Genomic DNA, 57,671 nt, shown 5'->3' with positions numbered 1-57,671 from the left:
GGCAAACCAGATGAACTCGTCGCATCCATTGAGCGACAAATTTGGCACAAGTCGGTCTCTCGTGATGAATTAGCCCAGCTTAGGCTCAATCACAAAGTGATTTCAACACGCATTGTTAAAGGCGATATACAAGCCACTATCCAAAGTGAGACTGCACCAGCTGCAAGCTTTACACAAAGCACTCCTGATCTAGAAGATTTTTACTTCAGCTATGTCCCTGAGCTGACGGTTTAAGGAGTACATATGTTTTTAACTAGTTTTTTATTTGAGCTGAAATATCGATTGCGCTCCGTGGCCACATGGGGTTGCTTGATAGCCATGATTGTCATGGGCTATCGAGAGATGTTGGGGGGTGAATGGGACGCACTAATGCAAAGTGGCAGAGTAGCACGTAACTCTCCGTATGCGATCTATTACCTGTTTATGTACTACACATTTTGGGCAGCAACCGTAGGCAGCGCTTTGGTGATCCCCACGCTACTTAAAGATCTGAACTCAAAAACCGCAGATTACTTGTATAGCTTTGATATTAATAGTAAACACTACTTCATCGGTAAGTACTTGGCTTGCTTGGTGATTGTGCTCATGGTGATGAGTTCAGTTGCCATCGCGATGGTGACTCTACCCATCGTATCAAACCTCTTTGGGCTCTACCCTGCCAGCGACTTCATCGCCACCTCTTGGCCACATATAATACATGCCATGCTGTTGTGGGTGGTGCCTGCATGTATTGTTTATACGGCAATTCCGTTTGCCTTAACCGCGCTCACTGGACGTGCCACGCCAGCATACGCCTCAATGATGATGGCTGTTGGCATGTTTGTATTGATCACGGCTTTGTTTGGCGACGGTGCTCCACAAGCACCTTGGCTACAAATTGTTGACCCTTTGGGCAAAGTCACTGTTGAAGGACAAATATTTTATTGGACGGCAGAGCAAAGAATGAGCCAGTTTTTGAGCTTAGACGGTGCGCTGCTTTATAATCGCTTACTCTATTTAGCACTGGCATTGGTGATACTGGCATTCGCATGGTGGCGCTTCGATTTAGCAACGTTCAGGACAAGCAACAGCCAAAAAACAGCAGCTAAACAAGGGGCAAAAACCCAGCGGCAAATACCTGGTACTGGGAAGCTAACCATGGCCCCCTTAACACTGGTTACTGACGATGCAATCACCTATTGGATCAAGTTCAGTGCTCACGCAGGCTATCAACAAGCACGGCAAATTATTACTAATAAAGCGTTTTACTTGTCGATGGTGACTCTATCCCTGATGTTAATTATCGCTGGATTAAGCTACCGCTTGCCTGGTATAGAAGGCAGTGCGGCCATTCTGCCAAAAACCCATACGCTCTTGCCCGTCTTAATTTACCCAAGTTTAATCTTCACCATGCTCGCAGCCTCTTTCTTTGTGGTTGATCAATGTCACAAAGATCATCAGCTCAATACTGCACAGCTCGTCGCTGTTTGTCCTGCTCCTGACTGGCAAGCACCATTGAGCCATATTGTTGGTGCCGTGATTGTCGCAGGTGTACTAACTCTGGTTCCGGTTTCAGGTTTGCTTGGCTCACAAATACTACAAGGCTATATAGATCCTGACTGGCAAAGTTTACTGCACTTAAGCTTTTTGGTTTTGTTGCCGTTGATGCTCGCATATGTGTTTATTGCTATCATCAGTTACGGGCTGGTGCAGTCAAAAATTGCAGCACAGGTAATCGCAGTAATGCTGTGTATTTCGCCTGCCATTTTTAATGAAACTAACGCCGTAGAAAACTTCATGTTTTTGTGGGCTTGGCCATCAATAGCAAAATTGTCAGAACTTGCATCGACTGAGCAGTTTGTCACAAGAGACCTAAACATCATGGTTTATTGGCTCAGTTTTTACTGCGTATTGTTAGTGCTTGTCAGTTGGTTGTGGCCAAGAGGTGTGATCGCACCATTTAAAGAAAGGTTAATTTCATTACCTCGAAAAATCGCGCCGCGCTCAATTTCTATTATGGTACTGGCTAGTTTGGTATTTACCTATCAGGCTTATTCCATTTATAACGAGATGATTGTAAATGGTCAGTTTAAAACCAAAGCACAAGGGTATGCGCAACAAGCGGATTATGAAAATCTATACCGCCAATATGAGACACAACCACAACCTAAAATTAGGCATGCGGACATAACCTTATCACTAGACCCAAGTGCACGCGCGCTGAATTACACTGCACACTTGTCTCTCACAAACCCCCATCAGTTTGACATCGAACACCTATTCATTAACACCGAAGAGTCAGTGTTTATTAATGGAGTCAGTGCCAATGGGCATGCTTTAACACCTTTGATTAACGACTACACGCATCAGGTCGCAATATGGCCGCTTGAAGCACCTCAACCACCCAGTCAACAAAGTGAAATTACACTATCGGCATCAGTGAAGTATCGCGGCTATCAAAATGTTGCCACGGAATACCAGGGAAACATCACCAACGATGCGAGCTACATCAACACAGGTTTCTGGCCAGCGATGGGTTTTGAGCGCAATAAAATGATCAAAGACAATGCGCTGCGAGAAAAATACCAGCTGCCTATATTAGCAGAGGACTATTTCACCCAATCGAGCACACCTGATGTTTATCAGAGCAATGATGCGGATCTTATGACCTATAAGCTGTCTATCGAAGCTCCTGTTGATCAAGTTGTGGTTGCATCTGGAGAGTTGATAAGCCATGAGGTGAGCAATACACACCACACTTTTACTTACGAAACGACCACAGCCAGTCATTGGAAACCCGCCATTGTCAGTGCACAGTACAAAACTAAACAAGCAAAATGGGTTAGCACACAGTATAAGAAAGAAGTCACCATAGAATTGTTCTATGTCACAGCTGATGATTCTGTGCTCGACATAATGCTACAAGGTGCAAAGCATGCACTTGAACAAGGTGAAGCCGTTTTTGGTGCTTACCCTTATGACAGTCTAAAAGTAGCCGCAATACCACAAGGAATGGGGGAACAAACAGTCAGTGCAAACTTAATCCTCATTCCTGAAATGTCTGCTTGGCAACACAACTATCAATCTTTACCCAAAGTTGATTGGTTAGGGTACAGCCTGCACCGTTTAGTAGCGCAAGTTTGGTGGCAAACTATCGCGATTGCCAACTCTGAAGGTTACCCTTTGCTTTCCGAGGGTATTCCAACCTGGTTTGCTCTGACAAAAGCACAGTTAAGCAGTGATGCGAGGCAACAGTTACTGTCTATCATCACTGATGAATATTTGCTTGAACGCACCAAAGAATCTAGCACGGAGAAAAGTGCGCTGACTTTAACTCAGCAACCTTACGCCATTAGCAAGTCTCAGCTTGCTGTATACGCTGCATCCCAACTCATCGGTGATACGCAATTTCGTCAGGTGATTAAAACTGTGTTAGCCCAATACGAAGACCACAGAGGCCTGAAATTTGTTTCCGCTTCACATTTGTTCAATAAATTGATGCATTGGGTTCAAAATGATCGACACAAGGCCCAATTACAGGCTTTGTATCAGCAAGTGGTGCTACATGATTTCACGGTTCGAAGCGTACAAGTTGACAAGCTTGATGACAATTACTATAGCTTAGTTGTAAACCTTAAAGCTGTTAGGATTGAACAAGGTGAGGCAGGGGCATCCCGCGTGCCCTATTCTGGGGCGGCAACAATCAACTTGCATTTTGCTCCAAGCGATAACACCCCAACGCATGTGCGCGATGTGTATTTTAATAATGGACAAGCTGAGTTGAGAATGCTGTTACCGAGGCTTCCTAAAAAGCTTTTCATTAACGAAAATGGGGCATTTGTAGACATTGCGTACAGTGACAATGTGCGACAACTGTAATCCCCCTTTACAAAATGGCTACTAATGAAAATGCTGATTTCAGTAGCCTTTTATCAACGACCAACTTCCCCTTAAAAAAACCCGCTTAGAGGGGGTAATGACCCTTTTCGGGTAGTGACCAAATACCCATACTCACACAATAACGGGCAATAAAAATAGGGCCAGCCGATAGGCTGCTGTATAGGCAGTAATCATAAACTTCCGATGCAGTAATACATAACGCCCAACTACTCTACTACTCGTTGTTATTAGGAGCTCACTGAATATGTCTCGCAATAAGCTGACACCTGCTGCCGATTCTGGTCACTCGCTTTCAACACTTAGCCGTCACGTTTCACGTGCAATACTCGCACTTAGCTTAGGGGCAACTTATTCTGTTTATGCAGATGAGCAAGCCGCACAAATCGACTTAGAGCGTATCGAAGTCACCTCTGAAAAACGCACTGCTAACATCATGGAAGTGGCATCTAGTGTTACCGCAATTTTCGGTCAAGAGTTAGCTGATTCCGAAGTTTATTCAATCACAGAACTAGGCCATGAAATTCCGAGCTTACACGTATATAGCTGGGGTGGCAGAAGAGATAGTAACGTCTTTATTCGTGGTATTGGTCCAGGACTATTTACCGAGCCCACTGTCGGTTTCTATGTTGATGGCGTAAATTACAGCAGTAACAGTATATTTGACTTGGACCTTGTAGACATAGAGCGTGTTGAAGTCTTAAGGGGCCCACAGGGTACACTTTATGGTGGAAACTCCCTTGCTGGTGTTATCAATATAATCACCAAACAACCTGATGAAGTACAAGAATTTAAGGGCACATTTTCGGCAGACAACTTAGGTTCTAAGCGAGTTCGCTTAGGCGTCAATACCCCACTCAATGAAGATGACTTATTCCTAGGTATGTCTGTATCTGCACATAACGCCGATGGCCATATTGAAAATACATACCTTAACAAAGACTTTGGCGCACGCGATGACATCAGTGCGAGAACAAAACTACGTTGGGTGGCATCCGACAACCTTGAAGCCAACTTTGTTGTGGACTACGAACGCTTTCGTGGAGATTCCTATGCAATGGGTCTTATCAAGAAAATCAAAGCAAACCCAGATCAAGTAGAACATGATTTTGAAGGGGTAGATGATCGAGATGCACTGGGCGCGTCAGTCACGCTAGATTATGCTGGTGACAACGTGGATTTTATCTCCATTACAAGCTGGCGAGACTGGGACAACTTCAACACAGCAGATCAGGATACGGGGCATAACGCTGGGTATCAGTTCCATAGTAACTCTACCGAAAAGTTTGACCAACTTTCTCATGAAATGCGTTGGAGCTCAAAAAATACTGAAGATTACCATTGGCTAGTTGGCGTATATGCCTACAAGGCAAACACCCATAATACGACCAGAAATGACTTAAACTTTGCCGCGATGTATCCAGGCAGTGGCCCTATGGTTGACCGCTCAATTACTATTAAAGACGATCAAGCATGGGCTGCATTTGGACAGGTTGATTATGCAATCACCGAGGACATCACAGTCATCGCAGGCCTGCGTTATCACAAAGAGCAGCGTGAAGCTGACATCAACATTAACTCTCAGTCAACCGGTGTCACGACCCAGTATGATGGAGAAAAAGACTTTAGCGAAGTACTACCAAAGCTCGCCTTCTCATATCAAACGGGTAGTGATGACCTCATTTATGCCTCTTGGAGTAAAGGCTATCGAGCGGGTGGATTTGATACTTTGTATCCAAACCTAAGTAAACCAAGCTTTGAACCTGAATACAGCAATAACTACGAAATCGCCTATAAGGCCTTAGCGCTGGATAATCAGTTGAGTTTCTCATTAACGGCATTCTACATCTCATTAGACGATCAGCAAGTTCAGCAGATGTTAGAAAATACCACTGTGATCACCGACAATGCGGGTAAAAGTGCCAGTCAAGGTATCGAGTTTGAGTCTCGCTATCAACCCCATCCAGACTGGACTGTCGGCTTCTCAAGTAGCTATGTAGATGCGACATATAGTGAATATAAAAGTTTAAATTTCGCAACTGGCGTAGTAGAGGATTACTCTGATAATCGTCTGCCGAATACACCAAAGTTCAGCGCAAACTTATCAATCAGCAACCGCACTGAATTGACCAGCGACTACACCTTGTTTACACAGCTAGAAAACATTTACATGGGTGAGCATTACTTTGATGCGGGCAACCAAATGAAACAATCTGCATATCACCTGTTAAATGCCAAAGTCGGTCTTGAAACCGAAAATTGGTACGCACACTTGTGGGTAAAAAACGCCCTCGATGAATATTACTCAAAAGTTGAATTTAACTTTGGTTTCGGTGTGACAGCAGAAGCTGGCAACCCAAGAAGTATCGGCCTTACTGTTGGCACCAATTTCTAAATCGAAAAATAGCAAGCAGTGGTGCAAATACTTTGCGCCACTTTTTACTTTAGACAACACGATATCAATGCGTTGATACGCTTAATAAGGGAGTTACCATGCAATCTCAATCTGTGTTATTGCTCGGTGGTACTGGTCAAGTAGGCTTAAAAGCAGCAGAATACCTGCTCCAGCATACCGAAGCAACGCTCACATTCGCCTCGCGTAGAAAAGCCTCATTGCCCAGTGCAATTTTGCAATATCAAGACCGTATAAACACCATTCAGCTTGACGCTCAAAATACTGAAGAATTAAAGGTCCACCTCAAGGGGATAGATCTGGTCGTCGCGTGCGTTGGCCCGTCAGGTATCATCGGTGACCAGATAGTACTAGCGTGTAAAGAATTAAATGTACCAATCATCGACGCAGGTGGCTATGACCCAGTTTATGCATCGCTCCATGCCCATGAAAAACGCAAAGTCAGCGAGGTGCCGTTAATTATCAACGTTGGCTTATTACCTGGCCTTTCAGGTGTTTTCCCTGCTTATCTTATTCAGCAAAAAAGTGGTGACAAGACCGTAAAATCGCTGGAGGTGCAATATGTTGGCCGAGACGCGTGGAGTTACAATTCTGCCTGGGACATTATCCACGGATTAGGCGACTTTGGCCATGAACGTGGATTTTGTTACTTAGAAAATAGCCAGATTAAATCTGAGAAGTTCTCTAAAGCTGGTACTAAAGCGTACTTTCCAGAGCCCATTGAAACAGCGTCCACCATGCTTATCTACGCTGAAGAAATTGTTCAGCTCGCCAATGAAAAAGGCATTAACACAGCCAAGGTTTATGGTGCCAACCTAGGCCCTCGCGCGATGTTCGTTTGTATGGTTGCCAAAATTTTTAAAATGTATAAAAGCCATAAAAGCATCGCGCGTGCTGCTCGCTGGTTAACCAAAGCATCAGCTAAGGACATGCGAAAGCTTACGCCTGTTTATGGTGTTGATGCGCAAATAGAATGTGTAAACGGTGACATTCACCGCGGCCAGATCATTCTCGAAGATACTTACCAAGCCACCGGTTTTATTATTGGTATTACTGCCAAGCAATTGCTGAACAAGCAGATCGATAAAATTGGTCCCATGATGTTACATGAAGCAGTTGACCCAAATGATTTTATCCGCGATTTAGAACAGGCCGGCGTCGTCGCTGGCCTAACGCTCACCACAGTAGACAAAACAGCGAAGCCGGAGGCCGCATGAATAAGAAAATCATTGTATTAGGAGGTACAGGGGAGTCTGGAAGGCGGATTATTCACCTACTCACTACACGTCACCATGAACTAAAAATTAGCTGTGGCGCAAGGCGTGCTCCTAAAGATGGTGTTTTGCCAGAAAATATTGACTATGTGCCTTTCGACATTAATGACAAAACTAACTGTGTAAAAACGCTAGCGCAGTATGATTTAGCCGTAATTGCACTGGGGCCAATGGACAAGTTCGCAATGATTGCACACCAGCTATGTTTAGATGCCAACATAGATGCTGTAGATATTAATGATAGCCTGCATGCCGCTGATCAAATATTAACTCTGCATAAAAGCGCCGAATCTAAGCAACGCCTTTTGCTCACAGGGATGGGATTTTCTCCTGGCATTTCGACTCTGCTGCTGACAGAGTTGGCACATCAAAAAGCATCACCGAATGGTCACTACCAATGTCGTTTGTATATGGGCGCTGCGTATGGCGGTGGTGAAACAAGTCCGCAGGCTATTTTAGCCAGTTTCACTAACCAACTTACCTGTTGGCGAGCGGGATCACGCCAGAAAATTGGCACGCCCTGGCAAGACGGTCATCACCAATTTACCTTTCCGGCCCAGAAGAAACCGGTAGATTTAATCCCGTTTGCTACACCTGAGGTAGCAGGGCTTGATAGCGTACATGTTGCCGATGATTTGGACATAAAACAACTTGATAGCCGATATCATATCCAACACCTTACGCTTGGATTTGCAAAATTTATGAGCAAATATCGCCTTGGTGAACGAAAGAACGCGTTTTTCTCAAACATGTTTTTCAATAATGGTCAAAAGCTCAAAACCAAAAAAGACTCAGATCCCGATACCTGTCTCTGGGTATATCCAGATAACAATCCTCACGCAGGGTTAATGTTACACGGTGTCGTTTCTTCTTATGAGCTGACCGCAAAAATGGCGTGTGTAGCGGTTGAAAGCTGGTTGAATAACGTATTTACAACCAGTTATGGCGTAAAAGCTGTTGAACATCTCCCCTATGAAACACGCCAGATCTTACTCCAAACCCTTGCACAGTACGGTGTGACCGTAAGGCATGCTGACAAGCAAAATTTCCACCAAGCAGATCAAGAGTTTGGTTGGATAGACAGTGTATCTTCAGAACCATCGAGCCTAAGAAACTTAGGGTTCAACTGGTATACGGTTTCCAATCAACACCCAAAAATGGCGAAAAGACAGCAGGAGTATCTTTATAAATCAGATATTTGGCATGCGCTAAAAGAAGCGACGAATACTTTTAGCTTTACTAAATTTGTGATCTCTACGCTTTTGGCTTGGAGTCGAGATGGCAAGCGCTTACAAAGTTGGCGAGACAAATATCAAGGTGAACACAGTGAAGTATGGAAATCCATTACCAAAGATATGAGTATGTTCACCTCTGGATATGGCAATGCGAGAGCACTCCTAGGTAAAGAAAAAGCCTATCAGCTGTACCGAGCAATGTTTTTAGAGACAGGCAAGATGGAAATGCGCTGGTTGTGGCCTAACCCAGAGTCATTCAATATGTTTGATGATAAAGAAGCTGCAATTTTACAGTACTGGCTTGCGTGGCTACGCAATTACGCAAAGCTGGGCCTCTTTACGCTAAAAGAACATCAGGAAGGTGCTCAGAAGAGCGTAATTTCAATCTCTGACTGTGCATATGCAGCCATGTTTAAAGAGCTAGGTTGCCCAGAGCTTGCCGATATGGTTAGGGAAATGGAACAGGAAGCGCTTATCTTTTTAACAAGCCAAAGTAACTTAGAAATCATTTTTAACATAAAAGATAATGGTGAGGCAGACATAACTCTCACCAAATCGCCGAAGCTTCAAGCGGTTGGTTAAAAAAGCTCATATTACAACGAGTGCGGGCTCGCCCGCACTCAATTCATTTTCGACTCGGTTTACTGACCACTTTGTCAGCACAAAGTTAAGTGGCAATTATATTAGTTGCCAACAATAGTGGGCGCTAAATTAAGCCGAGCTTCTTTTGGCAGTACACCAAATTGCTTTCTGAACGCCACACTGAAATGGCTCACATTGCTATAGCCCAAAGAAATAGCTGTTTCCGTGACATTATTGTCTTTAAGCAAGTTCATCGCTTTATGCATTCTTTCCTCTTGAAAGCAGCCGTATACCGTGTTGTTAAACAGTGCCTTAAAACCTTTTTTCAGCTTGCATTGATTCAACCCAACAGCTTTAGCAACATCTGAAATGGTTGGCGGGCTACTCAAATCAGACAATAAAAAATCTCTCGCTGCAATAAGCTGCTTTTTCTCTCTAAGTGGGAGCTGATTGCCGGTGTCCACAGACTTAAGTGCAGTCAAGTGCCAATACAAGTAGTCAAGCGTAGCAGAGTGAAGTAACAATGGTTTAGCTTCTTGCTCTCTAATCAACTTTTGAATGCGGTTTGCACAGGCGCTGACTTTACGGCTTGGGCCGCTTTGTTTAACAAAAAAAGACATGCTTTTGCCAATGTCTATACCACAGAGCTCTTCACCAGCTAACTCTGTTAGTACTTCTGGTTTTATCATGATTTCTAGGTTACTAAAATCATTACTGTGATAGGCACAAAAATTCTCACCACCGGAGAAACCAATATTGAAGTCTCCACAACCACATTGTAAAAGTTGATTGCCTACGGTCGCTTCAAACTTTCCAGCAAGGACGCTATTTAAATGAATATATTGATCGTCACCGGGAAATACATGTTTGGTATCGGCAGCACCCATATCTTGTGCCGTTGACAAACTAACAGAAAGGCCTGGCATTAATTGTACAAAGTTATGGCCAACCGTGCTTTCATTTTGCTGTTGTTCACTTGCTATGTTTATTTCAATGTCACTGCAAAAAGTCATTTTAAAACCTTATCTATCCTTCGCTGTATCACCCTGACATATCTGTTTTAAACACCTTCGAAAACCAGCCAAAAACAACCTTTCGAAGAATATTTATATTACCCAGAACCACTACATGCGATACTATATCACAACACTCATATCAATGATAATAATTTTCATTTACATTAAGATGCACAATAATTGTTCACATTTATAGCGCTCGAATATGCTACGTTTGCTGAGTATTGGTAACGAATGGCGTTCAAATTATTCACCACATCGCAACTTTGAAATCAATTATCTATGCTAACCACCGTGATTGATACAATATAACATCACACAAACTCAACTACTTCAAGACGAACTTATATCTAAACAAGTTTAGTTGTGGAATAAATTAAAAAGCTGCCAAAAACGCAATTATACAATCAGAAGAATGGCTTATATTATGAAATTTTTTATGGTGTGTTAAAAAAGAGACTTTTACATCTGTTTTATTTGAAAGGATTACCTTTAATTTTTGCTACATGATGTAGCCAAACAACATAACCCAAATCCTTTGAAGCAATATCACTGACCTTAGCTGACATTACGACTTGTACCAAACACATAACCCAGCAAGGCGGTTAAAGTTGGAAATAGCACATTGAGTAAGATCAACTGTAAAGTATCAAACCAAAATGCTCTAAATTCGCTCCTTTGCTGTGCGATTTCAGTAAACAAGCTCACTGTTTTATCTGCTTCATAGCTCCCGTGTTTGATTTCTTGCATGGACATGAAAAACTGGTATTCGCCCCAGATGAAGATACTTAAAATTACCAGCAAGAAACCGATCAGGATACAGATGATCCCCCAAGTAAGATTCACACCCGCTTTCTCTTTTCCAGTCAAAGGTTCTGAAACGGGCGCTTCTTGAGGTGTGGAATCTTGCGCTGAAGCTAAATCTATATCTTGCCAAGGCTCTCTTGTTGCGCTTTGCATCGATTCTGACAGTGTGCTGTCCTGTGCACGCAATGACATGGTCTTATACTCTTTGCTCTTCTTAATTATTATTTTGAATGATATTTTTAGATATTTGGCTTGGAAATATTATTGAGCTCCGGCATTACAAGTCTATGAATATCTTTGCCTTGCTTGTTCGCAGACAAAATCGTTCTGTCATGTACTACTTCATCCGATGCCCAATCTAGCAAAGTTAAGGCTACTTTCGTTAAGTCACTGGATTTTTTTAATCCCAGTCTACTTTGTAGTGCAGCTAAATAATCCGCATCGACCGAAAATCTTACCTCTGTTTTCTTTGCATCAGCCATAATTTCTCCAAAAAATATCCAAGTTTTATCCGATTGTAATGGAGATTTTTAGGGCGTGCAAATGAAAATACACTAGGAGTGCAAGGGGCGCTTAAGCAATTTACGATAATCGGTCGAAACTTCTTGATTTTACCAGTGCCTTTATCGACGAGTCGACACCATTTAACGTATCAACTAGTTGATCTGCCAATCCAAAATCGGACTGTACGCGGCTTTGAGCTTCATAAACCTCAATACCGTATAAAAGTTCACTCCAGCTCATCAAAAAGCCACTATTACATTTGCTACCTATGCCTTTGAGCGCAATACATACCAAAACAACACCGTGTTCATGCACTTTTTTCATTGCCCAAGAAGACAGGGCCGGATGCACCTGTTGCCTCAAATCATTGAGTCTACGGATCTCGTACTCGCCAATTTGTGCGTAAACCACCCAAACTGGCGGCCGTTTATTATATAGAGCTTGATACTTTACGACTGGATAACCTACGGATATTGGCATGGTTACTAATTCAGATTTCACTTGATTCTGAAAGCGTTGTTCAATATTTAACTTTAGCTTAATTGTCAATTTAATATCATGTTCTATCCTTGTCATTTACTTTCCCTCCATATATAGTGTTTACATAAGTTAACATTTTTATAATAAATGCTTAAACATCAAAAAATCTTTAGATTAGTAAACATTTTGACTTTTAGGGAAAGACATTGAATAAAATTGTTAGGCAACATGATGAGCAAAGCTTAAGTGACCTAAAAGTGATGCGACTTGCTGCAAACAAGACTCAAAGGGAAATGGCCGAAGTGCTTGGCACTAGTGAGGCAACAATCATAAATTATGAAAACGGCGTGAGTGATATCAAGTACAAAGACTATTTGAAATGGTCGTTAGCATGTCGATTCGACCTCAGCGCAATTGAAGAACAACTTCAAACGCTACGTACAATAGTCGTCGAAAACAATCTGCACCGCTATCGTAAAGTGAACAAACTAAAACATCAAAAGTAATGCAGACATTACGATTTAAGGTCGAACAAGCCTAAAAACTCAACAATCATAGTAAGTAAAAGGAGTCAGTAGTGGGTAACTCATCAAAATTAACTACTTTACCACCGGACATCTGCCGTCAAATTGCAGCTGGATATAAAACGAAACGGCCCACGTCTGAGCCCTCGCAACCACCACAGCCTGATAATAAGGCCAGCTGAGTCTATTCGTCATGAGCATATTTCGTATCGCCTGTGTTTTATGCCTGACACTCACGCTCATTTTTGTATACTCCTATGATTGGTTGGTGATATCACTTATCACCATTTTATCTTGCTGCGGTGTACTACTTTACAGGAAAGACAATATCAACGCGGTTTCAGTCACGATGTTGATATTAACTATGTCCCTGCTAGAGCTGCTAGTATTTAACTATATTATCCCGCTTGAATCAGATACATTACCGATGATTTGGCTAGGGTCCATAGTATACGGGGCTCAATTGATTTTATTTGCATGCACTTGCCTACTCATTTTAATGCGTGTTCGGCTACTGCAAAAACTTTTTCGCCGTAATAACGCGATTGCACCTACGTATACAGAAGGTTTGATAGCCTTATCGCTCTTCTTATCCTGCATTTTAATGGGACTTATGTTCTTAGAGAATATTATCAGAAATGCAGTAGACCTTGGCTTTCAAGGCGCTTTTTTTAGCACTTTGACAAAGCTCACTCTCATTTATGACAGCTATGAAATTTTAGCGTTTTCCATTCGCTCCATAACTTGTGCATTAATCGTCTCCATGTTTTTTGTGGTGGAAATAGATACGGACAAACTCAAAGCACACAGAGCTCGCTAGCTTGCACTGCGCCAGCATAGTCATACTTAAACCTATTAGGTTTACATAATACTAATCCCCATTTTATGAATAACATCATTTTATTGATAAATTCCGCTTAATCGAGATAATTTTGGTGACAAGCAAGTTCGTATCTGAGAAAATCCGCAGCCTCTAAAATTCCATTAGTCAGTATTCACTTACTGCAAGAATCAAAAAATTAAAACACCTAAAAAAAATGCGTTACATAATCACCACTTTCTGTTTGCTGTTTTGCGCTTTTAAAGTCGCAGCGTTAGATCATCAAAAAGGCTCTGCCTACCATGCAAAAAAACAAAATTTTAACATTGGCGATATTTATACGTTCCAGGAGAATGACACTTGGCAAACTTTAAAGGTTCTTGATACGCACAGCGACGAGGGCAATTCCACCACTGTACATGTATTGATATATCAACCCAGTACGGTAAAGCCAACACTAAAATCTTTGCGTACGACGCCAATCAAAACGTATCACGCTCCCTTGTCTCATGAGCTGTTTACCTCAGACTGGCAATACATTGGTAGTTCAACTCCCCTTAGCGCTGAATTAAAGCCATATATTAACTACCTAAAACACAACAACTTCACGAAGTATGCAGCAGCCACAGGCCAAAAAGTAGAAGACTTAATTTTTAGGGCTAATACGCAATACACAAAGGGTTACGCACTCAGTCAGGCTGCTCAATATGAACAAGCGATAGAAGCATATACACAAGCCATTAAAATATTTCCCTTATATCACGAAGCCATTGATAACATAGGCTTTGCCTATATGGATATGGGCGAGTTTGAAAAGGCCATTGAATATTTCGACCACTCACTTAGTGTGTATCCTCAAGGAGTCACCGCGCTCTATTATAAAGGTATGAGCTATATCAACTTAGAAGATATCAATAATGCAATTGAGACTTTTAAACTCGGTATAGAGAGCTTCCCTCAGCAAAAACAAGCTTTTGAAGAAATGTACCACTCACTTCTTGAGCTTATTCACTAAATATTAAAAAAGGAGATGAGCAAAGCCGCTCGTCTCTAGCGCCAAATCAAGTTCAATGTATAGCAGATTTACCGTACAATGAATGACATACCAACGTTTACAAAAGCTGGTTATTCAAAACACGTTTAAAAGCTTACTAAACATACCCCATTTCTAAATTACTATATTGCCTAGTAAGCCTTTAAGTTGGTCGATAAGAATGCGTCAAGCATCTGATAGTCAAGCCGAGTATGATTAAACTACCTCTTTAATTCGCTCAGGTTTAGCCTAACAGACGCGCACTATAACTTTAATAACAAGGAGCAAGGAATTGTTTGAAAGCATCGCTTTACTGAGTGGATTTATATCTCTAGTTTGGATAACAATCGGCGTCATCGTGGCCGCAAAGTTTTACCCAAACTACTGTCATTATAATCAATTTTGCAGCGAACTTGGTGCAACCGGTAGCCCCACTGAAAAGCTATCACCACTCATTAATAACTACCCATTAAGCGCATTGTTCTGTCTATTTGGTTGGTCAATCACTCAACAGTTTGATGACAGCATGCTACTTTCAATTGTAGGCTGGTTGATCATTATTCATGGTGTCGGTACATGGATGGCGGGCTTTTCCCCCATGGATAGAGACCCTTACACTAAATCCCCAAGTATACACTGTCAAATTCATTCATGGGCAGGGTTTATCATGTTGATATCACTGTTAATTGCCCCATTGTTAGTGGCATTTAGTCAGTTGCCTTTTGAATTTCGCGTATTTTCAATCGCCAGTGCCATTCTTGCTGTCTATTTCTTAGTAAAAATGGTAAAAGCCGTTAAACAGCAACGGAATGTTGGCTTATATCAACGGCTATCCTATTGGGCTAAATTAGTGTGGCTTGCTGGTTTGTCACTGTTACTTTGGAGCGCATAAAAAAGACCAATAAAGGGCAATCTACCTGCCCTATTCATATGCCAAAATGCTAACGACTAAGGGCCTGTAAGTGCTTGCGTCATAAGCCCTGCACGAACGGGCTCTGCTCTGTCAAAGTGTAACTCACGGATCATTTCCATATCTTGCCACAGCAATTTGTAGCCTTGTGTGAAACGTAACTTGCGCACGCGCCTGTGCCACCGTGCTTTTTCTGTTTCTGTCGCTTTACGTAACACGCCTGCTCTACCATATAACCTAATAGCCGGATAGGTACAAAACCCACCTCGACACAAAGACTTTATCCAGTACCAAGGACTGGAGTTGACAGCTAACACACAAATACGCTCATGTTCTTTGATATTACGCGGTAGCTGTTGAGTGTATTTTTCAAAATAATACCCTTGCCCCGTTCCACACAGAATGACTGAACCTATGGGCGTCAAATGCGGCTCAGCTTCTTCGGATATACTAGCAATAGAATAATGAAATGAAGAACGAAATGCTTGTTTAAATAGTTGTTTTATTTGCGGCCAATCGGTTTCAATATCCATTTTTGTTCCTAATTTTGAACGCTTACCTATATTTTTGACGGAATTGGTAGGTTGAGTCAAGCATGAATTTATTTATATATAACTAATTATCGCTCTTTTTTTGCAGTAAATTGGCAGCATAAAATAAGGTGTCCATATAGGGGGCTTTGATCGCATAATATGCATCAACACCCACCTCAAAGCGCTGTGCCAGCTCAAATTTTTATTTTCCCATAGGCCTGTTTTATTTCTTCGTTATCACGCAGAAGTTTTTAAATAACAGTGGGTAGTTCTGGTCTACTCTACCAATTTCTCGAACATGTATATGCGCTGTAAGGTTGCCTGTAGGCTCTCTAAAGTAGTTCCGACAGTTCACAATCGTCAGGCTTATAGCCAACCAAGTCATCTCGGTTTATTTCTTCCTTAAACTCATAACCCGCTCTCACCAATAGCTCAATAATTTTAGGGTCGTCAAGGGCCTTTACACTCACCTGAATATCGGTGATATCTTTAGCAACCAGCTTGAGAACAGCTGTAGACCCTATATGATCTATCTGCACAGCTAAAGCACCTAAAGTGCTTTTTAGCTGAGCCTTTATTGTCTGAAACTCGTTTGGCCAATTTGACTGATAATCTAATATTTCACTTTTTGTCACAACAATCTCTCAAATTACTTGATATTCAAAGCAATGCTCATCGCTTTTCACCTTTTATAGCCTATTTTTTACTGCCAATTGCACTGTGATACTTTGCCAAACCAGTCGCTTTGAAAATCTCGGGAGGAGCTCAATTTTGGACTTTGAGGTTCAACCCCTAAAATGGGTGCTAGATGCATATCCACAAGTTGTTTAACTTTACTACTTTCTAACTGTGCATACGAAGTTTCGAGCTGCGCGATTTGGTTCTTTGACGGTAATGCCCCCTGTTTTACCCGATAAGCTGCATGAATCCATGCCAGAAACGCTTTTTTAGATTGGTTTGGAAAAGCATCAGTCAATGTTGAGATTGGCCCATACAATCGTTGAAAGTTAATAAGCTCCCCTTTGAGTACAAATACAAAAAGTAAATTTATGCCAGTCGTTATGTGACCTGATCGCTTGGCAACATTTTGATAGCCCATAAGCGCCAATCTAAATTGTGCTTCAGCTAAGTTATAATCACCCAAATCAAGTGCAATCGCCCCAAGGTTGTTATTGATTGTTGCCAACATCGATTGGTCTTTCAGCCTAAGCGCTATTTCTTCGGCCTGTTTATAGAGCTTTGTGGCCTGTTCATGCTTACCAAAATGACGAGCCACAAGCGCACGGCTATTGATCAGCAATAAACGCTGCCGCTCTCCTTGTGCATACTTTAAGGCGCATATAAGACTGGTATCCGACTCTTTAAAATGGCCTTTTCGCCTTAGCCATATACCTAGTGCGCTTAATACTGTTGGGAGTCTCTCATTAAAGTATGGATGTGAATCATAGCTAAAAAGTTGCCCTAGTGACTGCTCAACAAGGCCTAACTGATTAGTTGTGACTGACGCGCGTACTCTAATAATGTGCCAGCGTATCTTTAATGCCGTGGGCAATGCTTCTCTCGACTCCATTGAATCGAGTATCAGTAAAGTATGCGATGGTTTTACAGACAAGTAATCTTGTGCTTCTTTGAGCAAATCCATTTGGTGCTCAATAGACTTTGACGCTAATGTCATAGAAGAATATAACAGCAGAAATAAGAGTGAGACGACAAATCTTTGCAAAGCCAAGTGCTCGATAATTTCTATATCATTTCACTATATAGGGCATTATAAAAATAGCCAAAATAGGCACCGATAAATGTTAATTAATATCTTGTGCCTATCTATATGTTACGGGCTCAATTAGGTCGCAAACCCATCGGGCATAACAACTTCCCCATCGTTAACGGCTAATCGCTCAATTACCTCTGACATACTGCTATGTTGCGCTTTGAGCATATCATGATCGGCAGCTTCAAAGCAGTCACCCGTAAACCCAGGGGCCATTGTGCAACCGAATATCGCGTAATCACCACTTTGCAAAATTTCACCTGCTTGCCATACGCCTGCTGGTATACGGTATTGAAGATGTTGACCGGTGGCAAAGTCGGTTCCCATAACAATGGTTTCAACCTGACCATCTGGATACAACAAGTACAAGTTAAACGCGTCGCCTGCGTAAAAATGCCACACTTCATCATGGCTCAAACGATGGAAACAAGACACACTTTTTAGCGTATTGCAGTACATACCTATCATGGCGGTACCCACAGGCTTCTCATTACTTAATTCAGTTGATGCTCGCCATGTGCTCTTGTAAAGCGTTCCTTCTACAGGAAGCCTTGAAAATCGATAATGCGCTAGCACATCCAGTAAGCGATCACTTAAATCCTGATGGGAAAAATGTTGATATTCCAAAATATCCACGATGGCATTGGAGTTTAGCTTTCCGTATATGTGAGGAAATAGATTATCATCGTCTATGGACTCTGAGGGCGCTTCATATTTTATTTCTGCGCTGACTAGCCTCGCATCTATAACAGCAACATGTACTTGACTGCGCGACGAAAAAAACTGTTGGTATACAACACGTACTTGTGATGCGCAACAAGCATGAATATAACCCTCGCTATCCAGTGAAGGGGCACTATAGAGGGGTAAGTTGAGGTCTATTTCATTTTCTATGCAAAGTATAAATATAGCGTTAGAGTGCATTCAATAACTCCTTTAGGATTGGAAACAGATAAGCCTAATTATGTTTGTAAATAGGCTGCCCATTCTTGTTGTCAAACTTGCAGCTAGTATTACCTTACCCAATTTCAAAAGAAGCAACTCCAAATGTTCTATCCAGTGGCAAACTCGGCATTTCTTTTGTGTACATCCTTGCCGTTTCGAATACGACGATCATCCCCAGTGACTCAGCCAAATCGACAGCTCTCTGATTGCACTCAGGTACATCTAAATAAACTTTTTCACATCCGTCATGAGTTGTGATTTTAGCTATAAGAGATGTAACTAATGCTTTGGCGCACTTCGTATCTTCGGCATATAGAGGGCCAATTTTGTAGCCGCTTTGGCAAGCCCGAATGACACCGTAGCCTTTTATTTTTCTCCCAGAGCTTATTGTTAATGCATGGGCATTAGGCTGCAACCGCCATTGGTTATTAAAGCCATCTCTGTTCGCGGGGAAAAATGGCCGCTCAAAGTCTTGAGTATGCAGTAAATTAAATTCTGACGATATCAGCATTGATGACGGAGTATCTTCCAAACCATGAGATGCGGTGAACTCCCCTTCATATCTAATATTTCTATAAGCTAACTCAAAACCCGACTTGCGATAATTATCTTGTTGGTCAACCACTCCATCTAAGCCCACATTACAGCTACTTAAGTATGCCATTGCAGCTTGCCAAAGAGCGTAACCATATCCTTTACCTCGGAATTCAGGTTTCACAATGTAAAAGCCTATAAAGCCAAATTCTACACTGTATTTAATTGCTGAAATCACAGCCACAGGCTCTTCATCAATCAATCCTATTAAGAACCCGTTGGGGTCAGCAAGGTAGTAACTCTGGGCATCATAGGTACCTGGATTCCACCCTTCACTCGCAGCCCAGCCCACTGCGAGTTCAACTTCATCTTTATTCATCGTTCTAATTCGGTAGTTTTCCTTGCTCATAGGTCAGATTCCAGTATTGAAATTAATGACACTGTAACCTATCTTGCCAATTAGTTTAAACTAAACGAGCAGATATATGAGCGCTGACTTATTCTGCTTAAAACAACCTAGAACTGTTAGCAGCAAGCGCGCTTACTGCTGGACAATACACTCTATTCACATGCAGCTTCAGGGAAAGTATCCACCTGTTCCTGAATGTGTTGGTAATAGTGATTATTGTTAATTGGCGTAGTGCCATAGTGGCCGGCATCGCTCCCGATAGTGAAGCTGTTTTGTGCACCTAGTCCAGCTCTCATAAATGCTGCAGCATCAGTTTTGGCATTACCATACGCTCTGACAATATCCAGCCCCTGAGCTTGTAGATATGTAATTTCACCTATTTTATATTCAGCGGTGCGAAATAGACTCGTTTCATTGCTCAACGACGTTCTCAAGAATCCTTTTGGAAGTCCCATCCAATCCAACCATTCACGTGTGCCTTTTGCATACCAATATACTCTCGCGGTGAGATAAACTGGTTGATAACCTAAATCTAGGTAGCGGCGCACAAGAGAGTATGCACCCTCTTTTTGATCTGCTCTGTCTATGCCTGTGTAATCACCGATTTGCTCTGCATCTGACTCGGTCAAAGTCCCATCAATATCAAATAGCACCGCAGGCGTATTTGGCTGCACGACTGTGATAAAGCCCTCTGCGCCAGTTCCATCAGCAGGCACACCTGCATAGATCCGATACTGTCCTGCATTTAGTCCCGGTAGCGAAAGTATAGCCTTACCATCACTATTCGTTACTGCGTTGGTTAAAAATCTCCAATCGCTGTCTTGTTGAGCTCGAATGTAAAACTTCACCGTTTCAAATTCGAGATCTTTATGAGCCACCGCGCCATAATCAAACTTTGCTGTTACTTGGAATGATGCGCCCTCAGCAACGATTTGATCATGTACCATATGAAACTCGGGTAACCATGTAATGAGCTTATTAAATCGGTTGCGATAATCCATATATGGCATGCTCGGTGCCGCTATTTTTGCTTCTAACCACGCTAGATCAGGACAGGTCGGCAGTGCACTTACTGTGCCAGTAAAGCTCGCTGCTAAAACCATATAACCAAGTAGTTTCATTCTTATCCCCTTATTAAAAATGTTCAGAGAGAGTAAATACACTAGATTACAAAATTATTAACAAATATTTTTCTTTTACAAAATTTTTAAGACAATTTTTTTAAACCTTGCAGTGCAATTGTGTCTCTTTTGACAGGGGGATAATGAAAGTAAAATATTGAGATAAGCTTCAGTTAGGTGTGTTTAGATCACTATTGCGCGCATTGAATATGGCTATTTACGCGCAATGACCTCTAACTTACTTTCAGTTTCTGGGTATTTCAAATAGCGCCTATGACCTTCATACTCTGATGCAATCCAACCGTATTGCGCATGGGAGCGGAATAAATACTCTCCGCTCAGCGTTTTAAAGCGCCCAGATACTGAAAGACCTGACAACTTCAGCTCCAACACCCTACGCTGGCTCTTATCATCATGCAAATAGCCATAAAGGGCTAAGTTGCCAAGCTTTTCTTTGCGAACACCACTTACCGAAATAATGTAGCTACGCTGAAGTTGGGGTACATAAAAGGCAATAACATCATGTTTCTTCAGCTGTTTAATACGTCGAATATCAAACTCGATATAAGCTTGGCTGATGTATTGGTGGTTTTTTATCAGGGCCTTTTTTGCATTCGTCGATGCTTTGTTAATTGCCAGATAGTTTTCTTTAGGTGCTTCGAGCAACTGTTCTAGTGGCGATTTAGGTAACAAAACATCATGCGATGCCATGCTCATAGCATAGTATTTCAATCCATTGGCGCATACATCACTAAAGGCGCCCCAAACGAGGCATCCTATCAGCAATAATACTGCACTGGCTATTCCCTTATACATATCACTATTTTAACAAATATAGATTATTTAGGTACAATAAATGGTGCGCTCAAGTTATTCAAGTTATTAGTACCATTTTATAATCACAAAATATTCACATTGATAATGTGACTTCCGCTTGACTTATGCAACTCAATAACTTGAATAAAAATTTACGATTTACTTTTGTTTACAAGCTAAAATTCCGTGGTGGGGTCACTGTACGGGGTGAGTAAAATATTGATCTTTATATGGCTCATTTAAAAGCGTGAAATGCCACCACTCCTCTGTAATTCCCATGAACCCAGCACTTACTCATGACGCTAGTAAGCAACATTCGGTTGGCTCGTTGATTAGCTGAAATAGCTTGGTAGCTCGGCCAAGACACAGGCGAAAAGTAGTCCCACCCAGAGCCCATATCTAATTCTTCTTTGGTTATTAAATCAATTACAGTAACATCTAACGTGCTTCCTCTAGAGTGCCCAGACCGTTCGGCAATATAGCCTCTTTGGAATAATTCACTCTTGGGTACGTCGGGATAAAACTTTGCTTTATGTCTTGTATCTTCCAATATTTTAGCCCAACGCACAAAGTGATCGACTGCTGGCTGAGGTCGATAGCAGTCAAATACTTTTAACCCGAGGCCAAACTCGCCCAATGCCTGCTGCGCTTTTGCAACGCCCATTGCAGCAGCCGGGCTAACTAAACACTTTGGCGCCAAATACCCATCAATACGTTCACCAACAAAATTGTCGTCTCCGAAGTACCTGATCTCCGTCTCGATACTTGGTACTTGCGACTTGATGTCAATGAACACCGAAGCTGTTGCTTGTGCAGCGCATGCGCTTATTGCCGCAACTAAACCGAGTACCTTCTTCATAACCACACCCAATATCAATTCGCATAAAGAAACATAGTCTGAGACTAAATTATGGAATAAGTATGGACGGTTTCAAGGCCAAGCAGTCACAATGCAATCGTTAACAGGCCACTCTCAAGGCCTTAGTCCTTCCTTTAGTTTGCATAACACTTGAAATAAGCAAGTACGCTTACACTTTTTAACTAGTTCTGTAAACTATTTGACAATATTTTGAATATCATGACATAGACTTTTAAATAGACATCTTTGGGATGGAAACATGCTATATGCATATTTTGTTCAAGGACGATGCCTTTTTCTCATCGACATACCTTGACTCTTATACTGAGCCACCGCAACTGCTGCAAAAATGATACTGATGAGTGACAAAGCAATAAGATGGAAGAAAATACTATACCCCTGCCCTAACCCTAAGCATGATAGCCCAAGTTGAGATAAATGATAGCTCGGCAATATCCACGCAAATTGCTGCAAAAAATCAGGCATTAAAAAGACGGGCACCCAAAGTCCTGATAACATTGCCATGGGGAAAAAAACCAAATTCGTCATAGCCATTGCCCCTTTCGCACTAAATTTAAGCCCGATTGCTAAGCCCAAAAAGCAAAATGGAATAGTACCAAAAAACCCTAAAGCAAATAACTTTGCCCACGCGAGCAACGATATTTGTACTGTGCCGAATAGCCATGCAGTAGAAAAGAGTAACACAGCAATCAGTAAGGTAAATATCAACGCGCTCAGACATTTCGCGAACAGGTAGTATGATGGTGGCAGGGGCGATATTAACTTTAATTCTAACCAACCACTTTCTCTTTCTTGCGCAACATTGGCACCAAAACTAAACAATGCAGGTGCCATCAAACCAAATACCAGGTAGTTAACTAAAGCGTAAATACTTATCTCGTCGTTGCCTTGATGCTTTTCCTGCGCCATAAAAACCCCAAAAAATAAAAATAACAGCACCGGAAATGCAAGCGTAGGTACAACAAAGCTAGGCGTTCTCAGCCCTGAAAGTAGGTCTAGCTTTGCTTCCATAAATAGCGAATTAAAAGCAGTTTTCATTGCAACTCCCCTCTTGTGATATCAATAAAAGCTCGTGTTAAAGACAATGGAGTTACCGATAAGTCATACATTGTCACATTGTGCTGTCGCAGCATTGAAATCACTTCTGGGGCATCATCGGTCGCTATATAAATTTTTTGACCTTCTTTGTGAACCATAAACTTAGGTAACATGGATTTGATTTTTACTTCGGGCGTGTCACTTAAAAAGCGCAGCTCACTGCGTTGTAGGTTAGACTTAAGTTGACTAGGCGTACCCTGTGCAACAAACTCTGCGGCTCTCAACACCAGCACTTGATCCGTTACTGACTCAACCTCCTGTAAATTATGTGTCGTCAGTATCACAGTGGTGCCAAGGTCTTTCAATTGAACGACCTTTTGCCAGAGGCGCTGTCGCATCTGTACATCCATTGCTAATGTAGGCTCATCTAAAAAAACTAACTTAGGTTGACCAATTAAGGCCAACGACAGCAGCAAACGTTGTTTTTCTCCCCCTGATAATTGACTAAAAAAGGTCGTTTTCTGCCTCTCCATTTCAGCAAACTGTAAAGCCCCTTGCCAACTCATTGGGTTATCGTAATAACTTTGAAACAGACGTATATATTCAATCACACGAATATTACTCGGTAATGCCCCAACTTGAAGCATTGCACCGACACTGCTTTTTACTGCCTGAGCACCTGGCTCATGACCCAGTATTGAGATTTGACCTGATAGCGGGGTCAGCCGCCCCAACAATAGCTTTATAAGGGTTGTTTTCCCCGCGCCATTTTCACCCAGTAAGGTGTAAATCTTGCTGGGTGCCAGCTGGCATGAAAGATCTCTAATAACCTCTTTGTAGCCATAGGAAAAGTTGATTTTGTCTAAACTGACTGCCCACTCCATAAAACTCCCACCGGCCTTTTCATAAGTAGCCACTGTATTGAAAGAATTGAAGTATGTAATAAGGTAAGTGCTTTGTTGAGTGAGTAATGTCACAAAAAGATATGACTATTGTCAGCAATTCGAGTCTCACTCCAAAGTAGTTTATTGCTTTTGTGTACACAGCTGACGACATAAACTACTTAAATTGGCGCTAAGGCAAGAGGTTATTGATTGCCTGCAATCGTGAAAGAGCTTTACGACACCTGAGGTTGCTCAAAGCGGCTAAATAGCTCGCCGACATCAACTTGAGCTTCAAGTCTTGCGGCAATTAAATACAACCCAGCAAGTTTGCGATGAATGAACAGCGCATCAATCGGGGGAGTATGCCACTCACCTTCTCGCGTGCTCAAAGACATGCCCTTATCTCGGATCCGCATAGCGATATCACTTGTGGCAAAATCATACGGCTGATTCGCTCTCAGGGGCTCCGTCGCCATAAGGAATATATCGAGTACTAACTCTTGGTATACTTCGTCGATCTGTTCACCAAAGTAACCAATTTGCTGCACAGCTTTAACCATTAGATCGCGGTCGTTGTCTAAGCCCGCTTTTAACACCATCCAATACCCGGAAGCTAAAGATTTTTGAATGCTGCGAGACGCACCGAAATCTAACAACACCAATTTCTTCTGCTGCTCGTCATACAGGTAGTTGGCCAAATTAGGGTCACTTTGAATAGTTTGCAACTCAAACATTTCGATGAAGTACAATAAAATTAAGTCACTGGCAATACTGCATCGCAATTCAACACTGCTGTTGGCAAAATCCTCGAGAGGTTGGCCGTCAACAAACTCCATAGCAAGAATATTATCCGTTGAATACTCCGGAATATACTGTGGCACTTTGAACTGTGGGTGTTTGCTTAGTCCATCTGTAAACTCTAAAAGCCTTTGTCCTTCAACTTGGTAATTTGTCTCTACTAACAATTGCTTTTTAGCTTCAATCATAAGTGGTTCGAGTGCGACCTGTTTAGGCATCAACCCAGATAGCTTGATAAGCATAGCAACATTGTCAACATCACTATCGATGCTATTGGCAACACCAGGATACTGAACTTTAAGTGCCAACTTTTTACCTGATTCTGTTGTTGCTTTATGCACTTGCCCAATCGAAGCACGAGCAAAACTGCGTAGCTCAATATGACTGAATTTATCTAACCAGTTATGCCCCCAATTACTTTCTAGCAGCTCTATCAATTGTCTATGAGGCATTGGTTGAGCATCCGCGCGCAGCTTTTCTAACAAGTTAGAGAGTTCTTTAGGTAATAAGTCACCAGCATCCATTGATAACAATTGACCAAGTTTCATCGCAGCCCCCCTCAGGTGGGCTAACTTATCAGCCACAGCGTGAATATTCTTTGGTTGCAAAAGTAACCCTTTACGCGTTATCGGCTGGCCTGATAAAACTTGCTTAGCGCCACTGAACATAATATTTGACGCAACTTTACCGGCTAGTCCGCCCAAATGCGCTAGTCTGGATACTCGTGACGAGGGCACTTTTTTACTTTTTTCTGCCATATATTCCTCAAAGCATACTGATAAAGATAAGAATGGAATTGGTTAAAGGTACTTATTTTGTGTCGCTATGGATCATTCAAAAGTGGCAGCGATGCTCCCCCAATATGAAAACGTAAACCAGTATACCAAACTCTCTGTTCGCGTCTGCTTTTATGCGTAAGACTTTTCTTAGATATTCAGTACGCTATACTCATACTATTTGAAACACCAACGCCATCAAAGTCAAGAATGAAGTACCTGTTTGTTGCCCTGCTGTTGCTTTTTGCTAAGCCTCTGTTCGCTGAGATTTAGTACTTTATTTCAATTAACTACCTTATTGAGCAGGAAATTGGCCGTATTGTGCTGCCAGAAATATACAAACGCTTGGGCATTGATATCTCCATCACTCCGTTACTGGGAAAAAGAGCGCAGTTTGAAGCCAAAACAGGGCTTAAACATGGTGAGACCATGAGAATTTTTAGCTATGGCACAGAAACGCCCAGCACTGCGCGCGTACCTACACCTTACTATTATTTAGAAACAATGGTATTTATTCGCAAAGACAGTAAGAAAAAAATTGAGTTTGTGGAAGATCTTAAGAAATACCATATCGTTAAAGTAAGGGGTGTGAAGTACACTAACAACATCACAAAGGGCATGAAATTTGCCGAAGATATGGACAGACTTGTTTCTGCAGGCTTAGCTGACGTTGCGCTCACTAATCGAATTGATGGTTTAGTACACTCGGTATAACCAATGCAGTACCCATTCAGACAAACTTAGCTGTGCTTGAGTTATTTCACTGTATCCACCGCTCAAAAAAACACTTAGTACCGCTTGTAGACCAAAAAATTGTTGAAATGCAACATTCGGGAGAACTTGCCAAGCTTATTTCTCATGCTGAACAGCAAATTATCAAAAACACCCAGTATTTTCGTTAATCGGCTTCTTCACTCTGCACACCTCAAGCTCTAGAACATTCTCTTAATTAGAATAAAGCCATCGCTTTTTGTCAATTTTATCCAGCATCAAATAATTTTAAAGTTACCTAAATCGAAAATACTACTAGAGGTAATGATGAAAGTTTTGAACGTTACTAAAGCACAACCTACACAAGACGGTGCAGGTGTAAAAATAAAACGTATTGCTGGCTTTGATGGTAAAAGTATTGACCCATTTTTGATGATCGACGAGCTCAAGTCAGATAACTATAGAGACTTTATAGCGGGTTTTCCAGCACATCCACATCGTGGCATTGAGACCTTCACTTATATCATAAAAGGAGGCTTCGAACATCAGGACCAGATGGGTAATAAAAAAGCCATTAGGGCTGGACAAGTGCAATGGATGAGCACCGGTCGGGGTGTCATTCATTCTGAAATGCCACTTGCAGATTCCAAACATGGCATGCATGGATTTCAAATTTGGCTCAATATGCCCGCTAAAGATAAAATGAATGCGCCTAAGTATCAAGACTCAAGCGAGCGAGTACTTCCAAGTATCGTAAATCGGTCAGGTGCGAAAATAACAGCGCTTGCGGGTAATTGGCAGTTAGAGGACCAGCAAGTTTCATCTGGGCTCAATGAACTCGCTGGTGATGGTACAATATGCGATATAACAATACCAACTTCAAGCTCACTACAACTTGATTTATCTCATTTTGGTAAAGTGGTGGCGTATGTTCACACTGGTGCGCTTAAAAATAGATATTTCAAAGCGGGTTACATGGTAACAATTGACTCTCAGCACCCAATTGAATTGTATGGAGGCGAAGTTGAATCTGGTTTGCTTATACTTGCTGGACAACCAATTAAAGAAAAAATCGCCCATATGGGGCCATTTGTAATGAACACTCAGGATGAATTGGCTCAGGCTGTGCGAGATTATCATGCAGGTAAATTTGGTAATATATAGTGCCACATACCGAAGTCATTTATCTTTGTTAGACTGTAAAGGCCGTTTACAGTCTAACATTTTTATACCTATCATTGATTTACAACCATATACTGTGCAAATATAACAAAAAAGAACCTATAATGAAGACAACCTTACTCGCTTTATTTGTCAGTATGACAACACCTGCTTATGCTTCAACGGCTAAATTTGAGTCACTTTACAACCAACAGCGACATAGGGCAGTACCTGTTCAGCTGGTGCAGCCTCAAGATCCAACCAGTTGTACTACACAAAAACCGTGCCCAGTTGCATTTATCAGTGCCGGTTACGGCGTATCACATAAAGCATACCAATTCATAAGTAAGCAACTATCAGCTCAAGGGTATCTATCTGTTGCTATCAAGCATGAATTAAAGTCAGATCCCCCCTTATCGGTATCTGGTGATCTTTATCAGACTCGCCAAGAGAACTGGCAAAGAGGCGTCGTCACACTTCAGTTTATTCGATCACAGCTTATGAAAACGATGACACATTATAACTTTGACCAGATTCTACTCGTTGGTCATTCAAATGGCGGTGATCTGTCTGCACTCCTTATCAATCAAGGTACTGATTTTATAAGTGGCCTTGTCACACTAGATCATAGAAGAGTGCCTCTCCCTCGAGATAAACAAGTATCCGTTTTATCAATACGCGCCAGTGATTTTCCAGCAGACAAAGGCGTTATGCATACAGAGCAAGAGCAAGCTCTCTATGGCAGCTGCATTATTAAAATACCGAATGCCAAACACAATGATATGACGGATAGCGGCCCAAAATGGCTCAAAGAAAAAATAGCTAAGATGCTCAGAGGACACTTACAAAAAAACAGCTGCCAACGGCTCAAAGCCTTTCTCAATACACATAACTAGCGCTATTACAGAATGCAGCTTTGGATTCTGATATGCAGTATTTAGGTTAAGAGATATAGATAAGGCAGAGTGAGAGGTAGAGAGTAATTCAGGTACTCAATAGTTTATTATCAATTTCGTCATGACCAACTTTTGAATGCAATTGATAAGGTGACCACTGGATACCGTCCCAAGGGAGGTGGCAAAGTGCCCCCTCATATCATTTTATATAAATTACAGTAATAGCTCGCCCTCTATCGGGTTGTAACGTGTAGCCGCATTAATTAGGCTTTTCGCAGTTAACGCTTCAACCCCATATACTTCAACTTTAGTGCCAAACTTTTCTCTTACTGTACTGGCCAGAATATCAAAATCCCCATCGCCAGATACCAGAATAACGATGTCGGACTCTTTAGCGCATTCTAAAACATCAATTGTAATACCTACGTCCCAGTCGCCTTTAGCAGTACCATCAGAACGCTGAATAAAGGGCTTAAGCTTAACGTTAAACCCAATGGCCCTGAGAATATTTTGAAACTGGATCTGCTTTTCATCGCCTCTATTTATAGCGTAGGCATAGGCATTTACCACTTTCCGATCTTTCGTCGCTAACGCCCAAAATTGATTGTAATCGAAGTTCCTTTTAAAGGCGCTTCGAGTTGTGTAGTAGATATTTTGTACATCCACAAAAATACTGACTTTTTCCATATGACCTCTCTGATCACATTATTTATTCTTTTAACACTCTAAATGCTAGTTTTTGTCTTGTTTAGCCAAGACCCTGTTTTCGGCATGTAGCACGTAATTTATCAATAAACGCTCTCACCTTTGCAGGCACGAATGCTCTACAAGGGTACAGTACATGTAACGGGAAACCCTTCAAAGGCTGGTCTTTAAATAACTGTGTAGCTTCACCTTTACTAAGCGCTTCTTGCAATGCCCACGCGGGGCACAAATACATACGTTGGCCTGTAATACCAAGTCCTTTAATACACTGACACTATTCACAATAAAGCGGCCTTGTACCTTTATTAATTGGCCTCTGCGTTTGAGCACTCGAATAAAAAACAAAATCATATTCGCGCAAGGCTTCTATGCCCGTAGGTACACCTTTTGGCATCAAATATGTATTTGATGCCACCAACACTGGTTGCACTTCCCCCTACTTTTGACAAATTAAACTTGAGCTTGATAACTCTCCAACCCTTACAGCAACATCTATGCCCTACCCCATCAAATCCTCATAATCGCTGAGCAAAATTAAGTCTACGCTCAAAGTTGGGTACAGTTTGCTCATCTGAGCGAGTACAGCTAGTACAGCTAGTACAGCTAGTACAGCTAGTACAAACTGTATCGCAAAATCATGGGGCGCAGCCACTTGCAGCATACCACTGAGCACATCATTATTTTGCAAGATTTGTGATTCCAGCCCTGCTTTTCATCCAATAGTTTTCTTAAACCTTGGTAATACTGTTCGCCAACCTCAGTAGGTGAAGAGCGCTTGGTAGAGCTTCACACTTAGCCTCTGTTTCAATGATGCTATTCTCCGACTAACCAACGAGAGGTCAAGACCAAGCTGCTCTACTGCGGCTTTAAAACTGTCAGCTTCTACAACCCGTAAAAATGGCTGCTCATTACTGAATTCGGTGTCCGAAGCTTAATACTGCATTTTTTGCACTTAATAAATTAAAAATTACTCCATACCCAAACATATTGCAATAAGCCTATAGTTAATGGCGTTTAGTCATTATGCCAAGGAGGTATTTATGAAAATACCTTTATCAGGTAAAGTTGATTTGGTAATAGGTGCAGCACGAAATATGGGCCATGCATTCGCATGTAATTTTGCTGAGCAGGGATGCGATATTATTATTCACTATCACAGTAAAACATCTCTGCCTGATGCTGAAAACGGCCAAAATGATGAAAGACTTAGGCAGAAAGTCGCAGATAGTACAAGGCGATATCAGAAGTGCATCCGTTGCTGAAAACCTCTTTATACAGGGCGTAGAAGCTTTTGGAAAAGTTGATATAGTCATTAATAATGTAGGTGCGGTACTAAAAAAGTGATTATACAGAAATGGAATTTGATGCCTTATTTAACATAAAATTTAAAGGTGTATATTTTATCATGCAAAATGCAGCAAAATGACTAGAAGATAATAGCATGTCATTAATATAGGTACTTCTTTGCTTGGTGCATTTACAGGTAATTACGTCTTATATGCTGGCTCAAAAGCACCACGAGAGCATTTACTCGAGCCCTTACCAAAGAAGTTGGGGCAAGAGGAATCACAGTCAATATGCCCCAGCCCCATAGATACCACATTTTTCCATGCGCAAGAAGATCCACAGTCAATTCAGTATCTCAGTGCTGCAAGTGTCTCAAATAGGCTTGGTACAGTGGAAGACATCGTGCCTATGGTGAGTTTTCTTGCGCCTGAACAAGCACAATGGACAACTGGAAAAACGCTATTTGTCAATGGTGGTTTTGTGACAAGATAAAAGCTCAAATCAAAGCGTACAGGCTAAGCTGTCTAACATAGTCGTGTGCAAAATCCATACTTACCTGTCTCTATGGTGTATGCCTTGCTCGTACAATGGCGCACTGTAAGTAATCAACCTCAACACTCTCTACCCGAAAGCCCAATCGCTGATAATAAGTTAGCTGGTAACCAAAAGTACCTGTGCCGAGTTCTACTCTTTGATATTTTAAACCGCCCGGCTGCGCCAACACAAAAGACAATAATTGAGTGCCAATGCATTACCTCTGAATAGACGGCCAAACAGAGATATTGCAAATTTCACAACTCAAGCTGGAAAGGGGCTTTACAAAACAAGCCGCAACAATCTTATTATTTTGCTTTGCCACAAATTGGTATGAATCATCAATATATGAGGCTATATTCACTTCACAAGTGATCAGCTTCAAATGGCAGTTCAAGTGGTATTATTCTTGAACTCGCGCATAAATGATGTCCGACATGTTCATTCCTTTAAGGTTTCATAAGTAACACTTGCGCAATAAAAGGCCACTTTTTTTGTGTATATACTTCTCTGCCATACTCATTGTCACGAGCAAGCGCTTGCTTCAAGCGCATATATTGACTTGCACTTTTTGTATCATGACGCAAGGTATCCCTAAACTTTATGCGTTGCTGCAAAAGCAAACTTTGAAAAGGAACCAAATGAATATGGTGTGTCCTAAATTCCGGAGAAGGGCGCAAGACCAATGCATAACATATCCTTTGTAGGGATTATAGCCAGTACCCATTTGAGCTCAAAACATCGATAACAGGCTTCGAATGTGCCAAGCTTTTTACGTCCACCATAATATCGATGAAAGGCTTTGCTTACATACCTTTGACGGCCGTACTACCAACATGTTCTATGGTGCCTGCTAACCAAGGCAATAACAGCCCTTCGAGCTTTTGCTTTTCAAGCTCGAAACTCATAGGCCAATTTAGACTGTATGATGAGAGTTGAATTTTCAAATTCTAATTCCTGAGCGCTAATGAGTTGAGTTCTTAATTTCAACATCACGCTATCGCCAAAATGATAAGATTTCTAAAGTAAGCCTGCGCAAAACTTTATTTGCATACAAAAAGGTTATTTGTCATTTTTAAGCCTTAACGTATAAATGTAATCTTTTTTTAGCTCTATCATCAAGGAAAGGTTGAGTATGAAAATAACTCTAAAACCCGCAAAAGAAGAAGACAAGTCCTACTTGTTGGCACTACGCAAACAAACCATGACAGAACATCTCGAACGCCAAGGCATATTCTTGAGTCATGAAGCGCACCTAAATCGCTTGGAAGATCATTATAAGTGTTCACATTTGATATTTATCGACGGCGTCAAAGTGGGTACGTTAAAATATCTTCAGACGCAAGAATCACTCGAGATTATGCAATTGCAAATTGCGCCTCAACACCAAAGCAAAGGGCTGGGTAGGGCTGTTGTCCAATATATTGTTGCTGAACGTGCGAACCTACCAACTTACTTGACAGTATTAAAAGAAAACCCAGCGCTTTACCTTTATCAAAAGCTAGGCTTTGTCATTACTTCTGAAGACGAATACGAGTATCACATGATATTGCCAGCTAAGTCTTTATAGGGGTATCGGTGTCCTTTGTAAGACCCCTTTACAATTCTCAAAGGTGTATTTTGTAATGAGATTGAACTAGCTGGTTAAGCAGGACTTGCGAAGAAACCAGTTCAATCTTGTGCGTGATTTTCACTTCGGGCAACCATCTAATACCACTTCCTAAAATCACGGGGACAGTGGTTACTATTAATTCATCCACCAATGCGGCGCGAATAAAGTTCTGTACTAACTTACCGCCATCTATATACAACCGATGATACCCTAATTTGCTCAGCTGCCCAATCAACTCGTGTTCTCCTGCTCTTATTAAATAAGCTTTTCCCTGCACTTGGGGCGGTAATTTTGCCAAACTATGGCTTACTACATACACAGGTTTGTCATAGGGCCACTGACCAAAGCTAATAACTTGTTCGAACGTGTTTCGCCCCATAACTAGCGCGTCTATTCCAACCATAAATTCGGCAAACCCCAAATCACTATGCTGAGGGTTATCAATCTCAGATAACCAGTCAATGCCACCATGTTGATCTGCGATGTAGCCATCCAGGCTCTGGGCTAAATATACTGTGTTTTTTGCTCTCATATTCCTTTTCACTTAACGAAACTCATACACAGCATATCGGCCGCTCTATTGATTTAATTAGAAAAAAACTAATTCAGTTAAATATCAAACCCACTATTAAATTTCACTCCAGCGATAGTCCATCTGGTAAGCCGTTTTTTTTGCGACATCGTAGCCAAATCGTTTTTTTATCATATCCAAACTCATATCAATCCCTGATGCCACACCTGCCGAGCTAGTAAAATTTTGATCTGTTACAAAACGTTTGTCGTTGATTACATGTAGGTGACGATGCTGCTCGCTTAACTCATCTACACGTTGCCAGTGCGTAGTAACCGTTTTACCTTCGATCAATCCTGCTTTAGCAAACAAAAACACACCGCTGCATATCGACGCACAGTGTCGTGTATGTGTCGCAGTTTCAGCAAGCCAATCGAGTACTGCCTGATTATTAATCACGCGTTCTAGTTTACCACCAGCAACAATTAATAAATCAAAACGAGGGTGGCCATGTATACAAAAATGGGGGTTTATCGAGACATCACCTCGTGTCCGAATTGGAGCCTGACTTGGTGCAATCAGACTGACATTTATCGGCCTGTTGGCAATGCGAGAAGCGGTTGTAAACACCTCGAGTGGACCACAAAAATCGAGGGCTTCTACACCGTTATAAATAAAGATACCAATTTCCATGATTTCATCACGGGATCAGAGTATGTGTTAGTTAAAGTGGCTGAATTTCAACCAACAATCAAGGGAAACTTTTATGAAAAAATCAACACTCCAAAAAATCATCCCGCAAAATATTAGATTTCACTAAATTTTCGATGAACTATTCATAATAAGCGACCAACGAGCAGTAAATTAATCGTGTCACAATTTGCAAAACTTTTCCCTCGTATCTGTTTGGCTCTGATGCTCGATTACAGTAGTATGTCCCAAATAACGCAAGTCTGAATACCTATAAACATATGTTACAGGCACCATTTTTGGTCAACATTGCAATATTATTACTCACAATTAAGAAATCAGAGCATACTGAGAACACTATGAAATTAAAAATGTCATTTTTAAGTGCGGCGGTCTGTTTAGCGCTTACAGGGTGCGGAGCCACCTCCAGCTCACCTGAGTCAGTTACGGTAGAAAAATTTCAAAAACAATACACTAACCCGCTTTTAAACGAATTCACAGGCCCCTACCAAGGTGTACCTCAATTTGGTCAAATGAAGCTAGAATACTTAGTTCCAGCAGCAGAAACAGCTTTGACCGAGCACCTTGGTGAACTTGACGCCATTGTTAATACCCCAGAAGCCCCAACATTTGAAAATACCATTGTGGCTCTTGAACGCTCAGGAAGTGCAACAGATAGACTATACGCATACTTCGTAACATACATCACAAACTTATCTTCGGCTGAAGTACGTGAGAAACAAGCTGAAGTTATGGCCAAATTTTCTGAGTTTGAGTCAAAAAGAAACCAGAACAAAGCGCTATTTAAACGTGTCAAAGCAGTATATGAAAGTTCAGAGTACAAAACGCTATCGCCAGAGCAACAGCGTGTAACTTGGACGCAGTACAACAGCTTTGCACGAAACGGTGCCACTTTAGAAGGCGAAACTGCTGCCCGCTATGCAGAAATTAACCTTGCACTGTCAGATCTGTACACCAAATTTGGTAATAACGTCCTTGCAGACGAAGAGGGTTATACAACTTTCTTAACTAAAGACCAGCTTTCAGGCCTGCCCCAAGCATTTATTGACTCAGCAGCCAGTGCAGCTGAAAAAAAAGGTCAACCAGGCAAGTATGCAATTACGAATACGCGCTCATCTATGGATCCGTTTTTAACTTATTCAACGGAGCGAGCGTTACGTAAGCAAGTATGGCAAAACTACTACAGCCGCGGCAACAATGCCGGCGAACATAACAACAAAGCCGTAATTTCGGAAATTTTGAAGTTACGTCGTGAACGTGTAGAGCTACTTGGCTATGAAGACTATGCACATTGGCGTCTTGAAGATCGCATGGCCAAAACACCGGCAAACGCAATTGCTTTAATGGACAAGGTTTGGCCAGCCGCTATTGCGCGTGTGAAAGAAGAAGTAGCTGACATGCAAGCGATTGCTAACAACGAAGGGGCAAACATCACAATAGAGCCATGGGATTACCGCTTCTATGCTGAAAAAGTCCGTAAAGCAAAATACGACCTTGATTCAAATGAAATCAAGCAGTATTTACAGCTAGACAAGCTGACAGATGCCATGTTCTATGTAGCAGGTCGCCTGTTTAACTACGAATTCTCACCAATCTCAGATGGTTCGGTCCCTGTCTATCACGAAGATGTAAAAGTGTGGGAGGTCAAAGATAAATCTACTGGTCGACATATTGGTCTGTGGTACCTCGACCCATTCGCGCGTAAAGGCAAACGCTCTGGCGCGTGGGCGGTTTCTTTTAGAAGCCACACGTCTTTTGATGGCAAAACAAATGTTTTGAGCACCAACAACTCAAACTTTGTAAAAGCACCTGAAGGGCAGGCAACACTGGTATCTTGGAGTGATGCAGAAACCTACTTCCACGAGTTTGGTCACTCACTTCATGCGCTATCTTCTAACGTTAAATACCCAAGTTCTAACTCTGGTGTACGTGACTATACCGAGTTCCAATCACAGCTATTAGAGCGTTGGTTGTCAACAGATGAAGTCATTAACCGCTTTTTACTACACCATGAAACGGGCAAACCAATGCCGAACGCACTGGTTAAGAAAATAAAGCAATCAGCAACTTTTAACCAAGGCTTTGCTACAACAGAGTACCTTGCTTCTGCCATCATGGATATGAAGTTCCATACAACAGATCCTGACAAAATTGGTGATCCAGTTGCATTTGAAAAAGCACAGTTAGAAGCCATTGGCATGCCAAGTGAAGTGGTAATGCGCCACAGAACAACGCAATTTGGTCACGTATTCTCTGGCGAAGGCTATGCTACTGCCTATTATGGTTATCTATGGGCTGAAGTACTAACTTCAGATGCAGCAGAAGCCTTTGCAAGTGCACCTGGTGGCTTCTACGATAAAGATGTGGCTAAACGCCTTGTGGATTATCTATTCGCAGTAAGAAACGCAATGGACCCAGCTGAAGCGTATCGCAAATTCCGTGGCCGTGACGCCGACGTTAGCGCATTAATGCGAGACCGTGGCTTCCCAGAAACCATGTAATTTCGTCTTTAAAAAAGGCATGTTCTAGTAGTGGAGCATGCCCTTTAAGTTCATTGTATTTAAGTGCACAGCTGGCCGTTAGCATCTAAAATTTTAATTCGCTGTAACTGCTTTACCAATGTTGCCATATTAAAAGGCTTGATAACGAAGCCATCCACCTTATGCAATAAAATTTCTTGTACACGCTCTTTGGTGTTTTCGCAGGTCACCATCAATACTGGCACCCTCGCAAGTTGTGGGGTAGAACGCATTTTATCCAACAAAGTCAAGCCATCGACAAATGGCATGTTTAAGTCCGAAATAACCAAGTTGTATTTTCGCTTTCCTAGCAGGGTTAGAGCTTGCTTACCATCAGTCGCTTCATCTATTTGACTAAACCCTAAATTGCGCAACATATTAATCATCACATGACGCATCGTTGTTATATCATCGACTACTAGTATTCGCATTGCCTGTCCTTAATCACTGCGTAAATCGAACTTTACCTTTCAAAACTAGCTAAATATTGGTTTGTTGTCTATTCAAAAGCTCGGTACATTGGTCACATAAGCGCCATGATTTTCCAATTGCTCACAGTGAGAAAAGAGATAATGAGGAGGCTGAGATGAGATGTGAACACACCGACTACCTTGAATTAGCTTGTATCAAAGGCTTTGAATTACGCGTCACAACACGAGGTGGCGAGTCTTTCACGGGTCATGCAAAAGACATTATATATGATAAACAAAAGTGCCAATGTTTAATGCTAGTCCACAACTCTGAGTCGCTTTCCATACCGTTAGAGGCACTCATAGAGCTTGAGGCACTCACCCCAAACACCTACTTTACAACATTACGCGTTGATAGCTGAGTTAATCGGCCTGCAAAGATAACGACATAAATACGCTCAGAGGGTTGTCTCGATATAAACCAAATCGCTCGCAACGCTCAAACCCCAAGGACTCATAAAGTTTAATAGACTCTTCCTGCTTAATACCCGTTTCTAGGCGAATTAATGGGATCTGCGCATCACCTGCATAGTGTAGTAATATTTGCATAATACGTTTAGACAGCCCTTTTCCTCGATAGCTGGGCTTTACATACAAACGTTTAATTTCACCGTATAACGTCTTGTCAAACTGTTTTACGATAGCGCCACAAGCGACTATTTCTTCTTCGTTCATCAATCCAACTGCACGCACGTTTGGTTGGTTCAACTCTTCGAGTGCCAAAGACTGGTCACTGGCAATGGGGTAAAGTGTGTTCATTAAGCGATCGATTTCAGAAAATAAATCTACCACATTAGGATCATCAGGCTTTAGCTCGACTAGCTGCATAGGGTCCCTTTTACATTGTTATTTGATTGCCAAGATGACACATTGCTTACCGCTTTCATTGCTGGCTTACCATTGCAATCGCATTACGTGAGACCAACAATGGGCAGTTAGGTTCAATGCAGATAAGCGCTAAGGCGCTTCTTTAAAAAGTCTGGGTCATCTGAATTGGGGCAAGTATAACGGAAAATATTTAAAATGTTATAAAAATGCGATTTCTTGCAGCAAGTGGGTACAAAAACACCCAAAAGTCTATTTATTATTCAACTAAAACGTGTTGTTATCACTGCTGATTTTCGCCAAGTGATACCAAAGTAAAAGGGGTAACAAACTTCAATCCAGCACGCTTAAAGGCACTCTGTTCATGCTCACTATGATAGTGATATACCCATATTTTTTCTAAAACGCTTGTTGGGTACTCTCGAAGCAAATCGTCTATGCCACTGTGACTTGGGTTGCCTATCACGGAGCAATCATGAAAAATAGTTTCTGCGCCGGTTGCAGTATGCGTGAGTAACTCAGGAATGGGACGAGTATCACCGCTGTAAAAAACGACCCCTGGAAGATGGAGAGAATAGGCAGAATTTGGAGCGTGATGACGTACAGGGTAAACCCATAGCTTAACACCCTGATGCCAAAAAGACTCTGAAACAGGGTGCAATATAAACGTATTCCATACAGTCGCTTTGCCTTCAGATAACTGCGTATACCTTAACATGGCACATAACTGCTGAACCAATAACACGGGCACATATAAACGAACCTTATTTCCTGACAGTGCAGCTTTAAAAAATAATTGTTCTAGGCCACCAATATGGTCATAGTGCAAATGTGTTATAAACACATGGCTAGGTAGTTGGTTAGAAAAAGCACGTTTGTAGTTGTTGATTGTATCGTGCCCACAATCGATGAGTAACCATGGCTCGGATTTTTTACAAAGCACACAAGCTGAATTGCCTAGACTCTCTGAGCTAGCGTCGCCAACGCCCAAAAATAGTGCTGATGAGGGTGCTATTGGGGATTTAGCTTTATCTTTCCAGCACTCATCTCTAGATTGAGTTACCGTGAGATCTCCCAACATGTAGATGCCTCCTACCAATGTCCACAGGGTGAAACTACTATAATGAATTGACAATGATGTGACACATTTTGACTATTTTGTTTGCAAAACACTTATATTTTAGTGAATCAGATCAATTAAACTCATTATCAAAATATTAAAAATCAATATTATCAAGTATTTATTTATATTTTCACTTGGCATTGCAATTGCTAACCACATACCCATGAAAACTCAAATAACCAAAGGGAAGAAATTATCATGTTGAAAACTTTGCCTCCGTTGCTGTGCACATTATTACTTAGTGGCTGTATTGTTCATGTCGATTCTAATGTTCAAGAATCACACACGGAGTTGACACGTTCATTGACGCTGCCTTCTCAGAACCTGATCCAATTAAACATTGACAATAGAGCCGGCGACATCGTTGTAACTGGGGTACCAAATATTGATGAAATTGAAGTTACAGCCAATATAATTACCTTTGAAAACAGAAGCTATACATTCACGCTAGAACGTTCAGGCAATCAAGCAAACCTTGTCGCAAAGCATGACTCTCACGTTGGCGTGCTTTGGTACGCAAATAAAAGCCCACGCATTGATATTGAGGTACGGTTACCAGACCAGTTTTTAGTTGAGGTTGAAGATGGTTCCGGTGCTATGACCATTACCAATGTAAAGGGGGTTGTTATTGATGACAACTCAGGCCATATCACGCTGAGCAATATACAAGGTAACACAGAAATCGCCGACGGCTCAGGCAGCATCAACGTAGATGGTGTAGAAGGGCATCTGCGTATTGACGACAATTCAGGTGATATCAATTTAAGTGCCGTTACCGGTAATATCGACATTGAAGACGGTTCTGGCGATATCAATATCACCAGTGGTGCAAAAGTCACGATTGAAGATGACTCTGGTGACATTATGATAAAACAGATAGCTGGTAAAATTGACTTACAGGATGGGTCTGGTGAGATAAGCATAGACGACGCTTTTTCGCTGAACGTACGGGATGATTTAGGTGATATAGACGTTAAAAACATTCGCAATGATGTAGCGATTGACGATGGCTCTGGTAGTATCTGGCTCAGTCGAGTCCATGGACGGGTGCAAATAGAGGATGGCTCTGGAGATATCAACGTCAGCGATACACAACAATTAGAGATCAAAAGAGATACCTCAGGCGATGTGAATATTTCTAACGTTGCTAAAGTAAAAAACGTTAATTTGAACTAATACAACGACTTTACAAGCATACTGTGTGCTACAGTACTATTTATTTAGTAGCACACAATCATTGCTACGCAATTAAGGGAAAAATGTATAAATTGAATGATAAATTCTGATGCAATGAATAATATATAATAACTAGATATTAGCGCTTATAATTTAAGTGTATTGATGCTGAGAAAAATGCATATTAAGTCCCAGCCGTTAATAATATTTACCGATATCGCCACCTACGTAGTTACCATAGTATTGTCATATTATGCAAAAACTATGGAAATAACGTGTTCAAACGATTTGTCGCCGCAAGTATATTATCGATAACAGCCTCTGGAGTGACTGTTGCCGCACCCGACACGTTTACACAATATAAAGCGTTATCTGAAGCTAAAGGGCAGAAAGACAGAGTTGCTTTACTAAAAACAGCAACAGAGCTCATACACAGTAAAACACTGAGCCCAGAACGACTTACCTATGTGTTGCATCGAAGTGCATTACATCTAGTCAGAGAAAGTCAGTTTGAGCAAGCCCAGTATAGATTGGATCAACTCAAAATACACTTACAAGACTTTCCCAACACCAATTTACAGGGCAAGTACCATTGGGTTTCAGGGGACCTAGCCTTATTGCTTGGAAATAATCAGTCCGCTGAATTTCACTTTCTCCAAGCGGTCGCGCGATTTAAAGAAAGCCAAGATGTGCGAATGTTGAGCCATGCACACCGCCTGCTAGCCAACGTACTCTCAAAAAAACGAGATTACTTTCAGGCTATATCGCATATTTTTCAAGCAAAAGACGCTGCATTAAAAATTGAACATGTCCAGCTATTTTATGCAGCTCTCAGTACAGAGGCGCGTATTTACCGCGACTTTAAACAGTTTGACAAGGCGCTAGATGTTCTCAATCAAAAGTTGCAGTTTCAAAAACAGCAAACACAAACCAGTTTAGTGCATTTATCTTCAACCTATTTCAGTCTTGCAGACATATATCAACATCTTGGCGATCATGATGCAGCATTGAACGCGCTGCAAAAGTCCTATGAATTAGATGCAAAGTTAAACGACAAAAATTACATGGGCGTATCTCAGCTACACATTGCTCAGCAACATCTGCGCTTAAGTAACATACCCGCTGCAAATCTGGCTGCCGATAAGGCGTTAAATTTATTCAAGGAAGTAAATAACACCTACAATATAGGGCAAGCACAAGCCACGAAAGGCCAAATTAAGTTGGCCAATGGACAGTTTGTAGAAGCTGTAGACTTAATTCAAACGGGCTTAGCTAAAATCAATGACTCCGATAATAAACAGCTCCATAATCGATATCAGTCATTTCTGGGACAAGCTTTATCACATATACGCCCACATGAAGCTATTACTTTGCTAACCCCTTTAGTCGATTTAGTAGATGAGCAAATCAAAATTCGTATTTTGACCAGCTTATCCCACGCACACAAACAGCAAAGTGAATTGGCACTGGCCCTCAGTTATCAAGAGCAGGCTTTTAATTACAAAAAGAAACTCACCGAAAAAGACATGACTGCGAGGCTTGAGGCCAAAAAGCTCAATAGTGAACTCGGGTTAAAGAGCTTGGAAGTAAATGCCTTGCAAGCAGGACTTGCCGAGCAACAACAAGACACAAAAACGCGAACAGTGTTGCTTGCTTCCGCCATTATCGTGTTAACCAACTTTTTGTTGTTATTCTATCTCTATCACTTAAAAAGACGCCGTGTCATGGAAAAAGAGGCGGAGCTACTAAATCAAAGCTTAAACCTCAAACAGCAGCTTTTGGCTGACGTCTCTCATGAACTTCGAACACCGCTTACCGTGCTTAAACTGAATATTGAAGCACTGGAGTACAATTTAACCGAAGACCCAAAAGCGACCTATCAAGTATTGCAACGTAGACTAGACATGCTAAATACCTTGATTGCAGATATCTATGAGCTAGCGCAAGCAGATACCAATAATCTGCGATTAGAGTTTGAAACGCTACAGGCCAGGTCGTTGTTCGACGAACTACTCATCGCTATAGGTCCGATCATTGAATCTCCCGATTTACAAATCGATTACCACAATCAATTGTCAGACTCACTCCAAGTTGAGTGTGATATCAGTAGATTAAATCAGGTGTTTAATAACCTTGCGAGAAATAGCATTCACTACACCGATAAGCCAGGTCAAATCAAAATCAGCGTCTTCCAACAACAGCACACTATTGTTTGTACCTTTGAAGACAGCACGCCGGGTGTCAGCTCTGAAGCGCTTGGTAAACTATTTGATCGTCTGTATCGCTGCGATAAATCGCGCAGCAGAGATTTAGGTGGTTCAGGCCTTGGTTTATCTATTTGTGAAAAAATAATAGAGCTGCATCACGGCGCCGTAGAAGCAAAACATAGCGAGCTAGGGGGCGTTTTAATCCGCTTTACTCTACCACTTAAGAATACCCGCGGATAACTTGTAGCGCCGATTAAAAGCGCTATACATACACTTGTTTGAACAGCTAGCCCCTCTGGGCTACTAACGCCATTATACTTTCACAATTTTGGTTACCAAAAAGTCTCAAATCACGTCACAAGAATACAGCCAGCCCCTAATCAATTTGTCATTTAGCGTCTATATTTTGAATAAGTTCGGTCTGTACAACCACAGACCAATCACTTTTTTCGATTAATTTGATTTATTCAATCAAATATACAAAACAACAACTCAACGACATAATAGCTCCATCAACTTTCGAGGAGAATAGAAAAATGCTAAACAATATTGAAGGTAAAACTGTACCATCTGTGACGTTCCCAATCCGCGTAGGCGAGGAGTTTCAACGTATTACTTCTGATGAGCTATTTAAAGGTAAGACTGTAATCGTTTTCTCACTACCAGGCGCTTTTACGCCAACATGTTCATCAACACATTTGCCTAGATACAATGAACTTGCTCATGTATTTAAGCAAAACGGCGTAGACGACATAGTATGTATGTCAGTAAACGATACCTTTGTAATGAATGCATGGGCACAAGATCAAGAAGCTGAAAATGTCACGCTTATTCCAGATGGCAACGGCGAGTTTACCGATGGTATGGGCATGTTAGTAGACAAGAGCGACCTTGGTTTTGGCAAACGTAGTTGGCGCTACTCAATGCTAGTAAAAGATGGCGTCATTGAAAAAATGTTCATTGAGCCAGATTTACCAGGCGACCCGTTTGAAGTATCAGATGCGGACACTATGCTGGCATATATCAATCCAGATCAGAAAAAACCAGAGCCAGTTTCTATTATCACCAAACCTGGTTGCCCTTATTGTGCTAAAGCGAAAGCGTTACTAAGTGAGCAAGGTCTAGTGTATGAAGAGTTAGTGTTGGGTCAACAGGCCAGTTTAACCAGTCTAAAAGCACTATCAGGTCGTGAGACCGTGCCACAAGTATTCATTGGCGGCAAACATATTGGTGGCTCGGATGATTTAACAACTTACTTTGAAAACAATTAATCACCAGTACTGTAAAGGGGTTTGACAGCCCCTGTGTAACCCTTTTCAAATTTAAGTGAGGTAATAATGAAACAGCTTGAAACAGATGTCGTTGTAATTGGTGCTGGAACAGCTGGCTTAAGCGCATATCGAAATGCCAAACAGTATACGCCCAATGTCTTAATGATTGAGTCAGGGAAATACGGCACAACCTGCGCACGTGTTGGATGTATGCCAAGTAAACTGTTAATAGCTGCTGCTGAAGCTGCACATAGTGTCGAGCATGCGCCTCAATTTGGTGTACTGACAGAAAAGCCGCAAATAGATGGTAAAGCAGTAATGGCGCGAGTGCGCAGTGAGCGAGACCGCTTTGTCGGCTTTGTTGTTGAAGCTGTAGAAGAGTTACCTCAAGAAGACCGCATCATCGGCCATGCTAAATTTTTGGATGATAACCGCATACAAATAGATGACCATACGGTGATTACAGCAAAACGATTTGTTGTTGCAACGGGGTCAAGGCCAAACATTCCGCCGCCATTTCTGGCATTTGGAGACAAACTCATCATTAACGATGATGTGTTTGATTGGCAGGATCTCCCTGAATCCGTTGCAGTATTTGGCCCAGGTGTCATTGGGCTTGAACTTGGCCAAGCACTCCACCGTTTAGGGGTGAATGTGAAACTGTTTGGGGTAGGCGGTAATATTGGCCCATTGACAGATCCCGTAATTAGAGATTACGCGAATACAGTATTTGCTGAAGAGTTTTATGTTGATACAGATGCAAAAGTATCGGATATGAAAGTTGTTGATGACAAAGCACAGCTCAGCTACATCGACAAACAGGGGGATTCACAAACAGAGCAGTTTGACTATGTACTTGCTGCAACCGGCAGAGTTCCAAATGTAGACAATCTCGGCTTAGAAAACACCACGGTTGAATTACAAGATCACGGCGTACCAATTGCAGATCCACATACCATGCAGTGTGGTGAGAGCCATATTTTCATTGCAGGTGATGCCAGCGACCAGATACCGTTGCTGCATGAAGCCGCAGATCAAGGCACCATTGCCGGAGCCAATGCAGGGCGCTTCCCTGATATTCGAAATGGCCTAAGACGTACGCCGATTGCCGCAGTGTTTAGCGATCCACAAATTGGCATGGTTGGCGACAATTACGCACAGCTAACAGCCAATTATGGTGAGTGTGGGTGTTACGAAATAGGTGAAGTAAGCTTTGAAAACCAAGGCCGAAGTCGCGTTATGTTAAAAAATAAAGGACATATGCGCGTTTATGCAGAGCAGGGGACTGGTCTATTTTTAGGTGCTGAGTTTATTGGCCCAGCAGCAGAGCATATCGCACACCTTTTAGCATGGGCGGTGCAAAACAAAATGACCGTACCACAAATGCTCGATATGCCTTTTTATCACCCCGTGATAGAAGAAGGTGTGAGAACGGCACTAAGAAATGTTAATGCCAAACTCAAATTTGGACCTGATATCATTCAGCATTGTTTAGAGTGTGGTCCAGGCGCGTAAAAGTTCTGATTAAACATACAAAAGCCGGAGTGAGTAGCGACACTCATTCCGACTTTGAATAAAAATATTCTGGGTTAAAAATTTCTGGCTGGCGCTGCCTAATCGCTTTCAATGCTTCATTCATTTGATCAATCAAGCGCTTTCTCACACCTTGATTACAGGCAAAGCCTAAATATGAAGACCTCAATGGCAAAACGATACGGTAGTGAGAGGGATCAATACCTGCGCGCTTAAACTGATATCTTGCAATTACATCCCCATATGCAATCAAATCAATACGCTTTAGTTTAAGCATTTGTACTAATTCAAAGCCAGATGCCAAAAATACCAAGCTTTCTTTACTCACCCCCGCTTGACGCAACAGTTGATGACCGATGTCATTTTTCACAACCCCCACTTTAAGCTCGCCCAAACTGTTTAAATCAGACAACTGATACTTGGTTTCTTTATGACCAATAATCGCAACATGGTTATCCATTGCGGGCCCAACAAACTGAAAAAGTTTGGCTCGCTCTTCTGTGTAGGTCATTGAAAATATACATGCATTGTGGTTTGAGAGGGTCATATGGTAAGCCCTAGGCCAAGGCAATAGCATGACCTCATTTTCATCAAAATTCCAATTGAGATCTCGATATATCGTCTTTAACGCATTAATTGCTATGCCTTCCACATTGCCGTTCACATGATAATTGAACGGTGGATAGTCTTCGGTAAACCATATCAGTTTGGGATCTTTGGCCTTTGCATGAATGCTAAAAAGCATTATTCCCAATAAGAGGGTCTTGATAGTCTGCATGCTTTTTCATCCTAATGTCACTTAAAGTGTAGATGTAAAAACAAAGTTTAAAAGGTGATTACAGCAACAAACTGACTACTTTCTTAGATGTCCTATATCGAAACGGGTATCAATTAAAGTTCAAAATCGGTTTTGTGCTGCCCCTTCCATTCTTTTCGCGATTATAAGCTCCTTTGTGTTGTTTTTGCTATGTGGTTATTGGCAGACCTGTTACTGAATTTTCTTATCTCTGCGATGAGACGATATCCAACTGTAGTGGCACAATAAATTCGTCTCTTTTGGTCTTACCAATACACACAATTAAGTATATGCCTTTATTTTTAGACATACGTTCTTCGTTTTGTATAGACAAAAGCCCATTTGCCAACACAAAGCTGTATAAAACTCACTCTCTATATAAGCATGTCTTAATGTGTCCTCTTATTGTCAGGATCTTGTATCTACGCGCTTCCAAACAGCGTTTATATTGTTTAGCAACAACCCCCTAATTAGGAGCTCAACATGACAAAAGCACTTATCATCATAGACACACAAGACTCGTTCTTTGAAACCGATTACTGGCAGGACAATGGCTTTGACACATTTAAAAAGAACCTTTTAAGCCTCGTTGATAAATTTAAAGTAGATAACCAACCCATCGTGAAAATTCTTCATAGCAGGGAGGATGCAGATGACAGTCCATTCAATCCAAAAACTGGGCTCGTAAAACCAATGGCCTTTTTGCCACAAGAATTTACTAAAGTCTTTTACAAATCTGTGCACAATGCGTTTACGGATACCGGTCTTGCTACTTGGCTTAAACGCAGTGGGATTGATACGATTGTTATAACCGGGATCCGCACTGAACAGTGTTGCGAAACAACTGCACGGGTAGCGTTTGATTTAGGTTTTAAGGTGGAGTTTGTCACAGATACCACACTCACTTTTGACATGCACTGCCCAGTTACAGATACAGATACAGATACACAGTATTCTGCTAAAGAGATTCAAGCGAGAACAAATTTAGTCCTTGCCAAACGTTTTGCTTCAATTCATGCTCATTCCGATTATTAATGCGATCACCACAGTGCATCAAAAATTAGCCGTCTCAGCCTCACATTGCAGGTGAATAAGTCGGCTAATTGGTGTTAAGGTGAGTCACGCCAACGCATTTGTCTGTGGCTGGCGTGAAGGCAATAAAACAATATGGGGAAACAAGTGACAATTTATTTTGTTTTATTATCTGATACCCTGCCACTGGACTTTGCAGGGCCCCTCCAAGTATTTTTGGAAGCAAGGCGCTTGGGCGTATCTCTCGAGATTAGGTATGTCAGTGCATCTCAACAGTTTACTTTCGACGGCGGCCTACAATTACAAAACCTCGACCCGCTTCCCGAGCACTTACAACCCGAGGATATTATTGTCTTACCGGGTTGTAATAAGGCCTTTACAGCCTACACCACTGACGACGCAATTGAAACAATATGCTGGTTAAAGAAAAAGGTAGATCGCCATACCATATTGACGATATGTTCCGGCGCATTACTCGCAGCAAAAGCCGGTTTGCTGGGCAAAAAGTCGTACACAACACATTACGGACTTATCGATAAAATGCGTGCTGCCTTTCCAGAATGCCAAGCCTTAGAAAATCGTATTTTTGTCGAAGACGATAACCTCATTAGTAGTGCTGGAATAAGCTCTGGTATAGATATGACGCTTTATTACATAACGACTCGATACGGCGAGCACATTGGCGCGCAAGTTGCGCGAGAGATGCTGGTGTACTTTCGCCGTACTGGCCAAGACCCGCAACTCAGTAGTTGGTTACAATTTCGCAATCATATGCATCGTGGTATCCACAAAATTCAGGATGAAATTTGCAACAATGTTGAGAAAAACTATTCCCTCGATCAGCTAGCGAACATAGCGTGCCTTTCTCAACGGCAGCTTAGTCGATTATTTACGCTGCATTTGGGCATTACGCCTCACGCATATTTAGAACACATAAAAGTAGGCCACGCTAAGCAGTTATTACAATGCAGCAACCAAAGTGTTGAATGGGTTGCACAAAACTGTGGCTACTCAAGCAGTAGACAATTTAGGCGTGTATTTACCAAAGTAGCGCAAATAAGCCCGCAACATTTCAGACAACAGCACCATCATTTATGAGAATGCATATTGGCGTTATCTTAAATCAATATATGAGTAGTACTTTGCGCTAAAGTAAACGTTTCTCGGTGTTTTAAATTTCGATGAAAATAGCTAGACTCAAATAAACTATGATGTGAGGAGAGTTTATGAGCGATTTACAGGTTTGTATCCAGCTGCGTCTTGAACCAGGATGTATGGGGCCGCAAGGCAAAGATCATATTGAGACTTTTTGCCAAAAAGAAAATACCTCGCCTTGGCAAAATCATTTTGCCATCGTTAGCGTTGTACCTAGGTATGATAAAACGTTGCCAGAATGGGAGTATCGACTTAAAAATAAGCTACTGAAAGCAGAACAAGCGAATCGAGTTGTCGAAATGCACAATACGTCAAAGGCTGACTTAGAAGAAGAGATCGAAACACATATAGCTCATGAAATCGACCGCTATATGGAAGGAAAATTATGATATTCGCTCTGGCATAACAAAGTCACACTTAGTTTAACTTTGATTCAAAAACGGGTTAACAAACAGCCTCATCAGAATAAGGCGCTTCAAGGTATGAATACGCCTTTAAGCAATTACATGTGCATATCTATGGGTGTAAAGCCCCTGTACAGCCAAGAGGTAGCTCCTGATTCTGCATAAAAATTGTCACTTCAGCGACCACCAGCCCGAATTTTTTGATGTATGAACGATTCATCAATGTACATTTATCAAAAGCCCACATCCAATCATCAAATGCCACTCTATACGTTGTATCATCGACAGGCAAATCCATTTCATACTGCCATCTCAAAGCGTTACCAAATACATCCCCGACAGCTTGTGTCGCTATATCGTTGGCATCACCTGTAAAGCCTTGGCCCTGTTTTGATATACGCCACACTCGGTGCTTTACGCCTTCACCATATCCATATGAAAATGTTTCGTCTAGTATCAGCGTATTGTCTTGGCCAATCTCGCCTTTTATATCTACTTTGAACCTTTGAACTAGTTGTCCGCTTCGATTTTGTACAATACCCCATGCATAAACCTGTCCACTAAAGAAAGTAAACACGTCTATATTAGGCGATATTACTTTGTACTCATCGCTTTGCACTGATGATTGGCAAGCAGATAGAAAGACTAGGGAACAAATTATCAATAGCTGCTTCATGACTTACCTCCCAGTAACTTAAGTCTCATTTTTGGCTCAGAAGTTTTATCACCAAGCCAAATATCGAAAAACCATTTCGTAAACAGTGGGTCTTCAATTTCCCCCAACAGCTTTTCAGAGTTGTAAAACTGTGCGGTTCCGCTGGGCGTTCGCAAGCCGTAAAGCGAGTAGTTATTTTCGACATTAGGGAAAATGTTTTTCATTCGTTCAAGCCAAACTCTGCCCATTTCTTCATCTCGAAAGCCCTGTTTCTCCATTTCTTCTAAAGAGCGCTCTGCAATGTCCTCTCCACTGAGGTTTCGTAAGTAAGTTAGCTGTAAAACAAAAGGGGCTGACGGTTCATATTGGCCTGAAGCAGTATAAAGGCTGATGTCATATACATCCCAAAACAGATAAGTCATACGCGCGGTTTGACCTACTTGTGTCATACCTTTTTTAACCCCATTGGGTTCCAAGCTTGCACTATGAACTACGCTACTAAGTAGCACCATTAGCGCGGCCACGCTTAATTTAACTTGAGTCATTCTAAGTCCATGTATAAATTTTTAAAGCTTATACGCAGACAGCATTGATTCCGTTCACTACCACATCATTTATTTCACTATATATAGGGCCGTGTTTGAACCGAATAAAAACCTTAACCCGGTATGTGAAATCGTCGGAACTGTTCAATAAACCACTGCAATTTGGGATTGTGTTGCCGAGTACGATATCAATAAAGCTTCACATGATAATTTGGTATTTTCAAAGGAGGAGAATGGATTGTTAACTTCAACCTAGGTGCGATTTCCTCAGCATATTTGGCGGGCCATTGTAAGCAGCCAGTCGGTATTTTGTAAACAGGTAGGCGCAACCAGCACATGAGGCGTTGAAAGTATCACTCGCCTCACTTTTTTTGCTGTGCTAGGGTTTTGTCAACAATGCCCCGAGACTCGTTCCATGGAACTATCACTACATGACTGCGTTCTAAAAAAGCTTTTATTGTTAGGTTTAAACTAGGGCTTATGCGCTGGCAGCTTAGCGTAACATACTCTACTTAAAGCCAATTGAGCTGAGCTAAACTCTCTGACTTCTCTTGTTTATGTGCAAACCCACACACAATATCCAACTGAAGTTATTTAAGTGCCTGAATTGGGAGCCGTTGTTCAAGCTGTATAACTTGTACAGATATATTGTTGAATTTTGTCAGCAAATAGCTCAAAAAAGGTTTTAAGCACCAAGCCGTGTAATCAGTGGCTACGATTGTAAAGTGATACCTGTAAGCTGGGTCATACTCCTTCGACTCTTTTAGCCCTTGGGAGATCACTTTTAAAGCAGGGAGTACCTCATTGGCAAGTCGATGGGCATAGTTTGTCGCTAACATTTTATTGTTAACTCTGACAAATAGCTCATCATTTAGACGCTCTCTTAAGCGCGTCAACTCATGGCTACAAGCAGACTGACTCATATGTGAAACTTGCGCTGTTTGCGTTACTGATCCTGCCTCATACAATACTGCTAACAGCTTGAGTAGGTTTAAATCAATATTAGGGATATTACTCATGTATTATATGCATACAGCGTGTGCAAAACATGCACTTTATTCATAACAAACTAACCATTACACTGATACAAAGCGAAGTCAATTATTACAGAGAACGAACAATTATGAACTTAACAATACGCCCAGCCCAAAAGCAAGACGCTGCAACAATACTGCACTTTATCAGCGAACTTGCCATATACGAAAAAGAGCCAGATGCTGTACTTAACACTGTACAAGAAATTGAAACTAAACTGTTTGGGGAAGATGTACGTGCACATGCGGTAATTTGTGAGCAAGAGGGTGAAGCAATCGGATTCGCAGTATATTTCTTCAACTATTCAACTTGGCTGGGTAAATATGGCTTATACCTCGAAGATCTCTATGTAGCGCAAGATAGACGAGGCGTTGGTGCTGGTAAAGCTTTAATGAAGCATTTAGCACAACTGGCTGTACAGAAAGACTGTGGAAGATTTGAGTGGGTTGTTTTGGATTGGAACAAGCCCGCTATCGACTTTTATCAAAGCATCGGGGCAGAGCCACAAGACGAGTGGATCATATACCGCCTTACAGGCCAGGCCCTTAAGGAATTTGCAGAGCAACCTTAAAGATCTAAATACTTTTCCTTCATTGCATTTAGCTCAGGCGGTAAATCTATGCCGTCTCGCTGTGCAATCGTAAACATGGCGCGCTGAATAAATCCACCATAAATGTTGCCCATATCATCTGTGATTTGCCAATCTTCAATGTCATCGAGCTGACAGACAAAGTTGTGGGCCATTTTTTTACTGTGCGTAATTGGGGGAGTCACAAGAAATACACTGACTTCATCTCCCTTGATTGTTTCAACGTGAGCCCCTAAATGCTCAACCACACCATGGTCACTTTCAAAACCTAATTTTACAAATGCATCTTTTGGATATTTTAAAAATAATGTTTTGAATTCGTCTATCGATTCCTTCGCAAGTTCAACCGCTTCTAACAACAGTGGGTCATCGGGATCTGTTTCAAGCGGTGGAAACATTTCTGACGATGAGCTATATCGATAATGCAACCATAACCCTAAAAGCACAGCGACAATGAGTAAACCCCAATACATGTAGACTCCTTAACAACTGCGTTAATTTTAAGCTCTGCCGGCTTAAATATTTATTCATTGACCGAGATTTGAAGAACTTACCAGAGGTTAGACAGTGTCACTGAGCTAACTAAGTTTTTCTAATTCGTAAGATAAGTGTAGTGAAGGAGGGTAAAATCACATAATAGAATACGTATAAATTTCAAAGAAATAATTGGGGAAACAAATATTTATACTGTAGAAAACATCAAAGCTTCAACGCACGTTTAGCTCAGTATGATAACGAGACTCTCAGCTTTACTTAGCTGATACGATCAAAGCTTACACAGCCATATAAATTGTAAAAATGCAAAAAGATGCACATTTACAGTCTTTCACAGTCAAGGCTAATTTTATCTGCGTTAAAGCGCTGTATGTTTTTGTTGCCGCTTTTGCTGTTTTCTACGAAGATTGTTACCTAGCAAATCTTCTCTACTAACTAAAAACCCGCAAATGCTGCTAACAACAATATAAATACCATACATTGAACCGATATAAACCCAGTTATTTTGACTCGTCAGCAAGGCAATATTGGTTCCATCATTTACAAATAACACGTTAACAATAGATAAAGCAAAAACGACTCGATAGTAGAGTACATGTCCCAAATGGCTAGCAAATGCAGCGACTAGTAAGGCAAATAAGCACAGATAAAAGCCAATGACGGAGTTTGCACCAGGTTGATAGCTAAGAAAGATAGCAAGCATTGAAATAATTACCGAGCTCCATCCCGATATATGATAAATCATTTTCAGTTCCTTTGAATTAAATTGTTATTTTTTGTAAACCGCTACGTATGAAGCGATTATGGTAGAAGTAAGTCAAATTGGCAACTCCTTTAAGTCTACATGTAGGTATAAACTAGTTATTTATTATGGTTTCAACTCTCCTTTTTAATGCAGGAATTGCATCAGTCTCAAACCATGGGTTACTTTTCAACCAATGAAAGTTACGCGGACTTGGATGTGGTATCGCGATTTTTGACGGCAAATACCTCGACCATTGCTGAGTACTTTTTGTCACATTATTGAAATCGTCTAAATGATATGATTGTGCGTACTGCCCAATCAAAATCGTAAACTCTACGTCAATAAATTCTCTCAACACTTTTTCTCGCCAAGTCTGTGCACATATCTTCGGCGGAGGATTGTCACCACTTTTTCCTTTTCCGGGATAACAAAAAGCCATAGGTACAATTGCAAACAAACTCGGGTCATAAAACTGCGCCTCGTTCACTCCCAACCACATTCTTAAACGTTTACCGCTCGCATCATCAAAAGGCTTACCTATTCTATGCACACTCAGACTAGGCGCTTGCCCAGCAATGAGTATCTTTGCCGACTTAGAACCTTGCACTACAGGTCGAGGTTCATAACCAAATTGTTTGTAACAAAGGCGGCAGTTATTAATTTCTTCCAATAACTTCATCGAAATATGTCTTTTAGCAACAGTGAATAGCTTCTACTATCCAAAAGTGTTTTAGTTAGCGTTATAGTGAGACCTTAGACCATAAAAAAGATTTCTCACATCGTGAAATAGCATATATTTATTGGTCTGCAGTACTGCTTTACTTAGTTTTCGCGAATATAAAAAATAAATTATTTACATACCTTTTTACATTGTTACCAGTTATTCAGCCTTGCATTTTACTTGTAGCCAAAGTTTTAACGCCAAATTTTCAACTCGTTGTTCTGTTACTTTAACGCATTTAGCAATGATAATTACTGTCATTTGCAAACCTATTCGTGGATAATTAGGGATCTGTGAAAAAACATTAGGAACATTATGTCACAAGCAGACAATGCCTTGACTCTTAGATATCGGCTAAGCGTATTGTCCCGATTTTGCGCTGCAATATTTGGCGGTTATTTTTTTACCGCATACAGTGTAGCTCTGCTTAGTTTACTTTTACCGACTTCCAAAGTAGACGCCGTCTTGTACAGCGTTTGTGCCAGTATACTAATTTTCTGCTGCGTTTTTATCGCTGTATTTGGCGTTCGCTGCCAAAAACGGATTTGGTCATCTCTGATATCAAGCATTTTGGGATTGCATTTATTAACTCAATATATCCAGGGGGGAATATGAAAGAGAGCTTTTTCCGCTCAATGACTTGGCTGCACACCTGGGTAGGCCTACTACTGTGCTGGCTGTTATTTTTAATTTTTTTTGCTGGTACCATAAGCTTTTTCCGCCATGAAATTAGTTTGTGGAATCAGCCAGCGGTCCATAATATAGAGCACAATAAACAACAACAACATAGTCTCATAGAGTCAGGTCTAGAGTATTTAAACACCGCTGCGCCAGAGGCAAATAGGTGGTGGATTGGACTACCATCAAGCAGGCAACCCGAACTTCAAGTATCTCATAGGCATAGCCAGGAAGAAGGCAAACGAGACAAATGGCTTGATGAACGACTTGACCCGAATACACTCTTACCAATTGAGGGCCTTGTAGAAACAAAAGGCGGTAACTTCTTCTACCGACTCCATTTCGATTTGCACTATATGGATAGAAAGCTAGCGAGATGGCTTGTTTGTTTTGCTTCCTTATTTATGCTGATAGCGCTAATTTCGGGTATAGTCATACACAAACGCATCTTTAAAGATTTGTTTCAGTTTAGACCCCAAAAAGGTGTGAGAGCATGGTTAGATGCACATAACCTGTCATCAGTGTTGGCTCTACCATTTCATCTTATGATCACCTACACAGGCCTAATAACTTTGATATTTATGCTCTTTCCAAATCCGGCTGAAACGTTATACGGGGATGGACTAAAAGGGTTTAGAGCGGATTTCTATCCCGAAAGACAACGTATTGAAGCATCTGGCAAAAAACTCAACGAGCCAGCTTTTGAGACTGCTTTTGCGCATTTTTATCGAAACTGGCCTGAGCAAAAAATTAAACGCGTCATCGTTGATCACCCAAGTAATACCGCTGTTAACATCAAAATATATGGTGACAATGGTACTTTAATTCGAGATGAATACCCATATTGGCAATACTCAGGTACGACAGGTGAGCTGCTTCAAACCGCTCGGTTAGACCCAAGTAATGCAGAAATGCTTTACGGCGGCATGATAGCAGTACACAGCGGAAGGATAGCACACCCAGGGCTGCGCTGGCTGTATTTCATCTGCGGTATTGCCGGCTGTATTATGATTGCCAGTGGCTGCATTATGTGGGCAAAGCGCATCAGAGAGCGTCTAAAACCGACACAAACGGCAAGCTTTGGACTAAAGCTCGTAGAAACCCTTAATATTGCCACGATTATGGGACTACCTTTGGCAACATCGGGGTTCTTTTATGCCAACCGCTTATTACCATCAGAGATGGTAGCAAGAGCTGATAAAGAAGTGTTGGTCTTCTTTGTGGTTTGGTTAGCAACAGCCTTGTTCACATCGTTATTTAGAGACAAACGCGCTTGGCAATGGCTCGCATATGGCAATGCAGCTGTTTGGTTGCTACTTCCCGTTTGCAATGCACTCACAACTGGCAGTAATTTGATCACCTATATCCAAGAAGGAAACTGGATTTTGGCCAGCTTTGATTTAGCTTTTATTGCAACTGCTTTGATGTTTTACATGCAAGCGAAAAAGCTTGCTGAAAAAGCAACCGCCAACAAAAACGTTAGTAATAAACGCACCCAAGTAACTGCGGAGCAACGTGCATGATGTATGGCTTAGCAATGCTTTTATGCTTAGGTGCTTTTTACGCTTTTGCGATGGCTAAAACGGCACATTACAAAAGTGTATTTGGCACGAGGCCAAATCAGGCACAAACTAAGCGCTTTAACTTGAGTGGATGGATCATTATTTTACTAAGTTTTATCGTTAACCTTTCCCAAGCGATAGGTTACGGTAGCTTGATGTTCTGTGGGCAAATGGCTCTATCTGTTTTACTCGTTGCAGTGTGCTTAACTTATAAGCCCAATTGGATGAGATCACTTTTTTACCTACTTCCCTTGTCAGGTGTGATTGTGGTTGTGTCTTCACAGATATTTTAAGCTCCAGAGCTGCAGGTAACCGATGACCTGCAGCTCAGATCATGATTTTACTACCTTCATCACCTAGTTTTCTCAATTCCTCATTAAAACTCCCCCATAAAGTTAGTAAAAACCTGATCTATATGTAGTCTGGCACCACTCCACTTAGTAAATATGTGATCCACCTGAGATAAAATTGATGGATTAGTTAGTAAAAACCCGATCTCAAAGAGTTATGTTAGTAAATACGTGATCTCTAATCGGTTTTTTCAAGCATTAAGTTAGTAAAATTACGATCTGAGATTGATGCGGATAAAGATAAACGATAATTTTGCGATAAAATATGACAATTCAACGGCCTACTTCTATCATTTCTCAACTCTAAGTTAGTAAAAATACGATCTGACTCGTACCAACTCATGTTTTTACCAACTAAGTGACCTCAAGTTAGTAAAATCACGATCTGCTCTACCACCAGCTTGGTAAAATCGTGATCTCTGAGTGATGAATTGTGATTTAAACAGGTCGTTTTAATCATCGGGTAATAAAGTAAACAAAAAAATAAGTAATTGATTTTAAATAACTTAACATTAAATTCAGGGATCAGATGCGCTAGCTATAAATTTGTATTGCCGAATCGCCACAGTAGGTAAAATTCTGATCTAAACTTTATTCACAGCTCAATGTAAATATTAAAAATTCTGCTGAGGGAGTGGGGGAGTACACCCCCCACTTGGGATCAGTTTTTTGACCAATCTAGTTGCATATCCCAAGCAAATTGCTTGCTTTCTTTAAGTGGTGCCTGAGAGTCGTCTACTTGTTGTAAGACATTTTTCGCTTTTACTAACGTTGCATCACGACCAAATAAGTAGCTCTGCTCTTTGACAATTGTGAGGTATGCCTTATTCAACGCCAGAGCGCGCTCTTTAGAAGGCGTGATCAACTCGTATAAATTAACCGCAGACTGTACTTTTTCCATATCTACTTTACCACCTGTGAACCATTTTCGGAGCATCTCTTGGTTTTGACGAAACTCATCACCGCCGCCGACACGTGCCATATATGTTAAGAACTCTCCCTGTGGCTCTCCAACATTTGGTACGTCTTTTTGAGTGCGCAGGTTGATGTAACCCCACCCCTCGGCACCTTCTACCTTACGAGCAAATGAAAAGGTTTGATCGTAAGTGGAGCCAACCGTTTTATGACAGCCATTACAAAAAGCGAGTTCTTGTGCATGCTGCGGTCTCAACTCGCCGTTACTATCTTCAATGTAACCATTAACGGTCCAGCCAAATGTATTATTGACGCCCCTATCTCCTAGATACATTGTCACAGGCATCTTTTCGAACTCCTTCTCTTTTGCTTCTCGATAATAGGAAGCCGCTATTTCTTGATTAGACTTGAAGTTATGCTTTTTCATATAGCGCAGCTCTTTGAGTCTCGGAGCATTATAGATTTCACCGTGCTCATCAACGCCTAAGTAGCGTACCGTATGCAAGAACTCCGTACCTTCGGGGTAGAGCATATGCGCTAACATTTCGTCGCTGTCACCGACATACTTAGGCTGCGCAACAATTTTAGAGACAGCACTTAGCTTTCCATCACCGTTGAGATCTTCGCCAACACGTTGCTCAGAGATCTGAGGCACACTGATTTCCTTTAGCCCTTTTACGGCCAATTCGGTTAAACTCAAGTTGGCAAGATAAACATCTTGGCTATACGCTCCATTTAAAGTTTGAAACGAGCGAGGAAGGCG

General features: G+C 41.5%; 57 protein-coding genes and 3 pseudogenes (2 of these 60 cut by a window edge). 26 read left to right on the top strand and 34 right to left on the bottom strand.

Annotated features, from left to right (window positions below; genetic code table 11):
- The 5 genes from N482_RS16380 to N482_RS16360 all read left to right on the top strand — a co-directional run.
- Positions 1-234: the final stretch of an ABC transporter ATP-binding protein gene (locus N482_RS16380; RefSeq protein WP_063378043.1), read on the top strand. 642 nt of this gene lie to the left of the window's left edge; 234 of the gene's 876 nt are visible here — the last part of the coding sequence; the start codon falls outside the window, past its left edge; it ends in the stop codon at positions 232-234.
- A 9-nt stretch (positions 235-243) separates the two neighbouring features.
- On the top strand, positions 244-3,858 hold the full coding sequence (locus N482_RS16375) for an ABC transporter permease/M1 family aminopeptidase (protein WP_063378042.1): 3,615 nt from the start codon (positions 244-246) through the stop codon (positions 3,856-3,858).
- Positions 3,859-4,123: 265 nt separating this feature from the next.
- The gene (locus tag N482_RS16370; RefSeq protein ID WP_063378041.1) at positions 4,124-6,271 is read left to right on the top strand and encodes a TonB-dependent receptor; all 2,148 of its coding nucleotides are present in this window, start codon (positions 4,124-4,126) and stop codon (positions 6,269-6,271) included.
- A gap of 98 nt (positions 6,272-6,369) precedes the next feature.
- Complete coding sequence (locus N482_RS16365; protein WP_063378040.1) at positions 6,370-7,506, top strand: saccharopine dehydrogenase NADP-binding domain-containing protein; 1,137 nt, start codon at positions 6,370-6,372, stop codon at positions 7,504-7,506.
- Positions 7,503-9,380 (top strand): hypothetical protein, encoded by a 1,878-nt coding sequence (locus tag N482_RS16360; protein ID WP_063378039.1) that lies wholly within the window; start codon positions 7,503-7,505, stop codon positions 9,378-9,380. The genes N482_RS16365 and N482_RS16360 overlap by 4 nt, the downstream gene beginning before the upstream one ends.
- A gap of 101 nt (positions 9,381-9,481) precedes the next feature.
- On the opposite strand, the gene N482_RS16355 is transcribed toward N482_RS16360, so the two are convergent.
- The 4 genes from N482_RS16355 to N482_RS16340 all read right to left on the bottom strand — a co-directional run bounded on the left by N482_RS16355 (position 9,482) and on the right by N482_RS16340 (position 12,283).
- Positions 9,482-10,393: a helix-turn-helix transcriptional regulator gene (locus N482_RS16355; protein ID WP_063378038.1), complete on the bottom strand. Its 912-nt coding sequence runs from the start codon at positions 10,391-10,393 to the stop codon at positions 9,482-9,484.
- Between the two features lie 561 nt (positions 10,394-10,954).
- On the bottom strand, positions 10,955-11,395 hold the full coding sequence (locus tag N482_RS16350; protein ID WP_063378037.1) for a hypothetical protein: 441 nt from the start codon (positions 11,393-11,395) through the stop codon (positions 10,955-10,957).
- 47 nt (positions 11,396-11,442) lie between these two features.
- Positions 11,443-11,685, bottom strand: a complete 243-nt coding sequence (locus tag N482_RS16345) for a hypothetical protein (protein WP_063378036.1) — start codon at positions 11,683-11,685, stop codon at positions 11,443-11,445.
- A gap of 100 nt (positions 11,686-11,785) precedes the next feature.
- Positions 11,786-12,283, bottom strand: a complete 498-nt coding sequence (locus N482_RS16340; protein ID WP_063378035.1) for a hypothetical protein — start codon at positions 12,281-12,283, stop codon at positions 11,786-11,788.
- Positions 12,284-12,393: 110 nt separating this feature from the next.
- Here N482_RS16340 and N482_RS16335 point away from each other — a divergent pair, with 110 nt between their 5' ends.
- From N482_RS16335 to N482_RS16320, 3 genes are all read left to right on the top strand, one after another.
- A complete protein-coding gene (locus N482_RS16335; RefSeq protein WP_081228013.1) occupies positions 12,394-12,693 on the top strand; it encodes a helix-turn-helix domain-containing protein in 300 nt (99 codons plus the stop codon).
- A 1,055-nt stretch (positions 12,694-13,748) separates the two neighbouring features.
- Positions 13,749-14,546: a tetratricopeptide repeat protein gene (locus N482_RS16325; protein WP_063378033.1), complete on the top strand. Its 798-nt coding sequence runs from the start codon at positions 13,749-13,751 to the stop codon at positions 14,544-14,546.
- 310 nt (positions 14,547-14,856) lie between these two features.
- Positions 14,857-15,456 carry a DUF998 domain-containing protein gene (locus N482_RS16320; protein ID WP_063378032.1) on the top strand — a complete coding sequence of 200 codons (600 nt, stop codon included), beginning with the start codon at positions 14,857-14,859 and terminating at the stop codon, positions 15,454-15,456.
- A gap of 56 nt (positions 15,457-15,512) precedes the next feature.
- On the opposite strand, the gene N482_RS16315 is transcribed toward N482_RS16320, so the two are convergent.
- From N482_RS16315 to N482_RS16265, 12 genes and pseudogenes are all read right to left on the bottom strand, one after another.
- Positions 15,513-16,007: a hypothetical protein gene (locus tag N482_RS16315; protein WP_063378031.1), complete on the bottom strand. Its 495-nt coding sequence runs from the start codon at positions 16,005-16,007 to the stop codon at positions 15,513-15,515.
- Positions 16,008-16,339: 332 nt separating this feature from the next.
- Entirely contained in the window at positions 16,340-16,642 is a 303-nt protein-coding gene (locus tag N482_RS16310; RefSeq protein ID WP_063378030.1) for a GrpB family protein, read from the bottom strand.
- 68 nt (positions 16,643-16,710) lie between these two features.
- Positions 16,711-17,682: a tetratricopeptide repeat protein gene (locus tag N482_RS16305; RefSeq protein ID WP_155730617.1), complete on the bottom strand. Its 972-nt coding sequence runs from the start codon at positions 17,680-17,682 to the stop codon at positions 16,711-16,713.
- Between the two features lie 168 nt (positions 17,683-17,850).
- Complete coding sequence (locus N482_RS24440; RefSeq protein ID WP_081228009.1) at positions 17,851-18,702, bottom strand: cupin domain-containing protein; 852 nt, start codon at positions 18,700-18,702, stop codon at positions 17,851-17,853.
- Positions 18,703-18,796: 94 nt separating this feature from the next.
- Complete coding sequence (locus tag N482_RS16295) at positions 18,797-19,666, bottom strand: GNAT family N-acetyltransferase (RefSeq protein WP_081228007.1); 870 nt, start codon at positions 19,664-19,666, stop codon at positions 18,797-18,799.
- A gap of 152 nt (positions 19,667-19,818) precedes the next feature.
- Positions 19,819-20,787: a phosphatidylinositol transfer protein gene (locus N482_RS16290; protein ID WP_063378028.1), complete on the bottom strand. Its 969-nt coding sequence runs from the start codon at positions 20,785-20,787 to the stop codon at positions 19,819-19,821.
- Between the two features lie 213 nt (positions 20,788-21,000).
- Positions 21,001-21,603, bottom strand: a complete 603-nt coding sequence (locus N482_RS16285; protein ID WP_155730616.1) for a hypothetical protein — start codon at positions 21,601-21,603, stop codon at positions 21,001-21,003.
- 195 nt (positions 21,604-21,798) lie between these two features.
- Positions 21,799-21,882: a hypothetical protein gene (locus N482_RS26155; RefSeq protein ID WP_419555045.1), complete on the bottom strand. Its 84-nt coding sequence runs from the start codon at positions 21,880-21,882 to the stop codon at positions 21,799-21,801.
- A gap of 73 nt (positions 21,883-21,955) precedes the next feature.
- Positions 21,956-22,462 (bottom strand): annotated as a pseudogene (locus tag N482_RS16280) (M15 family metallopeptidase); the annotation flags it as partial.
- Between the two features lie 279 nt (positions 22,463-22,741).
- The gene (locus N482_RS16275; RefSeq protein ID WP_063378026.1) at positions 22,742-23,521 is read right to left on the bottom strand and encodes an ABC transporter permease; all 780 of its coding nucleotides are present in this window, start codon (positions 23,519-23,521) and stop codon (positions 22,742-22,744) included.
- A complete protein-coding gene (locus N482_RS16270) occupies positions 23,518-24,405 on the bottom strand; it encodes an ABC transporter ATP-binding protein (RefSeq protein WP_063378025.1) in 888 nt (295 codons plus the stop codon). Before N482_RS16270 ends, N482_RS16275 begins: the two co-directional genes overlap by 4 nt.
- A 233-nt stretch (positions 24,406-24,638) precedes the next feature.
- Positions 24,639-25,961: an ABC1 kinase family protein gene (locus tag N482_RS16265; RefSeq protein WP_063378024.1), complete on the bottom strand. Its 1,323-nt coding sequence runs from the start codon at positions 25,959-25,961 to the stop codon at positions 24,639-24,641.
- Between the two features lie 339 nt (positions 25,962-26,300).
- Here N482_RS16265 and N482_RS25715 point away from each other — a divergent pair, with 339 nt between their 5' ends.
- The 3 genes from N482_RS25715 to N482_RS16250 all read left to right on the top strand — a co-directional run bounded on the left by N482_RS25715 (position 26,301) and on the right by N482_RS16250 (position 28,747).
- Positions 26,301-26,693: a hypothetical protein gene (locus tag N482_RS25715; RefSeq protein ID WP_231100881.1), complete on the top strand. Its 393-nt coding sequence runs from the start codon at positions 26,301-26,303 to the stop codon at positions 26,691-26,693.
- 324 nt (positions 26,694-27,017) lie between these two features.
- Positions 27,018-27,854 (top strand): pirin family protein, encoded by an 837-nt coding sequence (locus N482_RS16255; protein ID WP_063378023.1) that lies wholly within the window; start codon positions 27,018-27,020, stop codon positions 27,852-27,854.
- Positions 27,855-27,976: 122 nt separating this feature from the next.
- The gene (locus N482_RS16250; protein WP_231100880.1) at positions 27,977-28,747 is read left to right on the top strand and encodes an alpha/beta hydrolase; all 771 of its coding nucleotides are present in this window, start codon (positions 27,977-27,979) and stop codon (positions 28,745-28,747) included.
- 213 nt (positions 28,748-28,960) lie between these two features.
- Here the strand turns inward: N482_RS16250 and N482_RS16245 are convergent, their stop codons facing one another.
- From N482_RS16245 to N482_RS26150, 3 genes and pseudogenes are all read right to left on the bottom strand, one after another.
- Positions 28,961-29,434 (bottom strand): NYN domain-containing protein, encoded by a 474-nt coding sequence (locus tag N482_RS16245; protein WP_063378022.1) that lies wholly within the window; start codon positions 29,432-29,434, stop codon positions 28,961-28,963.
- Between the two features lie 517 nt (positions 29,435-29,951).
- Positions 29,952-30,140, bottom strand: coding sequence for a hypothetical protein (locus N482_RS16235; RefSeq protein ID WP_063378020.1), 189 nt, complete (start codon positions 30,138-30,140; stop codon positions 29,952-29,954).
- 69 nt (positions 30,141-30,209) lie between these two features.
- Positions 30,210-30,338, bottom strand: a pseudogene (locus N482_RS26150) (LysR family transcriptional regulator); the annotation flags it as partial.
- Positions 30,339-30,492: 154 nt separating this feature from the next.
- Here N482_RS26150 and N482_RS25710 point away from each other — a divergent pair.
- Both N482_RS25710 and N482_RS25705 read left to right on the top strand, forming a co-directional pair.
- Positions 30,493-30,714, top strand: a complete 222-nt coding sequence (locus N482_RS25710) for a hypothetical protein (protein WP_231100879.1) — start codon at positions 30,493-30,495, stop codon at positions 30,712-30,714.
- Between the two features lie 202 nt (positions 30,715-30,916).
- Positions 30,917-31,231, top strand: coding sequence for an SDR family oxidoreductase (locus N482_RS25705; protein WP_231100878.1), 315 nt, complete (start codon positions 30,917-30,919; stop codon positions 31,229-31,231).
- A gap of 491 nt (positions 31,232-31,722) precedes the next feature.
- Here N482_RS25705 and N482_RS16220 read toward each other — a convergent pair.
- Positions 31,723-32,220: pseudogene (locus N482_RS16220) on the bottom strand (GrpB family protein).
- 188 nt (positions 32,221-32,408) lie between these two features.
- Between N482_RS16220 and N482_RS16215 the strand changes: the two are divergent.
- Entirely contained in the window at positions 32,409-32,843 is a 435-nt protein-coding gene (locus N482_RS16215; protein WP_063378019.1) for a GNAT family N-acetyltransferase, read from the top strand.
- A 37-nt stretch (positions 32,844-32,880) separates the two neighbouring features.
- Here the strand turns inward: N482_RS16215 and N482_RS16210 are convergent, their stop codons facing one another.
- Together N482_RS16210 and N482_RS16205 are read right to left on the bottom strand one after the other, a co-directional pair.
- Positions 32,881-33,417 carry a dihydrofolate reductase family protein gene (locus N482_RS16210; RefSeq protein ID WP_063378018.1) on the bottom strand — a complete coding sequence of 179 codons (537 nt, stop codon included), beginning with the start codon at positions 33,415-33,417 and terminating at the stop codon, positions 32,881-32,883.
- A gap of 96 nt (positions 33,418-33,513) precedes the next feature.
- Positions 33,514-34,089 (bottom strand): DJ-1/PfpI family protein, encoded by a 576-nt coding sequence (locus tag N482_RS16205; protein WP_063378017.1) that lies wholly within the window; start codon positions 34,087-34,089, stop codon positions 33,514-33,516.
- Positions 34,090-34,445: 356 nt separating this feature from the next.
- Between N482_RS16205 and N482_RS16200 the strand changes: the two genes are divergently transcribed.
- On the top strand, positions 34,446-36,608 hold the full coding sequence (locus N482_RS16200) for a M3 family metallopeptidase (RefSeq protein ID WP_063378065.1): 2,163 nt from the start codon (positions 34,446-34,448) through the stop codon (positions 36,606-36,608).
- A gap of 59 nt (positions 36,609-36,667) precedes the next feature.
- Here N482_RS16200 and N482_RS16195 read toward each other — a convergent pair whose 3' ends face one another.
- Positions 36,668-37,024 carry a response regulator gene (locus tag N482_RS16195; protein WP_419555044.1) on the bottom strand — a complete coding sequence of 119 codons (357 nt, stop codon included), beginning with the start codon at positions 37,022-37,024 and terminating at the stop codon, positions 36,668-36,670.
- A gap of 188 nt (positions 37,025-37,212) precedes the next feature.
- On the opposite strand from N482_RS16195, the gene N482_RS16190 reads away from it, so the two are divergent.
- Positions 37,213-37,458, top strand: a complete 246-nt coding sequence (locus N482_RS16190) for a Rho-binding antiterminator (RefSeq protein WP_063378015.1) — start codon at positions 37,213-37,215, stop codon at positions 37,456-37,458.
- A 1-nt stretch (position 37,459) separates the two neighbouring features.
- Here N482_RS16190 and N482_RS16185 read toward each other — a convergent pair whose 3' ends face one another.
- Together N482_RS16185 and N482_RS16180 are read right to left on the bottom strand one after the other, a co-directional pair.
- Complete coding sequence (locus N482_RS16185) at positions 37,460-37,924, bottom strand: GNAT family N-acetyltransferase (RefSeq protein WP_063378014.1); 465 nt, start codon at positions 37,922-37,924, stop codon at positions 37,460-37,462.
- A gap of 280 nt (positions 37,925-38,204) precedes the next feature.
- The gene (locus tag N482_RS16180) at positions 38,205-39,002 is read right to left on the bottom strand and encodes an MBL fold metallo-hydrolase (RefSeq protein ID WP_063378013.1); all 798 of its coding nucleotides are present in this window, start codon (positions 39,000-39,002) and stop codon (positions 38,205-38,207) included.
- A gap of 240 nt (positions 39,003-39,242) precedes the next feature.
- Here N482_RS16180 and N482_RS16175 point away from each other — a divergent pair, with 240 nt between their 5' ends.
- From N482_RS16175 to N482_RS16160, 4 genes are all read left to right on the top strand, one after another.
- On the top strand, positions 39,243-40,220 hold the full coding sequence (locus N482_RS16175; protein WP_063378012.1) for a DUF4097 family beta strand repeat-containing protein: 978 nt from the start codon (positions 39,243-39,245) through the stop codon (positions 40,218-40,220).
- 275 nt (positions 40,221-40,495) lie between these two features.
- Positions 40,496-42,667 (top strand): ATP-binding protein, encoded by a 2,172-nt coding sequence (locus N482_RS16170; RefSeq protein ID WP_063378011.1) that lies wholly within the window; start codon positions 40,496-40,498, stop codon positions 42,665-42,667.
- Positions 42,668-42,963: 296 nt separating this feature from the next.
- The gene (locus N482_RS16165; protein ID WP_063378010.1) at positions 42,964-43,698 is read left to right on the top strand and encodes a glutathione peroxidase; all 735 of its coding nucleotides are present in this window, start codon (positions 42,964-42,966) and stop codon (positions 43,696-43,698) included.
- 66 nt (positions 43,699-43,764) lie between these two features.
- Positions 43,765-45,213: a dihydrolipoyl dehydrogenase gene (locus tag N482_RS16160; protein ID WP_063378009.1), complete on the top strand. Its 1,449-nt coding sequence runs from the start codon at positions 43,765-43,767 to the stop codon at positions 45,211-45,213.
- A 43-nt stretch (positions 45,214-45,256) separates the two neighbouring features.
- Here the strand turns inward: N482_RS16160 and N482_RS16155 are convergent, their stop codons facing one another.
- A complete protein-coding gene (locus tag N482_RS16155) occupies positions 45,257-46,009 on the bottom strand; it encodes a substrate-binding periplasmic protein (RefSeq protein ID WP_063378008.1) in 753 nt (250 codons plus the stop codon).
- Positions 46,010-46,510: 501 nt separating this feature from the next.
- On the opposite strand from N482_RS16155, the gene N482_RS16150 reads away from it, so the two are divergent.
- From N482_RS16150 to N482_RS16140, 3 genes are all read left to right on the top strand, one after another.
- Positions 46,511-47,062 carry an isochorismatase family protein gene (locus tag N482_RS16150; RefSeq protein ID WP_063378007.1) on the top strand — a complete coding sequence of 184 codons (552 nt, stop codon included), beginning with the start codon at positions 46,511-46,513 and terminating at the stop codon, positions 47,060-47,062.
- Between the two features lie 144 nt (positions 47,063-47,206).
- Entirely contained in the window at positions 47,207-48,157 is a 951-nt protein-coding gene (locus N482_RS16145) for a GlxA family transcriptional regulator (protein ID WP_063378064.1), read from the top strand.
- A gap of 128 nt (positions 48,158-48,285) precedes the next feature.
- Positions 48,286-48,603 carry a hypothetical protein gene (locus tag N482_RS16140; RefSeq protein ID WP_063378006.1) on the top strand — a complete coding sequence of 106 codons (318 nt, stop codon included), beginning with the start codon at positions 48,286-48,288 and terminating at the stop codon, positions 48,601-48,603.
- Between the two features lie 127 nt (positions 48,604-48,730).
- On the opposite strand, the gene N482_RS16135 is transcribed toward N482_RS16140, so the two are convergent.
- The 3 genes from N482_RS16135 to N482_RS16125 form a co-directional block, all read right to left on the bottom strand.
- Entirely contained in the window at positions 48,731-49,294 is a 564-nt protein-coding gene (locus tag N482_RS16135) for a DUF3833 domain-containing protein (protein ID WP_063378005.1), read from the bottom strand.
- Complete coding sequence (locus N482_RS16130) at positions 49,291-49,818, bottom strand: chalcone isomerase family protein (RefSeq protein ID WP_063378004.1); 528 nt, start codon at positions 49,816-49,818, stop codon at positions 49,291-49,293. Before N482_RS16130 ends, N482_RS16135 begins: the two co-directional genes overlap by 4 nt.
- Before the next feature lie 590 nt (positions 49,819-50,408).
- Positions 50,409-50,837 (bottom strand): LysR family transcriptional regulator, encoded by a 429-nt coding sequence (locus tag N482_RS16125; RefSeq protein ID WP_063378003.1) that lies wholly within the window; start codon positions 50,835-50,837, stop codon positions 50,409-50,411.
- A gap of 104 nt (positions 50,838-50,941) precedes the next feature.
- Between N482_RS16125 and N482_RS16120 the strand changes: the two genes are divergently transcribed.
- A complete protein-coding gene (locus N482_RS16120) occupies positions 50,942-51,424 on the top strand; it encodes a GNAT family N-acetyltransferase (RefSeq protein ID WP_063378063.1) in 483 nt (160 codons plus the stop codon).
- On the opposite strand, the gene N482_RS16115 is transcribed toward N482_RS16120, so the two are convergent.
- The 4 genes from N482_RS16115 to N482_RS24935 all read right to left on the bottom strand — a co-directional run bounded on the left by N482_RS16115 (position 51,421) and on the right by N482_RS24935 (position 53,972).
- Complete coding sequence (locus N482_RS16115; RefSeq protein WP_063378002.1) at positions 51,421-51,915, bottom strand: DUF2314 domain-containing protein; 495 nt, start codon at positions 51,913-51,915, stop codon at positions 51,421-51,423. The two genes, N482_RS16120 and N482_RS16115, sit on opposite strands and share 4 nt — an antisense overlap.
- A 380-nt stretch (positions 51,916-52,295) precedes the next feature.
- Positions 52,296-52,682 (bottom strand): hypothetical protein, encoded by a 387-nt coding sequence (locus N482_RS16110; protein WP_063378001.1) that lies wholly within the window; start codon positions 52,680-52,682, stop codon positions 52,296-52,298.
- A 112-nt stretch (positions 52,683-52,794) separates the two neighbouring features.
- The gene (locus tag N482_RS16105) at positions 52,795-53,361 is read right to left on the bottom strand and encodes a uracil-DNA glycosylase family protein (RefSeq protein ID WP_063378000.1); all 567 of its coding nucleotides are present in this window, start codon (positions 53,359-53,361) and stop codon (positions 52,795-52,797) included.
- Positions 53,362-53,798: 437 nt separating this feature from the next.
- Positions 53,799-53,972: a hypothetical protein gene (locus N482_RS24935; protein WP_155730615.1), complete on the bottom strand. Its 174-nt coding sequence runs from the start codon at positions 53,970-53,972 to the stop codon at positions 53,799-53,801.
- A gap of 42 nt (positions 53,973-54,014) precedes the next feature.
- Here N482_RS24935 and N482_RS16100 point away from each other — a divergent pair, with 42 nt between their 5' ends.
- Positions 54,015-55,604, top strand: coding sequence for a PepSY-associated TM helix domain-containing protein (locus N482_RS16100; RefSeq protein ID WP_063377999.1), 1,590 nt, complete (start codon positions 54,015-54,017; stop codon positions 55,602-55,604).
- On the top strand, positions 55,601-55,936 hold the full coding sequence (locus N482_RS16095) for a DUF3325 domain-containing protein (protein ID WP_081228005.1): 336 nt from the start codon (positions 55,601-55,603) through the stop codon (positions 55,934-55,936). The genes N482_RS16100 and N482_RS16095 overlap by 4 nt, the downstream gene beginning before the upstream one ends.
- A gap of 718 nt (positions 55,937-56,654) precedes the next feature.
- On the opposite strand, the gene N482_RS16090 is transcribed toward N482_RS16095, so the two are convergent.
- Positions 56,655-57,671 carry the 3' portion of a hypothetical protein gene (locus N482_RS16090; RefSeq protein WP_063377998.1) on the bottom strand. It continues 636 nt past the right edge of the window, so the window shows 1,017 of its 1,653 coding nt (coding positions 637-1,653); its start codon lies off the right edge, out of view — the gene reads right to left on this strand; the stop codon is at positions 56,655-56,657.

The sequence above is a fragment of the Pseudoalteromonas luteoviolacea NCIMB 1942 genome, from assembly GCF_001625595.1.
GTDB classification, from domain to species: domain Bacteria; phylum Pseudomonadota; class Gammaproteobacteria; order Enterobacterales; family Alteromonadaceae; genus Pseudoalteromonas; species Pseudoalteromonas luteoviolacea_A.
Note: the sequence above shows the minus strand (reverse complement) of the source record. Positions and strands in the feature narration are given on the sequence as shown.

Bases quoted from the DNA above. Each gene is read 5' to 3' on its own strand.
- N482_RS16375 (WP_063378042.1), top strand. From the start codon at position 244: ATGTTTTTAACTAGTTTTTTATTTGAGCTGAAATATCGATTGCGCTCC.
- N482_RS16370 (WP_063378041.1), top strand. From the start codon at position 4,124: ATGTCTCGCAATAAGCTGACACCTGCTGCCGATTCTGGTCACTCGCTT.
- N482_RS16365 (WP_063378040.1), top strand. From the start codon at position 6,370: ATGCAATCTCAATCTGTGTTATTGCTCGGTGGTACTGGTCAAGTAGGC.
- N482_RS16360 (WP_063378039.1), top strand. From the start codon at position 7,503: ATGAATAAGAAAATCATTGTATTAGGAGGTACAGGGGAGTCTGGAAGG.
- N482_RS16355 (WP_063378038.1), bottom strand. From the start codon at position 10,393: ATGACTTTTTGCAGTGACATTGAAATAAACATAGCAAGTGAACAACAG.
- N482_RS16350 (WP_063378037.1), bottom strand. From the start codon at position 11,395: ATGTCATTGCGTGCACAGGACAGCACACTGTCAGAATCGATGCAAAGC.
- N482_RS16345 (WP_063378036.1), bottom strand. From the start codon at position 11,685: ATGGCTGATGCAAAGAAAACAGAGGTAAGATTTTCGGTCGATGCGGAT.
- N482_RS16340 (WP_063378035.1), bottom strand. From the start codon at position 12,283: ATGACAAGGATAGAACATGATATTAAATTGACAATTAAGCTAAAGTTA.
- N482_RS16325 (WP_063378033.1), top strand. From the start codon at position 13,749: ATGCGTTACATAATCACCACTTTCTGTTTGCTGTTTTGCGCTTTTAAA.
- N482_RS16315 (WP_063378031.1), bottom strand. From the start codon at position 16,007: ATGGATATTGAAACCGATTGGCCGCAAATAAAACAACTATTTAAACAA.
- N482_RS16305 (WP_155730617.1), bottom strand. From the start codon at position 17,682: ATGACATTAGCGTCAAAGTCTATTGAGCACCAAATGGATTTGCTCAAA.
- N482_RS24440 (WP_081228009.1), bottom strand. From the start codon at position 18,702: ATGCACTCTAACGCTATATTTATACTTTGCATAGAAAATGAAATAGAC.
- N482_RS16295 (WP_081228007.1), bottom strand. From the start codon at position 19,666: ATGAGCAAGGAAAACTACCGAATTAGAACGATGAATAAAGATGAAGTT.
- N482_RS16290 (WP_063378028.1), bottom strand. From the start codon at position 20,787: ATGAAACTACTTGGTTATATGGTTTTAGCAGCGAGCTTTACTGGCACA.
- N482_RS16285 (WP_155730616.1), bottom strand. From the start codon at position 21,603: ATGTATAAGGGAATAGCCAGTGCAGTATTATTGCTGATAGGATGCCTC.
- N482_RS26155 (WP_419555045.1), bottom strand. From the start codon at position 21,882: ATGGGAATTACAGAGGAGTGGTGGCATTTCACGCTTTTAAATGAGCCA.
- N482_RS16275 (WP_063378026.1), bottom strand. From the start codon at position 23,521: ATGAAAACTGCTTTTAATTCGCTATTTATGGAAGCAAAGCTAGACCTA.
- N482_RS16270 (WP_063378025.1), bottom strand. From the start codon at position 24,405: ATGGAGTGGGCAGTCAGTTTAGACAAAATCAACTTTTCCTATGGCTAC.
- N482_RS16265 (WP_063378024.1), bottom strand. From the start codon at position 25,961: ATGGCAGAAAAAAGTAAAAAAGTGCCCTCGTCACGAGTATCCAGACTA.
- N482_RS16255 (WP_063378023.1), top strand. From the start codon at position 27,018: ATGAAAGTTTTGAACGTTACTAAAGCACAACCTACACAAGACGGTGCA.
- N482_RS16250 (WP_231100880.1), top strand. From the start codon at position 27,977: ATGAAGACAACCTTACTCGCTTTATTTGTCAGTATGACAACACCTGCT.
- N482_RS16245 (WP_063378022.1), bottom strand. From the start codon at position 29,434: ATGGAAAAAGTCAGTATTTTTGTGGATGTACAAAATATCTACTACACA.
- N482_RS25710 (WP_231100879.1), top strand. From the start codon at position 30,493: ATGAAAATACCTTTATCAGGTAAAGTTGATTTGGTAATAGGTGCAGCA.
- N482_RS16215 (WP_063378019.1), top strand. From the start codon at position 32,409: ATGAAAATAACTCTAAAACCCGCAAAAGAAGAAGACAAGTCCTACTTG.
- N482_RS16210 (WP_063378018.1), bottom strand. From the start codon at position 33,417: ATGAGAGCAAAAAACACAGTATATTTAGCCCAGAGCCTGGATGGCTAC.
- N482_RS16205 (WP_063378017.1), bottom strand. From the start codon at position 34,089: ATGGAAATTGGTATCTTTATTTATAACGGTGTAGAAGCCCTCGATTTT.
- N482_RS16200 (WP_063378065.1), top strand. From the start codon at position 34,446: ATGAAATTAAAAATGTCATTTTTAAGTGCGGCGGTCTGTTTAGCGCTT.
- N482_RS16195 (WP_419555044.1), bottom strand. From the start codon at position 37,024: ATGCGTCATGTGATGATTAATATGTTGCGCAATTTAGGGTTTAGTCAA.
- N482_RS16190 (WP_063378015.1), top strand. From the start codon at position 37,213: ATGAGATGTGAACACACCGACTACCTTGAATTAGCTTGTATCAAAGGC.
- N482_RS16185 (WP_063378014.1), bottom strand. From the start codon at position 37,924: ATGCAGCTAGTCGAGCTAAAGCCTGATGATCCTAATGTGGTAGATTTA.
- N482_RS16180 (WP_063378013.1), bottom strand. From the start codon at position 39,002: ATGTTGGGAGATCTCACGGTAACTCAATCTAGAGATGAGTGCTGGAAA.
- N482_RS16175 (WP_063378012.1), top strand. From the start codon at position 39,243: ATGTTGAAAACTTTGCCTCCGTTGCTGTGCACATTATTACTTAGTGGC.
- N482_RS16165 (WP_063378010.1), top strand. From the start codon at position 42,964: ATGCTAAACAATATTGAAGGTAAAACTGTACCATCTGTGACGTTCCCA.
- N482_RS16160 (WP_063378009.1), top strand. From the start codon at position 43,765: ATGAAACAGCTTGAAACAGATGTCGTTGTAATTGGTGCTGGAACAGCT.
- N482_RS16155 (WP_063378008.1), bottom strand. From the start codon at position 46,009: ATGCAGACTATCAAGACCCTCTTATTGGGAATAATGCTTTTTAGCATT.
- N482_RS16150 (WP_063378007.1), top strand. From the start codon at position 46,511: ATGACAAAAGCACTTATCATCATAGACACACAAGACTCGTTCTTTGAA.
- N482_RS16140 (WP_063378006.1), top strand. From the start codon at position 48,286: ATGAGCGATTTACAGGTTTGTATCCAGCTGCGTCTTGAACCAGGATGT.
- N482_RS16135 (WP_063378005.1), bottom strand. From the start codon at position 49,294: ATGAAGCAGCTATTGATAATTTGTTCCCTAGTCTTTCTATCTGCTTGC.
- N482_RS16130 (WP_063378004.1), bottom strand. From the start codon at position 49,818: ATGACTCAAGTTAAATTAAGCGTGGCCGCGCTAATGGTGCTACTTAGT.
- N482_RS16125 (WP_063378003.1), bottom strand. From the start codon at position 50,837: ATGAGTAATATCCCTAATATTGATTTAAACCTACTCAAGCTGTTAGCA.
- N482_RS16120 (WP_063378063.1), top strand. From the start codon at position 50,942: ATGAACTTAACAATACGCCCAGCCCAAAAGCAAGACGCTGCAACAATA.
- N482_RS16115 (WP_063378002.1), bottom strand. From the start codon at position 51,915: ATGTATTGGGGTTTACTCATTGTCGCTGTGCTTTTAGGGTTATGGTTG.
- N482_RS16110 (WP_063378001.1), bottom strand. From the start codon at position 52,682: ATGATTTATCATATATCGGGATGGAGCTCGGTAATTATTTCAATGCTT.
- N482_RS16105 (WP_063378000.1), bottom strand. From the start codon at position 53,361: ATGAAGTTATTGGAAGAAATTAATAACTGCCGCCTTTGTTACAAACAA.
- N482_RS24935 (WP_155730615.1), bottom strand. From the start codon at position 53,972: ATGCTTGATATCAGAGATGACCAAATCCGTTTTTGGCAGCGAACGCCA.
- N482_RS16100 (WP_063377999.1), top strand. From the start codon at position 54,015: ATGAAAGAGAGCTTTTTCCGCTCAATGACTTGGCTGCACACCTGGGTA.
- N482_RS16095 (WP_081228005.1), top strand. From the start codon at position 55,601: ATGATGTATGGCTTAGCAATGCTTTTATGCTTAGGTGCTTTTTACGCT.